Origin of the sequence: Frigidibacter sp. MR17.14 (assembly GCF_037095735.1) — a bacterium.
In the GTDB taxonomy this organism is placed as follows: domain Bacteria; phylum Pseudomonadota; class Alphaproteobacteria; order Rhodobacterales; family Rhodobacteraceae; genus Frigidibacter.
This window is the reverse complement of the sequence record NZ_JBAWKD010000005.1, coordinates 1-55118: the sequence shown is the minus strand read 5'-3', so window position 1 is coordinate 55118 and position 55118 is coordinate 1. Positions and strand designations below refer to the sequence as shown.

Genomic DNA, 55118 nt, shown 5'->3' with positions numbered 1-55118 from the left:
GCGCCCTCGCCGCCGGGGTGGACCTCGTAGAAGGTCTGCCAGCCGGCCTCGGTCCGGGTGCCGAAGATCAAGAGCCCCGCGGTGGTCGGCCCGCCCGCCGACAGCAGTGGCGCCGCGACTGGGATCAGCGCGTGGAAGATCGCGTCGGCCAGACGCTGGCAGGTCTCGTGGTTGCCGCCCACGACCGGGCGGTCATAGGGGGCGTCGGCGATCGAGCCCGGACGCGTCACCACCTTCAACGGTCGGTAGCAGCCGCCCGAAGGCTGGATGTCCGGGCCGTAAAGGGCCTTCATCGCGTAGAAGACCGCGGCGCCAGCGATGAATTTCGTGGTGTTGATCGGGCCCGGCACCGCGTCGGCGCTGTCCGAGAAGTCGAAGGTCGCGGTCTCGTCCTCGATGGTGACGGTGACGCGGATCGGGACCGGCGGCCCGGAATGGCCGTCATCGTCCATGAAGTCCTCGCCGCGGTAGACCCCGTTCGGGATCGCGCGGATCGCCTCGGCCATCTGGCGTTCGGCGCGGTCGTGGATCGCCTCGAAGGCCGCGGTCATCCAAGCGGTGCCATGCTTGGCCGCCAGCTCGTCCAGCCGTCGCGCCGCCACCGTCGTCGCCGCGATCTGGGCGAGGATGTCGCCCTTGCGCTCATCCGGCCCGCGGACGTTGGCGAGGATCAGCGCGAGCTTCTCTTCGTCCAGCGCCTCGCCCGCCACCAGCCGGGTCGGCGGCATCCGCAACCCTTCGGCCCAGGCGTCGCGCGCCTCGGCGAAATAGCTGCCGGGCATCGCGCCGCCGACATCGGCCCAATGCGCGAGGCTGATCGAGAAGGCGTAGAGCGCGCCGTCGCGGAACACCGGGCGGATCAGCTTCACGTCGGGCAGGTGATTGCCGCCGATCTCGGGCAGGTTCAGGATCCAGACATCGCCGGGGGCGAGGCGCTCGGCCGGGACGCGGGCAAGGAACTCGCGCACGGTGAAGCTGAGCACGCCCAGATGCACCGGCACGTCGGCGCCCTGCGCGACAAGGAAGCCCTGCGCATCGGTGAGGGCCGAGGAATGGTCCCCCGCCTCGCGCAAGAGCGGCGAGCGGGCGGCGCGCATGACCACCATCGACATCTCTTCGGCAATGGCGGTGAGCGCGTTGCGGATGACCTCGAGTGAGACGGGGTCGATGACGGGTCGTGTGGTCATTGCGCCACCTCGATCAGCAGGTTTCCGGCGGCATCGGCGGTGAGCGCGTCCTGCGGCGGGACGATCACGGTCGACCAGGCGTCCTCGACGATCAAGGGCCCCTGCAGTCGCAGCCCCGGCGGCAGCGCGGCGCGGTCGAGGATCGGCACATCGGCGCCCTCGCCGGTCTCGAAGGTCACGCGGCGGTGGCCGGTGGGTGTGGTGTCGGGGACGGCGGCCTCGGTCGCCACGGCCGGATGTTCGACCGGGGCCGACACCTCGATGCGCAGCGAGGCCAGTTCCCAGGCCTCGCCGGTCGCGTAGCCGTAAAGCGCGCGATGCGCGGCATCGAACTGCGCGCCAAGCGCGGCGGGGTCGTCCAGCACGGGGGCCGGGATCTCGGTCTCGTAGCTCTGGCCCGAATAGCGGATGCCGGCGGTCATCCGGGTGACGAGGGCTGCGGCGTCGTGGCCGGCCTCGACCAGCGCCGCCGAAAGCTCGGCCACCTGCGTGGCCACGGCGGCAGAGAGCTGCACCCCGTCCCAGGCGGTGGATTTCCGGCCGACGCTCATCTGACGCGAATAGCTCATCACCGCATCGACGCAGCCAAGCGCCGAGAAGCCCGACGAAAAGGCCGGCACGACGATCCGCCCGATCCCGCAAAGCCGCGCGACCTCGACCGCATGCATCGGGCCGGCGCCGCCGAAGGCCACCATCTCGAAGCTGCGGATGTCGAGCCCGCGCTCGACCGTGGCGCGGCGCAGGGCGCGGGCCATGTTGGCATGCACGACGCGGGCGATGCCGGCGGCGGCCTGCGGCACGGTGAAGCCCATCGCCTGCGCGAGCGGCGCGATGGCGGCCTCGGCCTTGTCCATCGACAGGGTGATGGCGCCGCCCAGCGTCCGCGCCGGGTTCAGGTGGCCAAGGATCATGTCGGCATCCGATACGGTGGGTTCGGTTCCGCCCTTGCCGTAGCAGGCGGGGCCGGGCCTGGCACCGGCGCTTTCGGGGCCAACCATCAGCGCGCCCGAGACCAGCCGCGCGATCGAGCCGCCGCCGGCACCGATCGAATCCACCGCCACCATCGGCATCCGGATCCGCTGGCCGCCAAGATCGCGGTTCACCGCGATCTGCGCCTGCCCTTCGACGATCAGGCAGACATCGGTGGTGGTGCCGCCCATGTCGAAGGTGACCGCGTGGGAGATGCCAAGATCCGCCGCCGCCTTGCACGAGGCCGAGACGCCGGCCGCCGGGCCCGACATCGCCAGCATCAGGGGCCGTTCCGCGATCAGTGCCGGCGCGGCCATGCCAGAGGCGGAATGCATCAGGTGCAGCTGGCTGCCCTCGGGCTTGCGCGCGGCGATCAGGCCCAGATGGCGCTTGATCTTGCCCATCATCATCGCGTTCAGCACCGTGGTGTTCATCCGCTCGTATTCGCGGAACTCGGGGCTGACCTCGTGCGAGAGCGAGACATGCGGCACATGTTCGCGCAGGGCCGCACCCAGCCGCGCCTCGTGCTCGGGGTTGCGGAAGGCGTGCAGCAGGCAGACCGCGACCGCCTCGGCGCCCGAGGCGCGGACCTCGGCTACCACGCGGGCGATCTCGGCCTCGGTCAGGGCGCGTGTGACATGGCCTTCGTGGTCGAGGCGTTCGGCGACCTCGAAGCGCAGCGCCGCGGGAACCAGCGGCGCCGGGCGCGGCAGCGCCTCCATCCGGTAGAGGCTGCGGCGTGAGCCACGGGCGATCTCGATCGTGTCGGCGAAGCCCTCGGTCGCTATCAGCGCGCAGGGGGGGAAGCGGCTCTCGACGATGTCATTGGTCACGATCGTCGTGCCGTGCACGATCTCGGACACCTCGGACCAGTCGAGCCCCACCGCGCCGATGGCGTCGACGATCGCGCGGATCGGCTCCTGCGGCTGGCTGGGGACCTTCGCGGAACGGCGGCTGCCGCCGCCCGGTGCGACGGCGATCACGTCCGTGAATGTGCCCCCAATATCGATGCCCAAGCGCCAGCCTTCCACGTTGCGTCTCCTCAGAATTCCGAAATTCGCAATAAGATTGCGATAAGCGGAATATTCACGCCGGCCGTCTGCCTGTCAATCGCCGATGCGGCACAGCGGCCGTCGGTCTGTCGAATCCTGTGTCTCTGGATCTGGGTCGACATGGGTTACCGTTTCATTATTTGACATGCAGTTTCGAAACACTGCAGCTTCTCTGTCAAGTGATCTCATGTTTCGACGAGAAAATGGGCATCGAAAGCCGATCAATTCATGAAATTTCGTTTCACATAGTGAAGTGATGTTGCAATATGTGCGGCACCCCGACACTGTGCCCATGAAAGCGGCAGCCTAGGAGTGCCTGATGCGCCTCGATCCCGACCGACTCGTTTCGCTGGTGATTCCCGACCGGACCGTCACCTGGCAGGACCGCGACGCGATGCTTTACGCGCTGGCCGTGGGCGCGCGCGCCGACGAACTGGCGCTGGTCTACGAGCCGGCGCTGGCGGTGGTCCCCAGCTTCGCGCAGATGCTTGCCTTCGACGATGGCTGGCTGGACCTCGCGGGGGTGGAGCTGGCCTCGGTCGTGCATGGCGGGCTGGACCTCAGCTTCGATGCGCCCTTCCCGGCGGCGGGCGAAGCGCGGGTGTCCGGCAGCATCGCGGCGCTCAGCGACAAGGGCGAGGGCCGCGGCGGCATCCTGCATCAGGAAACGGTGCTGTCGGGTCCTGCGGGGCGTTATGCCACGGTGCGGTCGAGCCTTTTTGTTCGCGGCGGGGGCGGCTTCGGCGGCGATCGCGGGCCGCAGCCCCTGACGCTGAAGTCGCCCGACCGCGCGCCCGACGCGACCGAGACGGTGGCCACGGCCGCCAACCAGGCGGCGCTATTCCGGCTGCTGGGCGACCGCAACCCGCTGCATATCGACCCGGCCTTCGCCGCCGCGGCAGGCTTCCCGGCCCCGATCCTGCACGGCGCGTCCAGCTTCGGCCTGGCCTGCCTGACGGTGATCCGCAGCTTCTGCGCCGGCGATCCCGCGAAGCTCGCGCGGTTCGCGGCGCGCTTCACCGGCCCGGTGTTCCCGGGCGAAAGCCTGACCTTCGACTTCTGGCACGACGCGGGCGATCTGCGCTTCCGCGCCGGCTCGGCCGAGCGGGGCACCGTCGTGCTCGACGGCGGCCTCGCGACCTTCCACTGATCTGGGGATCCTCATGACTGACAGCGACTACTGGGGCGCGACACGCGCCATCGTCACCGCCGGCGCTTCGGGCATCGGTCTGGAAATCGCCCGCGCGCTGAAGGCCGCCGGCGCGCAGGTCTGGGTCTGCGACATCGCCGAGGGCCCGGTGGCCGCCGCCGCCGCCGAGGGCTTCGCCGCCCGCATCTGCGACGTGGCCGACATGGACGCGGTCACCGCCTTCATCGACGAGGCCGCGGCGGCGATGGGCGGGCTGGACGTGATGGTGAACAACGCCGGTATCGCCGGGCCGGCCGCGCCGCTGCACGAACAGGACCCCGAGGCCTGGCGGCGCACCTTCGACGTGAACGTGCATGGCCAGTTCTACACCGCCCGCGCCGCGATCCCGCATCTGAAGGCCGCGGCCGCCGCGAAGGGCGCGGCGAGCATGATCTGCATGGCCTCGGTCGCGGGGAAATACGCCTTTCCGCTGCGCTCGCCATATGCCGCTTCGAAGGCGGCGGTGATCGCGATGGCGCGCTCGCTGTCGGTCGAGCTCGGCCCCGAGCAGATCCGCGTCAACGCCATCGCCCCCGGCGTCGTCGCTGGCGACCGCATCCGGCGCGTCTTCACCGACCGCGCGGCGATGAAGGGCATCTCCTACGAGGAGATGGAGGCGATCGCGCTGAAGGCGGTCTCGATGAAGACCATGGTCGATCCGGCAGAGATCGCGGCCCTGGTCATGTATCTGGCCTCGCCCGCCGGGCGGCCGATCAGCGGGCAGGTGATGAGCATCTGCGGCGGTCTCGAATACACGGAGTGACGGCAATGGCCGACAAGAAGATCATAACCTGCGCCATCACCGGCGGAACCCATACCCCCACCATGTCGCCCTATCTGCCGGTCACGCCCGACGCGATCGTCGAGCAGGCGGTGGGCGCGGCCGAGGCCGGCGCGGCGATCCTGCACCTGCATGCCCGTGATCCGAAGACCCAGATGCCCACGGGGGATCTGGAGATCTGGCTCGACATCCTGCGCCGGATCCGCGACCGCACCGACGCGGTGCTGAACATGACCACCGGCGGCTCGACCTACATGTCGATCGAGGACCGTCTCGGCGCGCCGCTGACCGCCTCGCCTGAGCTTTGCTCCTGCAACATGGGCTCGATGAACTTCGGCAGCTTCATGATGAAGGACAAGTACAAGGGCAAATGGGTCAACGACTGGGAAGAGGACTATCTGGAAGCCTCGCGCGGCGCGATCTTCCGCAACACCTTCGCCGACATCGAGACGATCATGACGCGGCTTGGCGAGGGTGGGACCCGGTTCGAGTTCGAATGCTATGACGTGGGCCATCTCTACAACCTGGCCCACATGCTCGACCGCGGCTTCGTGAAGCTGCCGATGTTCGTGCAGATCATCGTGGGCACGCTGGGCGGCATCGGCCCGGGCCCCGAGAACCTGATGTTCATGAAGGAAACCGCGGACCGGCTGTTCGGCAAGGACTATCGCTGGTCGGTTCTGGCCGGCGGGCGCCACCAGATGAACATGGCGACGATGGCCGCGACCATGGGCGGCAACGTCCGGGTCGGTCTGGAGGACAGCCTCTATGCCGGACGCGGCAAGATGGCCGAAAGCAATGCCGAGCAGGTGGAGATGATCCGCGGCGTCCTTGAGGGGCTGACGATGGAGATCGCGACCCCCGACGAGGCGCGCGCGATCCTGGGCCTGAAAGGCCGTGAGGCGGTGGCCTTCTGAGGACGAAGGGGGCCGGGCGCCGCGCCCGGCCTCAGCCGATCCCGCCGAGCGCCTTGCTGAGGCGGTCGGCATGGGTGCGCACGGCCACGCGGATCTGTGCCAGATGCGCGTCTTCGCACCGCGCCGTGGGCAGCGTGATGCCGATCGTGCCCAGAAGTGCGCCGTCCACGCCGTGGATCGGGGCCGCGATCCCGCTGACGCCCACGTTGTATTCGTCATAGGCCTCGGTCACGCCGGTCTCGCGGGCGCGGTCGATCTCTGCCTTCAGCTTGGCAAGGCTGGTGAGCGTCCTTTCTGTGAATTTCGCGGGCCTCTTCATCTGCGGCCAGAGCGTGGCGAAGTCCCCCAGAAGCAGCGCCTTGCCCAGCGACGAGGTATGCAGCGGCGAGCGGCTTCCCAGCGGCGACAGCGTTTGCACCGCATGGTCGCTGTCGCGCTTGTCGATGATCACCACATCCGCGCCTTCCAGCACCGCGAGCACCGCCGTCTCGCCGGTTTCGCGCGCAAGCTCCTCGAGATGCCGCCGGGCCCAGGCGCGGATGTCGAAGTTGCGGAAGGCGCGCACACCGATCGCCCACATCCGGGTGGTCAGCATGTAGCGGCTGTCCTCGTCCTGCCGCACATAGCCCAGCTGCCCCATCTTCTCGAGCAGCCGATAGGTGGTGGACTTGTTCATCTCGAGCTCGCGCGACAGGTCGGCCAGCCGCACCGGCTGACCGTGGGTCGACAGCAGTTCCAGAACCTTCAGGGCCTTCTCGACCGTTGCCGACACGTCAGAGCATCTCCTGCAAAATCACCGACCTATCCCACATCCCTGCCGCGCCGGGCAAGCGGCACGGTTACTCCGGCATCTCGACCGGGCCGCCCGCGGCCTTCCAGGCCGAAAACCCACCCGCGACATGGGTGACGGGGGCCAGTCCCATCTCTTGCGCGGTCTTCGCCGACAGCGCCGAGCGCCAGGCAGAGGCGCAATAGAACACGAAGGTCTTGTCCTGCTGGAACACCGGTTTGGCATAGGGGCTGTCCGGGTCAATCCAGAATTCGAGCATACCGCGCGGGCAGTGGAAGGCGCCGGGTATCTTGCCCTCGCGCTTCAGTTCGCGCGGATCGCGCAGGTCGACGAAGACGTGGTCGGGGCTGGCGGCCAGCGCGATTGCCGCTTCCGTGGGCAGCGCGGTGACGGCGGCATTCGCCTGTTCCAGCAGGGCCTTGTAGCCCGTGGTGATCGTCGAAGGCATCGGATGTTCCTTTCTTGTGCAGATGCGGCGGCATCGCTTTCCGGCACGCTCGCATGTCTTGACAGGTCCGTCAAAATAATAAAATTGTGGTTCACATAATAAAACGCTGCAGTGCGAATCCGGAACGTCTGGAGGTGCCGGCCAGCGTCCCGACACTCCCATGCCCGAAGGACCGATCCCGATGAGCTTCGCCCTGACCGACGACCAGCGCATGATTTCCGAAGGCCTGCGCGCCTTCGTCGCCGCTGAGCTGCAGCCGCACGAGGCGCTGGTCGAAAAGCTCGACGCGGTGCCGGACGAGCTGTTCACAGAAATCCAGCGCAAGGCGATCGCCGCCGGCTGGTATGCGATCAACATGCCCGAGGAACACGGCGGCGGCGGGCTTGGCGCCAGCGAGCGGGTGATGGCGGAAATGGAATTCGGCCGCACCAGCCGCGCGCTGTCGGTGATCTGCAACCGTCCGGCCCCGATCCTGAAGGCCTGCGTCGGCGACCAGATCGAGACCTATCTGAAGCCGGTGATCACCGGCGAGCGCTGGGAATGCTTCGCGCTGACGGAACCGGGCGCTGGATCCGACGCCCGAGCGATCCAGACCAAGGCGGTGCAGGACGGCGACGATTACGTCATCAACGGCACCAAGCAGTTCATCACCATGGCGATGCGCGCCGATTTCATCATCGTCTTCGCGGTGACCGGGGTCGAGCAGGGGCCGCGGAGCGAGCAGAAGCGGATCACCGCCTTCCTCGTCGACAAGGCGACGCCGGGGGTCGAGGTCGTGCCGCTCGACGTGCTGTCGAACCGCGGGATGAAAAGCTGCATCATCTCGTTCACCGACGTGCGGGTGCCGGCGCGCAACATCCTTGGCGGCGAAGGCAACGGCTTCGGGATCGCCAAGGCCTGGATCTTCTCGGGCCGGGTGATGCTGGCGGCGAACTGCGTGGGCCTCGCCGAACGCGCGATGGGCGTGGCGGCCGACTGGGCCAACACCCGCAAGGCCTTCGGCCAACCGATCGGCCGCTTCCAAGGCACGGCCTTCAAATTCGCCGACATGGCGATGGAGATCCACGCGACCCGGCTGATGGTTCTGGACGGCGCCGCGAAGATGGACGCGGGCACGATCACCCAGCGCGAGGCGAGCCAGATCAACCTCTACGGCTCGGAAATGGTCGGCCGCGTCACCGACAATGCCCTGCAGGTGATGGGCGGCATGGGCGTGACCAAGGAGATGCCGCTGGAACGCTTCTGGCGCGACGCGCGGGTCGAGCGGATCTGGGAAGGCACCTCGGAGATCCACCGCGACATCATCTCGAAAGACGTGCTGCGTGAGTTCGCGGCATGAACGCGGACGGATTGCAGGACAGCCGCCTTAGCGTCGAGATTCGCGGGCCGGTGATGGAGATCACCTTCGACCACCCCCCGGCGCATGCGGTGAACGAGAAGATGAGCCGCGACCTGACCGCGGCGATCCAGCGTCTGGAGGATGACCCCGCTCTGCGCATGGCGATCGTCACCGCCACCGGTGATCGCATGTTCTGCGCGGGCTGGGACCTGAAGTCGGTCGCGGCCGGCGAGACCGGCGAGGATTTCGGGCCCTACGGCTTCATGGGCCTGAAACGCAACGACATGCGCAAGCCGGTGATCTGCGCGATCAACGGCCTTGCCGTCGGCGGCGGCTTCGAATTCGCGCTGAATTCGCAGATCGTGATCTGTGCCGAGGGTGTGGAATTCGCGCTGCCCGAACTGCAGCGCGGCTTCATCCCGGAAGCGGGCGCGCTGTGGCGGGCGCATCGGCGCCTGCCCCACAACCTTGCCACCGAATTGCTGCTGACCGGGCGCCGCCTGACGGCGGACGAGGGCCTGCGCCTTGGCTTCGTCAACCGCATCGTGCCGCGCGCCGATCTGATGGCGATCGCGCGCGAGATGGCCGAGCGCATCTGCGCCTCGGCCCCGCTGGCCATCGCGGCCTACCTCGAGGTGCTGCAGGCGGTCGAGGGATCGACCGACCAGCAAGCCTGGGACCTGCTCTATTCCGGCCTGCCCGCGCGCGACGCGATGCGCGCCTCCGACGATTTCAACGAGGGCCCCCGCGCCTTCGCCGAGAAACGCGCCCCCGTCTGGAAAGGACGCTGAGATGAACTTCGACCTCACCGACGAACAGAAGCTGATGCGGGACTCGCTGCGCACCTTCCTGACCAAGGAATGTCCGATCGAATACGTCCGCGCCTGCGACGAGGAAGAACGCTTTCCCTTCGAACTTTACGAAAAGCTCGCCGCCGAAGGCTGGCTCGGCCTGCCGATCCCCGAAGCCTATGGCGGTATGGGCGGCAGCTGCACCGATCTGGCGGTCTTCCTCGAGGAATTCGCCCGCCACTTCGAAAGCGGCGCCAACATTTATTACACCACCGTCGTGATCGCGACCGATGCCATCACCCATTTCGGGACCGAGGCACAGAAGCACGACCTGCTGCCGAAACTCGCCCGGGGCGAGATCCGCTTCGCCTTCTCGCTGTCCGAGCCGAACTCGGGCTCCGATGCGGCGTCCTTGCGCACCCGCGCGGTGCTCGAGGGCGACGAATGGGTGATCAACGGCCAGAAGATGTTCTGCTCCTGCGCGCAGGAAGCCGATTACATCCTGCTGATGGCGCGCTCGGACACCGACGCGCCGAAGCACAAGGGCATCACCATGTTCCTGCTCGACCCGAAGACGCCAGGGGTCGAGATCCGCAAGCTGAAGAAGCTGGGCCTGAAGCCCATGGACCTGAACGAGATCTTCCTCAGCGACGTGCGCCTGCCGAAGGACGCGATCATCGGTGACGTGAACACCGGCTGGACCAATGCGCTGAAGACGCTCGATTACGAACGCTGCTGCCTGTCGGCGGTGAACGTCGGCGCCGCGCAATGCGTGCTGGAAAAGTCGGTGGCCTACACCAACGAGCGCGAGCAGTTCGGCCAGAAGATTTCCAGCTTCCAGCTGACCCGCGCCAAGCTTGCTGACATGGACATGGAGATCGAGGCGGCGCGCCTGCTGCTCTACCGCTCGGCCGATCTCGTCGACCGCGGGATCCCGAACAACAAGCAAAGCGCGATGGCGAACCTCTATTCGTCCGAAACCTACGTCCGTGCCGCGCTGAACGGCATGCGGATGATGGGCGGTTGGGGCTATCTCATGGAATACGACATGCAGCGCCACTTCCGGGATTCGAAACTGGCCGAGATCGGCGGAGGCACGTCGGAAATTCTGCGCATCATCATCTCGCGCGAGATCACCAAGTGAGCGGCGCCGGCGACCGCATCGCCACCCGCGCGGTCCATGCCGGCCATGACCCCGCCGCGCATCAGGGCGCGGCGGTGCCACCCACCTATGCATCGGCGACCTTTGTCGCGTCGGACACCGAAACGCTGGAGGCACTGAACGACGGTCGCGCCCGCGGCTTCGTATATTCCCGGGTCCGCAATCCCACGGTCTTCGCCGCCGAACAGCGGCTGGCCGCGGTCGAGGGGGCGGAGTCCGTGGTGCTGTTTGCCTCGGGCATGGCCGCCATTTCGGGCGCGCTTATGCCGTTCCTCAGGGCCGGTGACGAGGTGGTCGCCACACCCGATCTCTACGGCGGCACCGCGCGGCTCTTTGCAGAGGTGCTGCCGCTGCAGGGCATCACGATACGCTGGGCCGACAGCCTTGCGCCCGACGCCGTCGCGGCAGCGATGACGCCGGCGACAAAGGCGATCTATGCCGAGACGCCGACCAACCCGCTGCTGCGCCTTGTCGATCTGGCGGCGCTGTCCGCGGTCGCGAAGCGGCAGGGCGCGTTGCTGATCGTCGACGGCACGCTGGGCGGCCCGTTGAACCAAGACCCGCTGTCGCTGGGGGTCGATCTGCTGGTGCAGTCGGTCTCGAAATACCTCAACGGCCACGCCGACGTGCTGGGCGGCGCGGTTGCGGGGTCGCGCGCGCTGACCCGCAAGGTGCGCAGCCTGCAGCAGGCGGCGGGCGCGATCATGGACCCGCATGCCGCGCAGCTTCTGATGCGCGGGGTCGCGACCTACCCGCTGCGGATGGCCCGGCACAATGCCTCGGGCCAGCGCATCGCGGGCTGGCTTGCGGGCCATCCGAAGATCGCGCGGGTCCATTATCCCGGCCTCTCCGATCACCCGGACCACGCGCTGGCGCTGCGCCAGATGACGGGCTTCGGCGGGCTGATCTCGTTCGACTGCGGCAGCGATGCCGCCGCGCGCAGGGTGGTCGACCGCACCCGGCTTTTCGGGATCGGCGCCAGCCTCGGCGGGATCGAAAGCCTGATCTCGCAGCCCGGCAACACCTCGCACCATTCCGTCCAGCCCGCGCGGCGGGCGGAGATGGGCATCACCCCCGGTCTCGTCCGGATCTCGGTCGGGATCGAGGATGCGGACGACCTGATCGCGGATCTGGAACAGGCATTGGAGCAGGCATGACCGATACGGTGATCCGCGGCGGCACAGTGGTGCTGCCCGACGGTCCGGCAGAGGCTGACATCGTGATCCGCGGCGAAGAGATCGCCGGGATCGAAGCCCCGGGGCGCGGCCGCGGTGACCGGGTGGTCGATGCGACGGGCCGGATCGTGTTGCCCGGCGGCGTCGATCCGCATGTGCATCTGATGGTCGGCTTCATGGGGCAGAAGTCTGTCTATGACTTCGGCTCTGGCGGCATCGCCGCGCTGCGCGGGGGCACCACCTCGGTCGTCGATTTCGCCCTGCAGCGACGGGGCGGCTCGATCCTGAAGGGGCTCGCGCACCGTCGCAAGCAGGCCGAGGCCAATGTCACCGTCGACTACGGACTGCACTCGATCATCACCGACGTGAACGGGGACAGCCTTGCCGAGCTTGCGTCGCTCCGGGCCGCGGGCGTCGCCTCGCTCAAGGTCTACATGATCTACGAGGATGACGGGCTGAAGGTCGAGGATGGCCAGCTGCACGCGCTGATGGCGCAGGCGGCGAAGGACCGGCTGATGCTGGTCCTGCATGCCGAGAATGCCGGCATCATCGAGCGGCTGCGCGCCGAGGCGGTGGCCGCCGGCCACACCGCGCCGGTCTGGCACGCCCGCACCCGCCCGCCCGTGACCGAGATCGAGGCGGTGTCCCGGGCCATCCTCTTCTCGGAAGACACCGGCTGCCCGATCCACATCTTCCATCTGGCCGCCGCAGGCGCGCTGCCTCTGGTCGAGGCCGCCCGCCGTCGCGGCGTCCTTGTGACGGCCGAAACCTGCAGCCACTATCTCGCGCTCGACGAAAGCGCGCTTGAACGACCCGACGGCCACAACTGGATCCTGTCGCCGCCGCTGCGCTCGAAGGCGAACCAAGCGCTGCTCTGGGACGGGCTCGCCAACGGCGTCTTTTCGGCCGTGACCTCGGACGAGGTCAGCTATTCTGCCGAGGCGAAGGCGATGGGCGCGGCCAGCTTCGCCACCGTCGCCAACGGCGCGACCGGGATCGAGGCGCGGCTGCCGGTGCTGTACACGCTTGGCGTGGCCGAGGGGCGGATCCCACTCAAGCGCTTCGCGGAACTCTTCTCGACTTGGCCCGCCGAGATCTTCGGGTTCGACCGCAAGGGCAAGATCGCGCCGGGCTATGACGCCGATCTTGCGATCATCGACCCGGAAATGCGCCGCTTCATCGGCACCGCCACCGACTATGGCGCCATCGGCTACAACCCCTACGAGGGGATGGAGCTGACCGGCTGGGCGCGGCAGACCTTCCTGCGCGGGCGGATGGTGGTCGAAGACGGCCGCTTCCTGGGCGAGATGGGGCAAGGCCGCTTCGTGCGCCGCGCCGATCCCGTCAGGCCGGATCTGCCATGAGCGATCAGGACTTCCGCGACGATCTTCAGGCGCTTTCGCGGATCGGCCCCGATCCGGCGGGCGGCTGGTCGCGCCCGGCCTGGAGCGCGGCGGAAAACGAGGCGCATCTGTGGTTCGCCGCGCGGGCCCGCGCCGCCGGGCTGGAGGTGCGCCGCGACGCCTTCGGCAACACCATCGCCCGCCGCGAGGGAAGCGTTGCGGACCTGCCTGCCGTGGCGCTCGGCTCGCATCTCGACACGGTGCTGAACGGCGGACTTTACGATGGAGCGCTGGGCGTGCTGGCGGCGCTCGAGATTGCGCGGCGCACCGCGCCGGGGCGCCACCCGATCGAGATCATCGCCTTCCGTGACGAGGAAGGGCGCTTCGGACCCTTCACCGGCAGCCGCGCAATGATGGGCCTGCTGCCGCCCGAGGTCCTGGGCGCCCGCGCCGCCGATGGCGCGGTGCTGGGCGAGGCGATGGCTGCCGCAGGCCTTGTGCCCGAGGGGGCCGGGGCCGCGGCCCGCGACCCGGCCGGCATCGGGTGCTGGCTGGAACTGCACATCGAACAGGGGCCGGTGCTCGAGGCGGCGGGACTGCCGCTGGGCATCGTCACCGCCATCGCCGGGCAGGAGCGGATGTCGCTGCGCTTCGCCGGCGAAGCTGGCCATGCCGGCACCACGCCGATGACCGGCCGCCGTGACGCCTTCCAGGCCGCCGCCCGCTTCGCCACCGCCTTCGACGCGATGATCCGGGCCGAGCCCGATGGGCCGCGCGGCACCATCGGCATCGTCCGGGTGTTGCCCAACCAGGGCAACGTGATCCCGCGCGATGTGCGGCTGAACCTCGAGATCCGCGACGCCTCGGCCGAGACGGTGCAGCGCCTTGCCGCGCAGACCGGGGCGCTGGCTGCCCGCATCGGCGCCGAGACCGGGACGGCGGTCGAGACCCGCCGCGGCTTCTCGGCCGCGCCGGTGCCGATGGCGCCGGCGCTGGTCGATCTGCTGGCGCGGCAGGCCGGCGCACAGGCGATGCGGCTGGTGTCCGGCGCGAACCATGACGCGGGCGTTCTTGGCGCGCTGATCCCCGCGGCGATGGTCTTCGTGCCCTCGCGCGGCGGGCTGAGCCATGTCCCCGAGGAACACAGCGACGAGGGCCCGATCCTCGCCGCGATCGACGTGCTGGCGCGTGCGGTGCAAGAGCTTGTGGAAGCGATCCCCCGATGACCGACCTGTCTCCCCATTGGCCGCAGGGCCTCGACTTCCACCTGCCGCTGCCCGAGGGCAATGCCTTCGGCATGCTGGCCCGCTCTGCCGCGCGGGACCCGGACCATCCGGCGATGCTCTACTACGGGGCCGCGATCTCGTACGGGCGGCTGCTGGCCGAGGTCGAGGCGCTGGCGGGCCACCTGCATCACGCCTGTGGCGTCCGCAAGGGCGACCGGGTGCTGATCGACATGCAGAATTCGCCGCAGTTCATCCTCGCCTTCCAGGCGATCCTGCGGTGCGATGCGGTGGTGGTGCCGGTCAACCCGATGAACATGGCGCCCGAGCTTGCGCATTATCTTGCCGACAGCGGCGCGCGGGTCGCGATGGTCGGCGACGAGTTGGTCGAGCGCTTCGCCCGCTTCCTCGGCACGGCGCTGGATCACCTGATCGTCGCCCGCTACGCCGATGCGCTGCCCGACACCTACACCGACCCGCTGCCCGAGGTGATGCTGCGCCCCGCCGCCGCTCTGCCCCCCGGCGCGACACCGCTGGCGATGGCTTTGGCCGAGACGCGCCGCGCGCCGGCGACCACCGGCACGCTCGATGACCTTGCGGTGATGCCCTACACCTCGGGCACCACCGGCCATCCCAAGGCCTGCCGTCAGCCGCATCGCGCGGTGGTCTTCACCGCGCTTGCGCAGGCGAAATGGTACGGGATCACGCCGGACAGCGTGATGACCGCCTTCATGCCGCTGTTCCATGTCGCGGGGATGCAGGCCTCGATGTCGAACGCCCTGTCGCAGGGGGCGACGCTGCTGCTGATGACGCGCTGGAACCGCGACCTGATCCCGTCGCTGTTCCTGCGCCACGGCGTCACCTTCTGGAGCGCGGCCCCCACCATGATCGTCGATGTCATGGCGTCGGAGCGTTTCGACGAACGCGCCTTCGAGAAGATCACCGTGCTGACCGGCGGCGGCTCGTCGATGCCCGCCGCGCTGGCGGCCAAGCTCGCCGACCGCTATGGGCTGCGCTTCTGCGAGGGCTATGGTCTGTCCGAGACGATCTCGGCCACCCATATCAACCCGGTCGCGAACCCCAAGCCGCAATGCCTCGGCATCCCGATCTTCGACACCTTCTGCCATGTCGTCGAACCCGGCACGACGCGGGTCCTGGCGGTGGGCGAAACCGGCGAGATCCTGATCTCGGGCCCGCAAGTGATGCAGGGCTACTGGGGCCGGCCAGAGGCGGATCTGGACGCGTTCGTCGAGATCGAAGGCCGGCGCTATCTGCGCACCGGCGACATGGGCTGGCGCGATGACGAGGACTATTACTTCATCACCGACCGGCTGAAGCGGATGGTCAACGTCTCGGGCTTCAAGGTCTGGCCGGCTGAATGCGAGGCGCTGCTTTACCGCCATCCCGACATTCAGGAATGCGCGGTGATCGCCGTCAGCGACCCGCGCCGCGGGGAAAGCGTGAAGGCCTTCGTCACCCTGCGCCCCGAGGCCCGCGGGCGGGTGGACGAAGACGAGGTGATCGCCTTCGCCCGCACTGTGATGGCCGCCTACAAGGTGCCCCGCGCCGTCGAGTTCCGCGAGGCGCTGCCGCGCACCGGCTCGAACAAGATCGACTGGCGCAGCCTGCAAGAGGCCGAGGCCGCAAAACCGGAGGCCGGGGCATGAGCGCGCAGATCTGGTACGAGGATTTCGAGCCCGGCCGGGTGCTGGTCTCGCCCGAGCGCGAGGTCACGCTGGCCGATATCGACGCCTGGGCGCAGCTGACCGGCGAGGATCACCCCGTGCACATGGACGAGGCCTTCGCGCGTGCCGCGGGCTTCCGGGGCAGGATCTGCCATGGCCTGTTCAGCCTCGCGCTGATCGAGGGGCTGAAAGCGAAGATGGGCGGGTTCGACCGCTCGGTCACCGCCTCGCTCGGCTGGAGTGAGGTGTCCTTCCGCGCGCCGCTTTATCCGGGCGACCGGGTCAGCCTGCGGCTCGAATGCGTCTCGAAGCGACCGACGAAGGTGGCGGGGCGCGGCCTTGCGGTCGAGCGTGGCGTGCTTGTCACCTCGGACGGAACCGAGATCGTGCGTGGCGACCACACCGTCTTCCTGCTGTCGCGGCCCGAGGGCGCGTGACCCTTGGGCCGGCTGCCGTGGCGCAATGGGCGGATTGACAGGGCCGGGGGGCGACCCTACTCGGAAGGCTGGCCTTCCGGATACCGGAAGCCAGCCGCCACCGGCCGGGAGGACCGCACCGATGTCCGATTTGGAAGACAGCCCGATCGGGCGCGCGCTGAGGATCGTCGAGATCCTTGCGGCGCGGACCGAGGGGCTCAGTCTGACCGAGATCGCCGCCGAGGCGGAGCTGGGGCTGACCACCGTTCACCGGCAGCTGGCGACGCTGACCGGGGTCGACATGGTGCGCAAGACCAATGCCAAGACCTATGTCGTCGGCGACCGGGTGCTGCGGATCGCGGCGCTGCTGGCGCAGGGCGAGGATGTGGCGGCGCTGGCGGGCCCGGTTCTGGCCGAGCTGGTCGATCGCTATGGCGAGACGGCCTTCCTCGCCAAGCTCGACGGCAGCCATGTGCAGCTGGTCGCGACCGCGCTGCCCGACCAGCAGGGGCAGGCCTATGCCCAGCCCGGTCGGGACATGCCGCTTTATGCCGCGGCCTCGGGCAAGATCCTGCTGGCGCTGCAGTCCGAAGAGTTCATCGACCGCTACCTGACGCTGAAGCGCCACGCCTTCACCCCGGCGACCAAGACCGACGAGGCGGCGATCCGCGCGGACATCGAGCGCGCGCGGGCGCGCCACATCGCGGTCTGCGACAACGAGTTCGACCCCGGGATCCTGTCCTATGCGACCGCGCTGCGCGATCCGCGCACCGGGCAGGCCTATGCGATCGCGATCTTCGGGCTGGGCGACCGCTTCGGCAGGGTGAGCGCCGCGACTGTCGAGACGAGTCTGATCAATGCCGCGCAGAAGCTGTCGCGGCTGCTGAAAAGGCCCTGACTCCGCACTTTCATAAAGCGGAAATAAATTGCGTTAATCGGAATTATGAGACAGGTTCGGGTCATGACCCAGCCTGACTCGTTCCGTTATCTGAGCCTCGAGACGCTGCCCGGCGATGTGCTTGCGGTGACGCTCGACGATCCGTCGGGCCGGGCGAACCGCACCACCGACCTGTTCAAGGCCGAGCTCGGACGGCTGCTCGACCGGCTCGAGACCGGACCGCGGCCCGCCGGGGTGCTGTTCCGCTCTGCAAAGGCCAGCTTCGGGACCGGCGGCGACATCGGCGAGGTGATGGGCTACGCGGCCCGCGGCCCCGAGGCGAGCGCTGCGGATTCGCGGGCGCTGAAGATGCTCTTCCGCCGCATCGAGCGCCTCGACCTGCCGACGGCGGCGGTGATCGAGGGGACGGCGGCGGGTGGCGGCTGGGAACTGGCGCTGGCTTGCCGGCTCAGGATTTGTGCACCAGATCCCGCGATCCGCCTTGGCCTGCCGGAGGTGGGCTTCGGCCTTGTGCCGGGCGGCGGCGGGTTGCAGCGGCTGCCGCATCTGGTCGGCGGCACGCGGGCCGGGGAAATGATCGCCGGCGGTCGCCTGCTGTCGCCCGTGCAGATGCAGGCCGACGGCCTAATCGACGCGCTGGTCGCGGATCCCGCCGAACGCATCGCCACCGCCTGTGCGATGATGCGGGGCTGCGACCCGCGCCAGCCTTGGGATCGGCCCGGCCACCGTCCGCCGGATCTGCTCCGGGCCGCGCTGCCGGCGGACGCTAGGCCCGGCGCAGGCGCACCGCTTCTGGCGCTGGACGCCATCGCGCGGATCGTCACGCAGAGCTTCGACGCGGGCGCCGAGACCGAGAGCCTCGCCTTCGCCGAGGCCGCCTGCTCGGCCGAGGCGAGGGCGCTGGTCGGGCTGAATTTTCTGGATCGCAATGCCCTGCGCCGCCGGTCCGGGGCCGAGGCCGAGATCACGGCTTTGGCCGGCGCGCTTTGCGGACAGGACGACATGGCCGCGGCGGCGCTTCGGCTGATCGCGGCGGGGCGGGTGCCCTCTGCCGCGGTCCTGAATGCGGCCTCGGTCCGCGCCGGGGCGCCCGAGGTCGAGGGCGGCATCCTGCGTGCCCTCGCCGCCTGCGGCGCGATTTCTGCAGACCTTCACGCGGCGCTTCAGAACGCCGACATACCGACCCAAGCATCGACAGGGACCGACCGATGAAACGTCTACTCTCCACCGGCCTCAACGCCGGATCCGAAACCGTGGTCGAGGTGACCGGCGGGCAGGGCGCCTGGTTCGAGCTGTCGAACGGCCGCCGCGTGCTCGACGGGTCGAACTCGGCGGGCGTGCTGGGCCATGCCCATCCCGAGATGGTCGAGGCGGTGCGCGCCGCCGCCGGCCACCCGGCGGTGAGCGAGGGCTGGGCGTACCGCGACCGCGAACTGGCAGCCGAGGACCTGATCGACATCGCCTTCGAGGGCGAGACCTCATGGGTCGGCGCGGTGCGTTTCGGTCTGTCGGGCAGCGAGATCAACGACCTTGCCCTGTCGCTGGCGCAGGCGGTTACCGGCCGCGCGCCGATCGCCACGCGCGAGCGCGCCTATCACGGGCTGGTCGGCCTGTCGCGCGACGTGACGGTGCAGCCGCACTGGCATGGCGGGCTGTCGCGGATGACGGGTGGCGTCGCTCCGGCCGCACCCACGGTCGAGACGCGGGTGATCTCGGCGCCGACGGGCTCGCTCTGGGGCGAGCGGGTGCAGGACCTTGCGCCGATGTCGCCCGATGCGGTACGTGCGACGCTGGATGGCACCGCGGCGGTGATCGTCGACTACACGCAGGGCGGCATCTATCACGACGCCGCCTGGCAGGATGCCACCGCCGCCGCCGCACGCGACACCGGCAGCCTGTGGATCGCGGACGAGGTGGTGACAGGCGCCGGGCGCTCGGGCCGCTGGTTCGCCTTCCAAGGCGGGAAAAGCCGTCCCGACATCGTGACGATGGGCAAGTCGCTGGCCGGTGGCGCCTCGCCGATCGGCGCGGTGATCCTGTCACAGGAGATGGTCGAGCGGATGGGCGGTTCCGCCTGGCAGGCCTATTCGACCTTCCGGGGCCACCCGCTGGCGATGGCCGGGGTGCGCACCTACCTGAAGATCGTCAAGCGCGACGGGCTGCTGGACCGCGCCAACCAGCTGGCCGCGCTGATCGGGCCGCGGCTGGTCGAGATCGCGAAGAAGCACCCCTCGGTCTCGCGCGTGGACGGGCGCGGCATGCACTGGACGATCGAGCTGCACGGGCCGCACTGGCGCGACTGGCGCGCCGACACCGCCGCCACGCCGCTGGCCTCGCGCGTGTCGGGGCGGGCCTTCGACAATGGCGTCATCATCGGCACCTCGGGCGAGGAGACCTCGCTGTTCCTCGCACCGCCGCTGATCGTCTCGGATGCCGAGATGCACCAGATCCTCGACGCGCTCGACGACGCGCTCGATCTGGCAGACGCGGAATTCGCCCGGACCGCGGGCTGAGGAGACAGACCATGACCAGCTTCACCTGCCTGTCCGGCACTCCCGACGAGGCCGGCCTGCGCGCCACGCTGACCGACTATTTCGACGGGCTCTACCACGGCGAGATGGATCGCTTCGGGGCGGCCTTCCATCCGTTGGCCCGGCTCTGGACCGTGGCCGAGGGCACGGTCTCGGCGATCGATTACGCGCCCTACATGGAACGCTGCCGCGGCCGTGCGGCCCCGGCCGCCTCGGGTGCCGTGCAGCTGGCCGAGGTGCTGGAGCTGACGCAGAGCTCGGGCGACACTGCCCATGCCCGGGTGCGCGACGCTTTCCCGCCGCGGGTCTACATCAACGACCTGACCCTGGTGCGCAGCGAAGGGCGCTGGCAGATCGTCGCCAAGGTCTACCACGCCGAAACCTGACCGCCGCCGGGTGGCGTCCGATCGACGAGGGGGCGTGGATCGAAAGGTCCGCGCCCCGTCCTGTTGCAGAGGCGGCCACATCGAGACTATCAGGAATATGAATTCCCATCGTCAAAGATCGTATTGATGGCTATATTCCCGCAATCGCCGCGCTGGCCTAGCCTAGTCCCTGACACTTCAGAGGGACGATCATGGGCGCGCTTGACGGAATCCGGGTTCTCAGCTTCAACCACTTCCTGTCCGGCCCTGCCGCGGCGCAGCATCTGGGCGATCTTGGCGCCGATGTCATCACCGTCGAGCCGCTGACCGGCGCCTTCCAGCGCAATTGGGCCGTCGCGAACCGCTTCGTCGACGACATATCGGTCAACCACATCACCACCGGGCGCAACAAGCGTTCGATCGCGGTCGACCTGAAGTCGTCCGAGGGCATTGCCGCGGTCAAGCGGCTGATCGCCACCGCCGATGTGGTGATGGAGAACTTCCGCCCCGGCACGCTGGACAAGCTGGGCCTGTCCGAGGCCGAGATGCGCGCGGTCAACCCGCGGATCATCATCGCCGCGACCACCGGCTATGGCGCCGACGGCCCCTATGCCAAGCGCCCGGGGCAGGATGTGCTCTTGCAGGCAATGGCGGGGCTGGCCGCGCATACCGGCAGCATGGAGACGGGCCCGGTGGCCGTCGGCTCGGTCCCGATCGACCACCATGCGGCGGCGCTGACCGTGGCGGGGATCATCGCCGCGCTCTTCGAGCGCGAGCGCACCGGCGTGGCGCGCCGGGTCGAAGTGAACATGCTGCAGGCGGCGATGGACCTGCAGGGCGAATCGATCACCGCCTGGATGAACGGCGCCGACCGCACGGGCCCGCGCGGCCGCGACGGGATGGCGAACTGGTTCAGCCCGGCGCCCTACGGGATCTATGCCACCACCGACGGCCACGTCATGATCTCGATGTCGAAGCCGGTCGATCTGGCGCAGGCGCTGAACTTGCCTGAATTCGCCGCCTTCACCGAGAAGGACGGCTTCGACCGCCGCGGCGAGGTCAGCCGCAAGGTGCGCGAGGGGATGGCGGCGCTGTCGACTGAGGACGCCGTGGCGAAGCTGTCGGCTGTGGGCGTCTGGCACGAGGTCGTGCGCGACTATGACGGGCTGCGCGACAACCCGCAGGTCGCGCATCTGCAGGCCTTCACCGAACTCAACACCGAACAGGGCAGCCCGATGGTCATGCTGTCGCACCCGGTCCGCTACGACGGCGAGACCCCGGCGATCCGCCGCGCGCCGCCGGCGCTTGGCGCGCAGAGCCGCGAAGTGCTGGCCGAGGCGGGCTTTTCGGACGCCGAGATCGCGGCGTTGATCGCCTCGGGCGCGGTGGTCGAAACCAACAAGATGCGTGGCTGAGCGCTGACGCGCGCGCGCCTCGACAGGACAGGCAGGACGACGATGGATTTCACGATCTCCGACGAGATGAAGATGGTCACCGAGGCGGTGGGCCGCTTCGTGCGCGAAAAGGTGCAGCCGCTGGAGCAGGCGACCGAAGAGGCGGCGAAGATCCCGCCCGAGGCGCTTGCCAAGGTGCGCGGCGAGGCGCTGGACCTGGGCTTCTACGCCTTGAACATGAGCGAAGAGGTCGGCGGTGGCGGTCTGGGCGTGCTGGACATGTGCCTGGTCGAGGAACAGCTGGGCCAGACCTCTGACGCGCTGATCCGGCGGATCTTCGGGCAGGTCTATCCGATGCTCGAGGCGTTCAAGGGCCCGCTGCGGGACAAGTACCTGTACCCGACCGTGAAGGGCGAGAAGATCTGCGCGATGGCGATCACCGAGCCGGGTGCCGGCTCGGACGCGGCGGCGATCAAGACCAACGCGCGGCTCGAGGGCGACGAATGGGTGCTGAACGGCACCAAGCACTTCATCTCGGATGGCGACATCGCCGACTACGTCATCGTCATGGCGGTGACCGACACTGAAAAGCGCGCCCGTGGCGGTATCACGCTGCTGATCGTCGACAAGGAGATGCCGGGCTTCACCGTAGCGCGCAACCAGCCGATGATGGGCCACCGCGGCTATGGCCATGCCGAGCTGAATTTCGACGACGTGCGCATTCCGAAGGATCAGATCCTTGGCGAGGTCGGCGAGGGCTTCAAGGTGATGATGGCCAATGTCGGCGGCATCCGTCTGGGCCATATCGGCGCGCGCGCCGTGGGGATGGCGTCCCGCGTGGTCGAGCTGATGCGCCAGCACGCCGCGACCCGCCAGCAGTTCGGCCAGCCGATCGGCGATTTCCAGATGGTCCAGCAGATGATCGCCGACAGCGCCATGGAGATCTTCGCGACCCGGATGATGGTGCTGAACACCGCCTGGGAGATCGATCAGGGCATGGACCCGCGCGACAAGGTCTCGATGGTCAAGGTGCAGGCGTCCGAGATGCTCGGCCGCGTCGCCGACCGCGGCATCCAAGTCTTCGGGGGCTATGGCTTCACCAAGGAACTGCCGCTGGAACGCATCTACCGCGATGCGCGGGTGACGCGGATCTATGACGGCACCTCGGAAGTCCACCGCATGTTGATCGCCCGCTCGGTGATCAAGCGCGGCCTGCATCTCTGACCCTTTCGGAGCCCCTCCCATGACCAGCTTCCGTCCCGAAACCGGGCAATCCGTCACCTTCCGCAAGACGATGAGCGTTGCCGAACAGGGCTTCTTCACCGGCATCTCGGGCAATCTCGGCGGGCTTTACGTCGACCGCACCAAGGCGCAGGCCGAGGGGCTGGCCGACATGGCGGTGTTCGAGCTTGCCGCCGGCGCGCTCTTCACCACCGCGCTCGCGCGTCTGGCCGGGCCTGGCTGGCGGATCGAGGCGATCAGCTTCCGCTTCAAGCGCGCCATCGTGCTGGGCGAGACCCTCGCCGCCACAGCGACCATCGCCCACACCAATGGCACGCTGACCTGCCTGTTGTCGGGCACGATCGCGGACAGCGAGGTGATCGAGGGCGAGGCGCGCCTCGCTCCTGTGGTGGCAGACCATGTATGACATCCGCGCCATCGACGAACTGAACGTCGGCGACCGGGTTTCCGTCTCGAAGACGGTGACCGAGGCCGACGGCGCGATGTACATCGCCGCGACCGGCGATTTTGGCCCGGTCCATGTCGATGAGGACTATGCCTCGGGCACCCGCTTCGGCGAGCGGCTGGCGCCCGGGATCCTCGTCGCGGGCATCTGCACCTCGGTCCTGACGGCGGAGCTGGTGGGCACGCTGGGCGTGTCGATCCGCGACAGCTTCTGGTTCACGGGTGCTGTGCGCTACGGCGACACGATCACCTTCGACATCTGGATCTCGTCCAAGGACGAAGAGAACCGGACCGTCGACTGGCAGGCCTCGGCCAAGAACGAAGAGGGCGTCGAGGTGCTGAAAGCCGACGCCACGCTGAAATTCCCCCGCAAGAAAGTGACGACATGACCCTGACCGGCAAGGACCTGCGCGGCGTGACCGTGGCCACCGTGCTGCCCTTCGACGAGGCGGGCGCGATCGACTGGGACGGCTACGCGGCGGTGCTCGATCACTGCGCCAAGCCCGAGACCACCGACTGCGTCTTCGTCAACGGCCATGCCGGCGAAGGCACGGCGCTGTCGGATGCCGAGCGGATCGAGGTGATCCGCCGCACCCGCGACCAGATCGGCGCGGGTCGCCCGCTGCTGGCCGGCATCATCCCGACCGGCATCCCGGACGCGCTGCGCCAGGCCGACATCGCCCGCGAGGCAGGCGCCGATGTCGCGGTGATCTTCCCGGCCGAGGCGCTGGGGGGCGGCAATGCCTCGACCAAGGCCGCGGTGCGGATGTTCGAGCTGCTGGCGCGCGAGGTGCAGATGCCGCTGTCGCACTTCCAGTTCCCGATCGCTTCGGGCTTCGGCCTGTCGACCGAGGTCATCGCCGAGGTCGCGCAGATCCCGGAAGTGATCGCGATCAAGGAAGGCTCGGCGACGCTGCTGGCCTATGACGAGAACCGCCGCGCGGTTAAGGCCGCAGCGCCCGACACCGCGATCCTGCCGTCGAACTTCCACTGGTTCTTCGCGCAGGTGGCGCTTGGCGGCGACGGCATCCTGTCGGGCCTCGCGAGCCTCGTGCCCGGTCTGCTGGCGGACCTGTGGAAGGCGTCCGAAGCGATGGATCTGGCGGCGATGCGGGCGGCGAACGACCGGCTTTACCCGGTGGTGCGCGCGATCTACGGGCCCGCGCCGGTGATCGACATGCACACGCGGATGAAGGATGGCCTTGTCGCGATGGGCGTGATCAGGAACGCGACCCCGCGCCTGCCGCTGCTGCCGCAGAGCCTGGCGATCCGCGACGGCGTCGTCTCGGCGCTGCGCGCCGCGCAGGTGCTGTGATGACGGGCGCGGGCGGGCTTTACGCCGCGACGATCTGCCCGATGACGCCCGAGGGCGCGCTGGACCGCGCAAGCCTCGAGCGGCATTTCGAAGCCGTCCTGTCCGATCCCGGGCAGGCGGGGCTGCTGCTGAACGGTCATGCGGGGGAGGGTATCCACCTCAGCCGCGCCGAGCAGGCCGAGGTCGTCACCATCGCCCGCGCCGTCGCCGGCCCGCGCCGGATCCTTGCGGCGGTGTCGAACGAAAGCACTGCCGTCGCTGTGGCCGATGCCCGGGCGGCGCTTGAGGCCGGGGCGGATGCGATCATGGTCTTCGCGCCCTTCTCCTGGGCGCTGGGGGCCGACCCGCGCGCCATCGTCACCCATCACCGGATGATCGCCGAGGAAACCGGTGCGCCGATCTACCTGTTCCAGGGCTCAGTCGGGGCGGGGCGCACCGCCTATACCCCCGACGTCCTCCGCCGGTTGCTGGAGATCGAGGCGGTCGCGGGGATCAAGGAAGGCAGCTGGGAGACCAAGGCCTACGAGACCACGCGCCGCATCACCCGCGCCGAGCGGCCCGACGTGGCGGTGATGGCCTCGGGCGACGAACATCTGTTCCCCTGCTTCGTCATTGGCTCTGACGGTTCTGCCGTCAGCCTGGCGGCGGTGATCCCCGAGCTGATCACCGCGCTGGACACCCATGTGCGCGGCGGCCGCTTCGAGCAGGCTCGCGCGATCCACGAGGCGCTTTTCGACTATGCGCGCCTTGTCTATGGCGCGCCGGGGCATCTGGCGGCGGCACGGCTGAAGGTCTGCCTGGCAGAGCTTGGCCGCATCGCCTCGCCCGCCTGCCGCGCGCCCACCCCCGCGATCGAGCGCGCGGAAATCGACCAACTGATGGCGGCGCTGCGCCCCTGCCTGGACCTGATCCCATGACCCAGACCCATATCGTCTTCGTCGACATCGACCCCGAACACGAGGCCGCCTTCGACGACTGGTACGTCACCACCCATATCCCCGACATCCTGGCCTGCCCGGGCTGGCTGGATGCGCGGCGCGAAAAGTGCATCGAAGGCGGGCCGCGCCATGTCGCGATCTACACGATCACCGGGCCAGAGGCCTATGACACGCCGGAATTCCACGCTATCAAGGGCTTCGGCCCGTTCAGCGACAAGGTGCGCAACTTCACCCGCATCCGGCTGACGCAAAGCCAGGGCTAGGACCGGCCCCATGCGGTCCGTTGGAGGACCGGTCGGGACCATGCTCAACCTCAGACAGCTCGAGATCCTGCGCGCGGTGGTCGAATACCGGACCACCGTCGGCGCGGCCGAGCATCTGGGGATGTCGCAGCCCTCGATCTCGAACACCATCCGTCACATCGAGTCGGTGCTGGGCTTTCCGCTGTTCGAGCGCGTCTCGAACCGGCTGCAGCCGACCGAAGAGGCGATGATCTTGCTGCAGGAATCCGAGCCGCTGTTCATGCTGCGCGATGCGGTGAACCAGCGGGCCGTGGACCTGCGGATGGGGCGGATCGGGCATGTCCGCGTGGCGTCCACCGCCGAGGTGAGCGAGGGCGTGCTGCCCCGCGTGATCGCCGATTACGCGACCGAGCATCCGCGGATCCGGATCTCGCTGGAAACGCACATGCTGGCCCCGGTGCTGCAGATGGTCGAGAACGGCGTTGCCGACGTGGCCTTCGTGCTGTCGCCGCTGGAGCGCCCGGCGCTGCAGTATGACGCGATCGAGGTGCTGCAGGCGGTGGTGCTGTGCGACGAGAAGGACCCGCTGGCGCGGCTGGATGTCGTCACACCGCGCGATCTGGCCGAGCGCCCGATGGTCGGCCCGCAGGTCGCGAACCGGATCGGGCTGATGTTCGCCGACAGTTTCCGCGCCTCTGGGCTCGAATACCAGCCGGTGATCGAGACGCGGTTCATGAACGCCGCGGCGCGGATCGTGCGCGACGGCTGGGGCGTGGCGCTTGTCGACGAGCTGTCGGCCTTCACCGCGATGCGCCCCGGCCTGGTGGTGCGGCCCTATGGCGCGAACCTCAGCTTCGAGCTGGCGGCGGCGACGCCGCGGGCCAAGACCACCTCGCGCCAGACGAAGCGCTTCATCGAGCTGTTCCGCCAGCGGGCCGCGCTGCGCATCGCCGAGGTGCGCGCCGCGACCCAGCGCAGCGCTCAGGACTGAAGCGCGGCGATCGCGGCGGCGCCGCCCTGCACGATCAGGTTGGTCTCGTTCGTCACCACCAGCGCCGTCGCGCCAAGCGCCAGTGCGTGGCTTTCGACCAGCGCCGGCGGCAGGCCCATCGCGCCGAAGCCCTTGCCCGCGGCCCGCGCCGCCGCCGCGATCCGCGCGAAGGCGGCCCGCACCTGCGGATGGTCGAGCTGTCCGCGCAGGCCGAGCCCGTCGGCGAGGTCGTTCGAGCCGATGATCAGCATGTCGATGCCCTCGACCGCCGCGATCTCTTCGCAGGCGGCAAGCCCGGCGGCGCTTTCGATCATCGCGATCACCTGCGTGTTCCTTTCGGCGCCGGGGCAAAGCTGCGCTGCCGGAACCACGCGGTAGTCGAGCGCGGGCAGCGGACCCGGCAGCGCACGGGCGCCGCGCGGCGCGAAGCGGCAGATCCGGGCGATGTGGCGCGCCTCTTCCACCGTGTCGACATGCGGCACCACCACCCCGGTCGCGCCGCAGTCGAGCACGCGCGCGATGTCGCCCGAGGTCGGGCCGGTGACGCGGCCCCAGACCGCCATCCCGGCGGCGAGGCCGGCGGCGGCGGCCTGCCCAAGGTCGGAGATCCCCAGCGGGCCATGTTCCATGTCGATCACCACGAAGTCGAATCCCGCCCCGCGCGCCAGCAGAACCGCCTCTGACCGGCCCAGAAGGCAGAAGGCGAGACCCAGCGCCGGCTGCCCGGATTTCGCGCTGTGCCCAGATTTTGATGTTTCCGTCATATTGCCGCTCATTTCATCATCGCCCGGTTTTGGGCCTGATCAGATCATATCGCGCGATCGCCCAAGAATATTCGATCGAAGTGCGCATCGAATAGTTCGTATCAGTTTTCTTATAGTCATGCGCCTTCATCGACGCCTCGCAGTCGATAACCTGACCTCAGACAGGCGATGCGTCAGGGATCAACCCCCGCGCATCTCTCCGATCCGAAGGAGGCGTGCCCATGCTCGGGCGGACCATGACAGGCGGTGCCGGCACCGCGACCAGATCCCCGATCCTGAAGGCCTTCTGCCTGGGCCTGACGGCGCTGCGCCGGCTGGTCGACGCCGTCGCGCTGCTGCTTCTGGCCTATATGGCCTGCGCTATCCTTGCGCAGATCGTGGGGCGGTACTTCTTCAACTACTCGATCGCCTGGAGCGAGGAGACCGCGACCTTCGCGCAGATCTGGCTGACGCTGCTGGGGGCCGGGATCGCGATGCGCCACAACCAGCATGTCGGCGTCGACGTGCTGGTCCGCAAGCTGCCGCGCCCGGTGCAGCAGGCCTGCGGCTTCGCGGGACTGGCGCTGGGGGCCTGGTTCCTGGCCACGGTCGTGGTGGGGTCGCTGTCGATGCTGGCGATCGGCTTCATGATCAAATCGCCCGCGCTCAGGATGCCGATGGCGGTGCCCTACATGGCGCTGCCGGTGGGCTTTGGCTACTTCCTGCTCGAGTTCGTGATCGCCACGATCCCGCGCGCCCTGCGGCCCGAAACCATCGGCGCCACCCCTGACGAGACGGAGAGCGCGGCATGATCTGGGCGGCTGGCGGTTTCCTTGTCCTTCTGATCTCCGGCACGCCCATCGTCCTGGCACTTGGCATCGCCGCGCTACTGGCGATCGAGCTGACCACGACCGCGCCGATCTCGATCGTGGCGCAGCGGGTCTATGGCGGCATCAGCTCGTTCACCCTGATGGCGATCCCGTTCTTCGTCGTCTCTGGCCTGCTGATGGAGGCGGGCGGCATCGCCCGGCGCTTTGTCACCCTGGCCGGTGCGCTCGTGGGCTGGATCACCGGTTCGCTCTATCTGGTGGCGATCGTCACCGGCACCGGGCTTGCGGCGATTTCGGGCTCGGGCTCGGCAGACACGGCCGCGATCAGCGCAGTGATGACGCCCGAGATGCGCAAGCGGCGCTATGACATCGACCTTGCGGCCGCGGTGATTGCGGCCTCGGGGTCGCTCGCCTCGATCATCCCGCCCTCGATCGTGATGATCGTCATCGCCGTCACCGCCAACCAGTCGATCGGTGCCATGTTCCTGGGCGGGATCGTGCCGGGCCTGATGGTGGCGGGCTCGATGATGCTGGGCTGCTGGCTTTACGCCCGCCGCGGGGGCGAGGCCTATCGCGACACCGAGGCCTTCACCGGGGCGCGGCTCTGGCGCGGCTTCGTCGATGCGGGGCCGGGGCTGCTGGTGCCGGTGGTGATCATCGGCGGCATCGTCGGCGGCATCTTCACCGCGACCGAGGCCGCCTGTGTCGCGCTGTTCGTGACGCTGATCGTGACGCTGTTCGTCTACCGCGAGATCACGGTGGCAGACCTGCCGCGGATCTTCCTGAAGGCGATCAGCCTGTCGGCGACGGTGCTGATCATCATCTCGACCGCCTCGGTCTTCACCTGGATCATCGCGACACAGGGCTTCCCGGCGATGCTGAAGGACTGGCTGACCGGGATCACCGACAACCCGATCCTGTTCCTGCTGATCGTGAACCTGCTGCTGCTGGTCGTGGGCATGTTCATGGAGAGCATCTCGGCGATCCTGATCCTGCTGCCGATCCTGCTGCCGATGGCGCAGAGCTACGGCATCAACCCGGTGCAGTTCGGCATCATCGTCGCGCTGAACCTGTCGATCGGGCTGATCACCCCGCCCTACGGCATCTGCCTTTACGTCGCCTCGTCGGTCGCCGGCCGGCGGATCGAGCAGGTGTCGCGCAAGATCTGGCTGCCGCTCGGCTGCATGCTGATCGTGCTGTTGCTGGTCACTTATGTTCCCGCGATCTCGCTCTGGCTGCCTTCGGTCCTGCTCTGAGCCTGACCCCTTCACCCCCGTCAACGACGCATCAGAAAGTCAAAGACATGTCCAACAGAACCCTGCTTCTCGCCTCGGCCCTGGCCTCGGTCCTGGCACTTCCGGCCTTCGCGGCCGACTATACCTTTAAGGTCGCCCACACCAACGCGGCGGGCGAAGTGCAGGACAAGGGCCTGCAGAAGATGAAGGAACTGCTCGAAGCCAAGACCAACGGTGCGGCGACGCTGGAAATCTATGCCGGCGGCCAGCTGGGCGACGAGCAGCAGACCGTCGAGGGCGTGATGCTGGGCTCGCTCGACATGGGCATGACCTCGAACGCGATGCTGTCGAACTATGTCGAGGCCTACAAGGTCTTCGACCTGCCGTTCCTGTTCCCCTCGGTCACCGGGCTCGGCGACAAGATCGACGCGAACTGGGACCTGATGGAAGGCGCCGCCAATGACGCGGGCTTCGAGCTGGTCACCGTCTTCTCGTCGGGCCTGCGTCACCTGATGACCACCAAGCCCGTCGCGAAGATCGAGGATCTGAAGGGCATGAAGATCCGCACCATGCAGAACCCGGTGCATGTCGAGGCCTTCCGCGCCTATGGCGCCAACCCGACGCCGATGTCCTATTCCGAGCTGTACGGCGCGCTGCAGTCGGGCGTGGTCGACGGGGCCGAGGGCGCCGCGACCGGCTACGAGGGCATGAAGTTCTGGGAAGTCGCCCCCGACTTCGCGCCGGTGGGCTGGCTGAACATGACCGCCCCGGTGACGATGAAGAAGGACAGCTTCGACGCGCTGCCGGAAAACATCCGGACCGCGCTGCTGGAAGCCGGCTCGGAAGCGGCCAAGTGGCAGCGCCAGTATGTCGTCGATCAGGAGACCCCGCTGATCGAGGGCTTCAAGAAGCATGGCGTGACCATCACCCAGCCCGATCCGGCCCCGTTCATCGAGGCGTCGAAACCCCTGTATGACAGCGCGCTGACCACCGACAGCCAGAAGGCGCTGTTCAAAGCCCTGACCGCCAACTGAGCGGTCCCTCTCCCCGCGGCGGCGCCCTCTCCCGCCGCCGCGGGCTTTTCCCTGACCGACACCGGGACGCCAAAATGCTCGACCTCGCGATCCGCAACGCCGACATCGTCACCGCCGCCGACCGCTATCGCGCCGAGATCGGCATCCGCGACGGGCGCATCGTGACGATTTCCGAGGATGTGGGCCCGGCCCGCGAAGAGATCGACGCGGCGGGGCTGCTGGTCCTGCCCGGCGGGATCGACGCGCATGTGCACCTGGCGCAGCCGCAGGGCGGCGGCGTGGTGATGGCGGACGGGTTCGAAAGCGGCACCCGCTCGGCCGCGGCGGGCGGCACGACGACGGTGATGCCCTTCGCGCTGCAGCAGAAGGGCCAGTCGCTGCGCGAGGTGGTCGAGGCCTATCACGCCGAGGCCGACGGCAAATGCCATGTCGACATCTCGTTCCACCTGATCATCACCGACCCGACACCGGCGGTTCTGGGGCAGGAACTGCCGGCGCTGGTAAAGGCGGGCTACACCTCGTTCAAGGTCTTCATGACCTATGACGACATGGTGCTGAACGACGCCGAATTGCTCGAGGTCTTCGATGTCGCGCGGCGCGAGCGCGCGATGGTCATGGTCCATGCCGAGGGCTATGACGCGATCAAGTTCATGGCGAAGCGGCTGGAAGAGGCGGGCAAGACCGCGCCCTACTACCATGCCGAAAGCCGCCCGCAATCGGTCGAGCGCGAGGCCACGCATCGCGCGATCAGCCATGCCGAGTTGACCGATGTGCCGATCACCATCGTCCATGTCTCTGGCCGCGACCCGATGGAGCAGATCCAGTGGGCTAAGAGGCGCGGCCTGAACGTCCATGCCGAGACCTGCCCGCAGTACATCGCGCTGACCGCCGATGACCTGAAGGGCCTGAACATGGACTTCGAGGGCGCGAAATACGTCTGCTCGCCGCCGCCCCGCGATACCGACAGCCAGAAGGCGATCTGGGAAGGGCTGCGCGACGGCACCTTCGACATCTTCTCGTCCGACCACTGCCCGTTCCGCTTCGACGATCCGGCGGGCAAGGACGTGGCGGGCGCGCGGACCTCGTTCCGCTGGGTGCCGAACGGCATTCCGGGGATCGAGACGCGGCTGCCGATCCTGTTCTCGGAAGGGGTGTCGAAGGGGCGGATCAGCCTCGAACGCTTCGTGGCACTGACTGCCACGAACCCGGCGCGGCTCTTCGGGCTGGCGCCGCGCAAGGGATCGATCACCGTCGGCGCGGATGCGGACCTGACGCTGTGGGACCCGGCGCGCAAGGTGACGATCACCCACGAGATCCTGCACGATGCCTGCGACTATACCCCCTACGAGGGGATGGAAGTGACGGGCTGGCCGGTGCGCACCCTCCTGCGCGGGCGGACCATCGCCGCCGAGGGCGCGATCACCGGCACGCCGGGGCAGGGCGTCTATCTCGAGCGCGGGACTAGCCGGGCCTTCGGCTGATCCTCAGCGGTCGGGCGCGATCCGCGACACGAGGTCTTCCATCATCGCGGCGTTCTGCATGCGCAGGATCGCCTCGGCGCCGGTGGCGTCGTGGCGGCGGAGCGCCTCGATCAGCAGGCCCATCTCGTCGGCCATGATCCGGCGCCGGCCGATGCCGTAGCCGTAGCCCGAGCGGAAGGCGAAGATCGCGTCCCAGCCGCGCAGGAAGACGCGCAGCGCCTCGCGGTTTCCGCCGAATTCGACAAGGCGGGCGTTGAAGCGCCGGTTGGTCTCGATCGCGGCGATGTCCTCATGCGCGGCGATCTGGCGGCGGTAGTCGGCGGCAAGCGCTTCCAGCTCGCGGATGCGTTCCAGCGTCAGCGTCGCCATCCCGCGGCGCATCGCGCAGATCCTGAGATCGGTGTTCAGCTCGAAAAGATCGGTGATATAGGCGCGGTCGAGCTGACGCACGGTCGCGCCGCGGTTCGGCTCGATCTCGACCAGTCCCTCGCCTTCCAGCTTCCGCAGCGCCTCGCGCATCGGCATCGTCGAGAAGCCGAGGCGCTTGGCAAGATCGGCTGTCTTCAACCGCTCGCCCGGACGGATGCGGCCCGACAGGATGTCGTCGCGGATCAGGCGCGTCGCCTGATCCACCGAATTCTGCGCCGTCTCGAGCGAGAGGTCGTCGGCCATCAGGCGGCCTTCCGGATCAGCGAGACATGCTGGGAATCGATCAGCAGCGTGCCGTCGGCGCGGATCAGGCGCACGGCCTCGGTGATCACGCCGGCGGTGCCCTTCGCGTTCTCGCGCTTGGCGGTGAAGTCCATCTCGACATGGACCACGTCGCCGGCGACGAGCGGGGCCACGAACTTCACCTTGTCCCAGCCGAGCGAGGCGATCGAGGTATCCTCGTAAAGCTTCAGCTCTGTCTTCAGCCCCTCCATCAGCGACAGGCCGTAGAGGCCGTGCGCGATGATGCCGGGGAAGCCCGCCTTCTTCGCATAGGCTTCGTCGGTGTGCAGCGGATGGTGGTCGCGGGTCAGGCGGCAGAAGTCGGCGATGTCGGCGACGGTGATCTCGTGCGCGGCCGTGGTGTAGCGCGCGCCGATCTCGACATCCTCATAGGTCAGGTTCATGCGTAGGCCTTCTGCACCTGGCGCGCGATGATCATGCGCTGGATCTGGTTGGTCCCTTCATAGATCTGGCTGAGCCGCACGTCACGGAACAGACGCTCGATGCGGAATTCGCGGCTGTAACCGTTGCCGCCGTGGATCTGCAGTGCATTCGAAATGTGCACCTGCGCCATGTCGGTGGTGAAGAGCTTGGCCTGCGCGGCTTCCAGCGCGATCGGGTGGCCGGCTTCGTAGAGCTTCGCCGCGTTGTGGATCAGCAGGCGCGCGGCAGCGATGTCCTTGGCCATGTCGGCAATCATGAACTGCACCGCCTGATGTTCGAAGATCGGCTTGCCGAACTGCCTTCGGTCATTGGCATAGGCGATCGCATCCTCCATCGCCGCCTGCGCCATGCCGAGCGCCATCGACGACATCATCAGCCGCGAGAAGTTGAAGTTCTCCATCGCCATCTTGAAGGCGCCGTGTTCGGGCCCGATGCGGTTCGTCACCGGCACGCGGACCTCGTCGAAGCTGACCATGCATTCGGACAGGCCGTGCATGCCCAGCAGATGTTCCGACTTGCCGCGGGTCACGCCGGGGCGGTCGGTCTCGACCAGGATGCACGAAATGCCCTTGGCGCCGGCGGCCGGGTCGGTCTTGGCGAAGACCATGATCACGTCGGCGACCTGACCGAAGGTGACCCAGGCCTTGGTGCCCTTGATTACATAGTCATCGCCGTCGCGGCGCGCGGTCGTCGTCATCGCGGCCACGTCCGAGCCGTGGTCGGGCTCGGTCACGGCGGTGGCGGGAATCGTGCGGCCTTCGAGGATGCCGGGAATCAGCGCCTTGTGCTGGTCGGTGCCGTGGTGGTTGAGGAACAGCGCCGCCTCGACCGGGATCGCGAAGGCGTTGCCGACCGCGCCCGAGCCGCGGGCGATCTCTTCCATCACGATGCAGGCCGCCATCGCGTCAAGGCCGACACCGCCCGCGTCCTCGGCGAGTGCCACGCCGAAAAGACCCTGTTCGGCAAGGGCTTCGTAGATGTCGCGCGGGAAGACGTCGTCACGGTCGATGCGGGCGGCGGCGGGGGCGACCACATCCTCGGACAGGCGGCGCGCGGTCTCGCGCACCATGCGCTGCTCTTCGGTGTAGAACTGATCCAATGTGATCTCCGTTGGGCTGTATATTGTCGGATTTGATCTTGGCCTACACGCGGCCGAGACCCCGGGTCAAGCCGAGGCGAGGCCGGCGTGGAACGCGTCCGAGGGGGCGCGGTCGAAGAAGTAGACGATGACATCCTTCGGGTTGGCGCCGTAGGCCGCAACGACGCCGTCCGTCATCGCGCGGGCGGCGGCGGCCTTGGCCTCTTGCGGGCGGGGGAAGGCGTGGACTTTTATAAAAATGCGGAAGTTTTCAGCGTCCGCGCCGTGTTTTCCGGCATGTCCGTAGGAATACTCGGGGGCCGAGAAATAATAGCAGGTGACGATTTCCGGCTTGATCGAGAAGGCCTCGCAGAGACCATCGGTCAGGGCGCGCGTTGCTTTTGCCCGTGTTTCTTGGGCTGCGTCGCGGTCGATGATCTCGATGAAGGGCATGGGGGATACTCCTGGGAGGGGGAAGGTCGCCGCCCGAAATTCGAGCTGTCGCGTTGACTCATTATCTGATCAGATCGAAGCTCAACGCAAGGAATTTGGATCGGCTCGGTTGAGAGAGTCGGAAAGGACCGGAATGAGCTTCAGGGGCAGCTACACCGTCTGCGTCACCCCCTTCGACGCCGCAGGCAACGTCGATCTCAAGGCGCTTGGCGACTATGTCGACTGGCAGATCGCGGACGGCGTGCACGGGCTGATCCCGCTGGGCTCGACCGGCGAATTCCTGTCGCTGACCCGGGACGAGCGCGCGGCGGTGGCCGAGACGGTCATCAAGCGCGCCGCGGGCCGGGTGCCGGTGCTGATCGGCACCGCCGCCGAATGGACCGACGAGGCCGTCGAGATCAGCCGCGAGGCGGAGAGCCTTGGCGCCGACGGGGTGATGCTGGTGCCGCCCTACTATTCCTCGCCGACCGAGGAAGAACTGGTGGTGCATTTCACCAAGGTGGCCGAGGCGCTGTCGATCCCGGTGATGCTCTACAACAACCCGTTCACCGCGAATGTAGACCTGACCGCGAAGCTGGTCGGCCGCCTCTCCGAGGTCGATAACATCAGCTACATCAAGGACACCTCGAAAAACGTGCACCGGGTGACCGAGCTGCTCGAGGCGTGCCAGGGCCGGATGACGGTCTTCGCGGGCTACTATCCGTGGGAAAGCTATCTGGCCGGGGCCGAGGGCTATTCCTCGGTCATGTCGAACATCTCGCCGAAGCTGTCGGCCCTGACCTTCGAGCGCACCGTCGACGGTTCGGGCGAGGGCCGGGCACTTTACGTGAAAACCCTGCCGCTGATCAACGCGCTGGCGGGTGACCTTTACGTTTCGGCCACCAAGGCCGCGATGCAGATGATCGGCCGCCCGATGGGCGAGCCGCGCGCCCCCCGCCTGCCGCTGCCGGCGGCGAAGCGGGCAGAGCTGAAGACCATCCTCGATACTCTCGGGCTCTCGGCGGAGGCCTGACCCCGGGGGCCTGCCGGCCCCCGGACCGCGATACCGCCCCAACAGCAAGACGAAACAGGGAAGTCACATGAAACACACGCATCTCGCCCTCTGCCTCGCGCTGGCCGCGAGCACGGTCGCCGCCCCGGTCTTCGCGCAGGAGATCACGCTAAAGGCCAGCCACAACGCGAATGCCGAAGAGCCCTATGGCGTCGGCATGCGCAAGATGGCCGAGATCCTGAAGGAGAAGTCGGGCGGCAAGGCCGCGATCGAGGTCTATGACAACGCCACGCTGGGCGACGAGATGGAAAGCATCCAAGGCACCCAGATCGGCACCGTCGACATCGCGGTGACCGCGAACGAGACGCTGGCGAACTTCGTGCCGGACCTGTCGGTCTTCTCGCTGCCCTTCATGTTCGACGATGCCGCGCAGATGGACCGCGCGCTGTCGGACAAGGCGGTGCTGGGCGAGATGCAGACCGCGCTGGACGCGCAGGGCTTCCACCTGCTGGCCGTCTTCTCGGCCGGGACCCGCCACATCATGACCCGCAAGCCCGTCGAGAAGATGGAAGACCTTGCCGGCATGAAGATCCGCACCATGCAGAACCCGGCGCATGTCGACACCTTCACCGCCTTCGGCGCGAACCCGACGCCGCTGGCCTATACCGAGCTGTACGGCGCGCTGGAGACCGGCGTGGTGGACGGCGCGGAAGCCGCGAACACCAACTTCTACGCCAAGAAGTTCTACGAGGTCGCCCCCGACTGGGCGATGGTCGGCTGGCTTGAGCTGGTCGCCCCGGTGATCATGGGCAAGGCCGCCTACGAGGCGCTGCCGGCCGATGTGAAATCCGCGCTCGACGAGGCCGGGCAGGAAGCGGGCCAGTTCCAGCGCAAGGCCTATCTCGACAGCGACAACGCCCGCGTCGCCGACATCGAGAAGGCCGGCGTGAAGATCACCCATCCGGACATCGCGCCGTTCCGCACCGCCGCCCAGCCGATCTACGACAAGTACGTCACCACCGACACGCAGAAGAAGATCTTCGAGCTGGTCAAGGCGGTGAAGTGACCGCTATCTGACGCCCTCGCCGGTCGCGGGAACCGCCCGCGGCCGGTCTTCCTGTCCGACTGCACCGGGGGTTGACCCGCGATGTTCGCGCTTCTCGAAGGTTTCTGTCTTCTGGTCCGGCGGGTGGTATCCGCCGTGGTGATCCTGCTCTTCGCGGTGATGATGGCCGCGGTGCTGGTGCAGGTCGCCGGTCGCTACGTCTTTGGATATTCGATCGCCCAGGCGGCCGAGATCGCCACCTACGGCCAGATCTGGCTGGTGCTGCTGGGGGCGGGCGTTGCCGTGGCCCGCGGTCAGCATGTCGCGATCGACATGGTGCCCGCCGCGCTGCCGAAGCCGCTGGCGCGGGTGGCGCTGATCGCCATCGCGCTGGTCGTCGCGGCCTTTCTGGCCGTGCTGGGCTGGGGCACGCTGCCGCTGATCAAGATGGGCGCCTTCCAGACCTCGCCCGCGCTGCGCATCCCGATGCGCGACATCTACCTCTGCCTGCCGGTGGGCGCCGCCTACATGGTCCTTGAACTGCTGCTGTCGGTCATCCGTCGCTGGGACGATCCCTTCCCGCCGCCCGAGGTCGAAGCCGAGGAGATCGCCTGATGTCCGTCATCGCCCTTGCCTTCTTCGGGCTTCTGCTGCTTGGCGTGCCGGTGGTCTTCGTGCTGGGCGCCTCGGCGGTGCTGGCGCTGGTCATGACCACCGACGTGCCGGTCGTCATCGTCAGCCAGCGCGTCTTCGCGGGCCTGAACTCCTTCACCCTGATGGCGATCCCGTTCTTCGTCTTCGCCGGCGTCATCATGGACGCGGGCGGCATCTCGCGCCGGATCGTCGATTTCGCCTCGGCGCTGATCGGCTGGATGGTGGGCTCGCTCTACCAGATCTCCTGCGTGGCGGCCGCGGGCTTGGCCGCGATCTCGGGCTCGGGCTCGGCCGACACCGCCGCGATCTCGGCGATCATGCAGCCGCAGCTGCGCCGCAAGGGCTATGACGTCGACTTCGGTGCGGCGCTCATCGCCTGCGCGGGGTCGCTGGCGCAGGTGATCCCGCCCTCGCTGACCATGGTGATCATCGCCGTAGTGTCGAACGTTTCGATCAGCGCGCTGTTCGTCGCGGGGATCGTGCCGGGGCTGATGTGCATCCTGATGCTGATGACCATCGCCTATTTCACCGCCAAGCGCGGCGGCGAGACCTATCGCGACGCCGAGCCCTTCACCATGGCGCGCCTTGGCCGCACCGGCCTGGCCGCGCTGCCGGCGGCGGGCATGCCTTTCGTGATCCTCGGCGGCATCCTCGGCGGCGTCTTCACGCCGACCGAAGCCGCGGCGGTCGCGGGCTTCTACGGGCTGATCGTCGGCATGTTCGTCTACCGCGACCTGAAACCCGCGATGCTGCCGGGGCTGATCCTGCGCTCGGCCTCGATCGCGGCCTCGGTCATGCTGATCATCGGCACCGCCAGCGTCTTTTCCTGGCTGATCGCGAATGCCAACGTGCCGAAGATGCTGGGCGAGTGGATCGCCTCGGTCTCGACCTCGAAGCTGGTGTTCCTGATCATCGCGAACCTGCTGTTCCTTGTGGTCGGCATGTTCATGGAGACGATCGCCGCGATCCTGATCATCGTTCCGGTCCTGTCGCCGATCGCGGCGCAGATGGGGCTCGACCCGATCCACTTCTCGCTGGTCGTGATCCTGAACTGCGCGATCGGCACCGTGACGCCCCCCTACGGCATCTCGCTCTTCGTCGCCTCGAGCGTCGCGGGCCGCCCGGTGCTGAGCGTCGCGCGCAAGCTTGGCTGGCCGCTGGCCGGGCTCTTCGCGATGCAGCTCGCCGTCACCTTCATCCCCGAACTGTCGCTGACTTTGCCGCGGCTCTTCGGCCTCATCGACTGACAAGGACACATCATGGCCCAGCTCAAGGTCACCATCGCCGGCATCGTCTTCGACGCGAAATTCGAGGAAGAGAAGGCGCCGAAGACCGTCGCCGCTTTCCGCGCGCATCTCCCCTACCGCAGCAAGGTCGTTCATGTCCGCTGGAGCGGCGAGGGCGTCTGGATCCCGCTGGGCGAGACCGACTTCGGCGTGTCTTACGAGAACCACACCAGCTTCCCGGCGCCGGGGCAGTTCGTGCTGTATCCGGCCGGCATCTCTGAGACCGAGATCCTGCTGGCCTATGGCGGGGTGCATTTCGCCTCGAAGATGGGGCAGCTGGCGGGGAACCACTTCATCACCCTGACCTCCAATCTGGACAAGCTGGCCGAAATCGGGCCCAAGGTCCTGTGGGACGGCGCGCAGGAGATCCTCTTCGAAGAGGTCTGAGCGGGCCCTCGGATGCGGGATCTGACGATGAGCGATGCGATGACCTTCGGCGCCCGGTTGCGGGCGCTGGCCGCCGAGCGGGGCGGGGCAGAGGCTGTGCGCTTCCTGCCTGCCGCGGGCGACGAGGTCTCGCTGAGCTGGGGCGAGCTTGATCGCAGGGTCGACGGCTTCGCCCGCGCGCTGACCGAGCGTGGCGTGGGGCAGGGCGATGTCGTGGCCTTCGCGCTGCCGAACATCCCCGAGCATCTGATGCTGGCGCTGGCAATCTGGCGGCTGGGCGCGACGACCATGGTGCTCGATCCTGCGATCGGGGCCGAGCGGGCGGCGGCGATGCAAGCGCGCAGTGGCGCACGGGTGCTTGTGTCCGCGTCTGGGGGCCTTGGTGGCGCGGCGCTGGCCGAGCTGGCGGCGCGGGCGGCGGCGCTGCCCGAGGGGCCGGTCTCGGATGCGGTGTCCTGCCCGGGAAAGATCGTGCTTTCAGGCGGGTCGACCGGCTTGCCGAAGATGATGGCCGATGCGCGGCCTTTCCTGCGCGTCCCGGGCGCGAGCTGGGGCCGCGTCGCGCCGCGGCTGGGGTTCCGGGCCGAGCAGGTGCAGCTGGTCTGCGGGGCGATGTCGCACAACGCGCCCTTCACCTGGGCGCAGAACGGGCTCTTCGAGGGTAACCGGCTGGTGCTGATGGAGCGGTTCGACGCCCGCGCCGCGCTGGCCGCGATCGACCGGTTCGTGGTGGGCTTCGTCATGTTGGTGCCGACGATGATGGTGCGGATGATCGACGCGCTGCCGGGCAGCAGCGCCTCGCTGGCCAGCCTGCATGCGCTCTATCACACCGGCGCGCCCTGCGCCGACTGGCTGAAGGCCGCGTGGATCGAGGTGCTGGGCCCGGCGCGGGTGACCGAGATGTATGGCTCGGGCGAGAACACGGGCCAGACCACGATCACCGGTGCGGAATGGCTGGACCATCCCGGCTCGGTCGGGCGGGGTTTCGAGACCGAGATCCGGATCTACAGTCCCGACCGCCAGCTTCTGCCCGTGGGCGAGACTGGCGAGATCTTCATGCGCCCCGCTGATCTGTGCGGGCGCAGCGAGTATGTCGGGCCCGAGGCGCCGCAGCCCGAGCGCGACGGTGACGGCTTCCAGAGCATCGGCGATGTCGGGCGGCTCGACGCCGAGGGGTATCTCTACCTCGGTGGGCGACGCGATGACGTGGTGAATACCGGCGGCGTGAAGCTGCACCCAGAGACGGTCGAGGCAGCGCTTCTGCGCCATCCCGATGTCGCGGATGCCGTGGCCTTCGGGGTGCCGGATCGCGACTGGGGCGAGAAGCTGGTGGCGGGCGTCGTCGCCAAGCCCGGGCGGGCGCTGGACGCGGCCGGGCTGCGGTCCTTCTGCGCGGGTCTGTTGTCTCCGCAGGAGGTTCCGAAGCTCTTCAGGGTCTGCGAGGCACTGCCCCGCGACGGCTTCGGCAAGATCCGCCGCAAGGCGCTGCGCGCCGAATTTCTTGACGATGGTGCGGCGGGGCGCTGAACCGTGACCCGTCGGGGCGCGGGCTTGTCGCCCCCCTGACAGGGCCACGGGCCCCGATCGGTCACCGAGAGGAGGGCGTCAGTCGACGAGCCCCTCGCGGACCCGCTCCCAGCCGCGCGTCAGATGCGCCACGACGATTTCCTGCAGCGCCGGCGCGTCCCGCCGTTCCAGCAGCTCCATCATCTGCTCGTGCTCGGCCACGGCGTTGGCCCAGCGCTCGGCACCCTCGTGGCCGAGGAAGCGGATGCGCTTCACCCGGTTCTGCAGCTGACCATGGACTTGCGCCAGCACCGCGTTGTCCGCCAGCGCCACCATCGCCGAATGGATCTGCTGGTTCAGCTTGTAATAGGCCAGCCGGTCGCGGCGCGCGTAACAGGCCATCATCTCGTCATGCAGGACCCGCACGGCGGCGATCTGGGCGTCGGTCGCGATGCGGCAGGCCTCGCCCGCGGCAAGGCTTTCCAGCGTCTTGATCACCACGAGCATGTCGTGGACTTCCTTGGCGGTGAACTTCTTCACGATCGCGCCGCGCGCCGGCACCAGCTCGACCAGCCCTTCCGAGGCCAGATATTTGATCGCCTCGCGCAGCGGCGTGCGCGACACGCCCAGCTGCGCGCCGATCTGGCCCTCGTTGATCCGGGTGCCGGGCTCGAGCGCGCCTTCGATGATCATGTCGCGCAGGCGCGTCAGGATCGCCTCGTGAAGCGACTGCCTCTCGATCCGGTCGGGCACTTCAGTCTGTCCGGCGCCGAGCGACTTCGCAGCGTCCACCGCGATCCTCCTCCTTGGGTAGGTTCTGGCTACGCAGAGACGGGCGGGAAGTCAACTCGGCCTTCTGAATGCTGCATACAGAATTAGGTTTCGCTCGCCGGGCTGGATTCCTAATGTCGGGCCATCGACCGCGATTCGGAGGAGGGACCGATGTTCGATCACGCCCAGGCGACGGGGGTCCGGAAATGACCTGGACCGCCGAGACATGGCCGATCGCGGCCGCGATGCTGCCCTTCCCGGGTCTGCTGCCGGACGGAACAGCCAAGCAGGATGCCGATCCGGCGGTCTGGGCGGCCGACCTTGCAGAGGTGGCAGGAGCCGGCTTCACCGCCGTCGATCCGACCGACAGCTGGATCTCCGTCGCGGCGCTGGATGCTGCGCGGCGGGCAGCTTTTCTGGAGATCTGCCGGGATCTGGGGCTGTCGGTGCCCGCGATCTCGACCTCGCGCAAGAACCTCGTCGATCCGCTGCGGGGGCCCGAGATGCTGGCCTATGCGCATCGCGTGATCGACTGCGCGGCCGAGATCGGGGCCCAGGCGGTCAGCTTCGGCTTCTTCGGGGCGCTGACGCCGGCGCAGCTGGCGACGACCTGGTTCTGGACCGCACAGGGCCAGCCGCTGCCCGTCGATCCTGAGACCCGGGCGCTGGCAGTCGAGCGCACTCGCGAACTGGGCCGCCATGGCGCCGAGGTCGGTGTCGAGGTGGCGCTGGAGATGTACGAGGACACCTATGTGGGCACGGCTCGCGACGCGGTGGCCTTCGTCGAGGATGTCGATCATCCCTCGGTCCGCCTGAACGTCGACATCGGCAACCTCGTGCGCCTGCACCGCCCGGTGGAGCCCTGGGCCGAGATGATCCGGCTTTGCGCGCCGCACGCCGGATACTGGCATCTGAAGAACTACGCGCGGATGGAAGATGCGGCGACCGGCACCGTGCTGACGCATCCGGCGCCGTTGCTGGGCGGCACGATCAACTGGCGCGCGGCGATCCGCAGCGCGCTCGGCCACGGGTTCGCCAGTCCGTTCCTGCTCGAGCATTACGGCGGTGACGGTCTCGGCGTCTGCGCCGAGAACCAGACCTATCTGCGTCAGGTTCTCGCCGCATCGCTGTCCAGAGCGGCGGTGTGAAAGAACGGGGTTGGCAGCACACATAATGCTGTATACAGAATTACGAAGCAAATGAACGGGGGGAGATTCGATCATGCGCACAGCTCTCGCAATCGGTGATGCAGGCGGCGTCGGGCCCGAGCTCGCCGCGAAACTTCTGGCACATCCCGAGATGCAGGGCCGGGATTTCGTCGTGATCGGCGATGCTCGGCTGCTCGAAATGGGCAAGACCCATGCCGGCGTGGCCTTCGACCTGCCGGTGGTGGCTGCCTCTGAAGTGGCCCGTGGCCTGCCCGCCGGCCGGGTGATGGTCGATCTGGCCAACTGCGGCCCCGAGGCGATCACCAAGGGCAGCTCGAACCCGGCTGCCGGGGCGGCCTCGCTGCAGAACTTCGCCGCCGCGCTGCGGCTGGCACAGGCCGGCATCGCCGACGCGGCGATGTTCACGCCGTTCAACAAGCATTCGATGCGGCTCGCCCGCCCCGATTACGTCGACGAGATCGGCTTCATCGACCGCGTGCTGGGCGCGACCCGTTCGGGGCGCGAGTTCAACGTGCTGGAAGAGGTCTGGAACGCTCGCGTCACCTCGCATATCCCGCTGCGCAAGGTCGCCGACACGCTGAGCGTCGAGCGGATCCTGGCTTCGATCAAGCTGACCCACGAGGTGATGGAAGGCGCCGGCAAGCCGAACCCGCGGATCGGCGTCGCGGCACTGAACCCGCATGCCGGCGACGGGCGCAACTTCGGCGAAGAGGATGACGACATCATCGAGCCCGCGGTGCGGGCCGCCGCGGCCGAGGGGCTGGCGGTCAAGGGGCCGATCCCGTCGGACACCGTTTTCGTGCGCGCCATCCGCGGCGAGTTCGACGCGGTGCTGACCATGTATCACGACCAGGGTCAGATCGCGATGAAGCTGATGGGCTTCGACCGCGGCGTGACGCTGATCGCGGGCTACGGCTTCCCGATCTGCACCCCGGCCCACGGCACCGCCTATGACATCGCGGGGCAGGGCAAGGCCGATCTGGGCGCGACGCTGGCCGCGGCGCGGCTGGCCGAGAGCCTGGCGAAACTGAATCCGCCGCGCGGGGCCTCGGTCGCGCTCGGCGCGGACTGGGCGACCGGCGCGGTCGAGACCGAGACTGCCCTCGCCGACTGAAACGTGCGTTGATGCGGGTTGAGGAGCCCGCGGGCCGCTAAGGCCGAAACAGAGGAGGAGAGACCCATGAAGACCCTGATGACCAGCGCGGCCCTCGCGGCGCTCGCCCTCGGCGCCGCGCTGCCCGCGGCCGCCGACTGGGCCCCGAACCGCCCGCTGGAATTCGTCGTCGCCTCGGGCGCCGGCGGCGGCACCGACAACTTCGCGCGCACGATCCAGTCGATCATCGTGAAAAGCGACGACCTCGGCCAGCCGATCGTCGTGCTGAACAAGGGCGCGGGTTCGGGCGCGGAGGCGTTCCTGTATGCCAAGCAGAACAAGGCCGACCCGAACAAGCTGATCTTCGGCACCAACAACGTCTACCTGCTGCCGCATGTCGCCAAGCTCGCCTACAAGGTCGAGGATCTGCAGCCGGTCGCGGCGCTGGCGCTGGACGAGTTCCTCGTCTGGGTGAAGGCAGACGCGCCCTACAAGACGGTGATGGACCTCGTCGAGGACGCGAAAGCGAACCCGGGCAAGATCCCCTTCGGCGGCAGCCAGTCGAAGGACACCGACGAAACGCTGGTGGCCCTGATCGAGCAGACCACGGGCGCCGACTTCAAGTACGTGCCCTTCAACGGCGGCGGCGAAGTGGGCGTGCAGCTGGCGGGCGGCCACGTTGCCGCGAACGTCAACAACCCGAACGAGAACCTCGGCCAGTGGCAGGCCGGCGCGGTGCGCCCGCTCTGCGTCTTCTCGAAGCAGCGGATGGCCAAGTCCGAGCCGATTCATGACGGCATGGGCTGGGGCGACATCCCGACCTGCATGGAGCAGGGCCTGCAGATCGAAAGCTACCAGATGCCGCGCACCGTCTGGGTGCCCGCCGACGTTCCGGCCGAGGCCGTGGCCTTCTACGAGGCCGAGCTGAAGAAGGTCTCGGAAGCGCCCGAGTGGAAGGACTACCTGAAGAAGACCTCGCAGAGCGCGGCCTTCCTGGCCGGGGATGAGCTGAACGGCTTCATCAAGGACAGCGAAGCCAAGACCGTCGGCGTCTTCGAGAAGCAGGGCTGGGCCTCCAACTGACCTGAAGGGTCAGCCAGAGCCTCGCGGGTCCGCCCGCGGGGCTTTCCGTGCCGGGGTCCGCCCGGACATCGCCACAGGGAGGGGGCGCGATGACCGTCAAGAGATTTCATGCCGAGCTTGCGACCGCGGTCGTGACCGCTGCCGTCGGGGTGACGGCGGTGATCGGCGCCGAGGAGCTGGGCCACGGCTGGACCGACAGCGGCCCGCAGTCGGGCTATTTCCCGTTCTACGTCGGCCTGATCCTGATCGCGGCGAGCCTGTGGAACCTGGTCGCGGCCGTGGCCAAGCACCGCGTCGGTGGACGGCTGGCCGCGGTGACCGGCGATGTCGAGGAGCCGTTCCTCGACGGCGAGAAAGCGCGCCGGATCGGCGGGTTCCTCGCGGTGATGGTCGTCTTCCTGGTGATCACTCTGGTGATGGGGATCTACGTCGGCTCGATCTGCTACATCTCCTGGACCGCCTGGCGGCAGGGCGGCTACCGGCTGCCGATCGCGCTGGGCCTTGGCGTGGGCTTCGCCGTCGCGCTTTACCTGATTTTCGAAGTCGCCTTCCTCGTGCCCCTGCTGAAGGGCCCGATCGAACCGCTGCTCGGCATCTACTGAGGACCGGACCATGGCCAATTTCGACATGCTCATCCATGGCTTCGGCATCGCCATCACGCCGATGCATCTTCTGCTGATGGTGGCGGGCGTGCTGCTGGGGCTGATCGTCGGCGTTCTGCCGGGGCTTGGCGCGCCGAACGGCGTCTCGCTGCTGATCCCGCTGACCTTCACACTGGACCCGACCGCGGCGATCATCCTGCTGTCGTCGATGTACTGGGGCGCCCTGTTCGGCGGTTCGACAACCTCGATCCTGTTCAACATCCCCGGCGAGCCATCCTCGGTCGCGACGACCTTCGACGGCTACCCGATGGCGCGCAACGGCGAGTCGACCCGGGCGCTGACGCTGGCCTTCATGTCGGCGGGCATCGGCGCGCTGACCGGCGTGCTGGTCATCACGCTGCTGGCCAGCTGGGCGTCGAACTTCGCGCTGCGCTTCGGCGCGCCCGAGTATTTCGCCGTCTACTTCCTGGCCTTCGCCGCCTTCATCGGCATGGGCTCGGCCGCGCCGGTCAAGACCATCGTGTCGCTGACGCTGGGCCTCGTGCTGTCCTCGGTCGGCATGGACAACGTGACCGGCGAGATCCGCCTGACCTACGGCTACGACGCGCTTCTGGGCGGGATCTCGTTCCTCGTGATCGTCATCGGCCTCTTCGGCATCGGCGAACTGCTGGCCACCGTGCAGGAGGGCCTTCGCTTCCGCGGTGTCGCCTCGAAGATCGACCTGCGCGACGTGCTGAAGACCGTGGTGGAACTGCCGCGCTACTGGGCGACCACCCTGCGCTCGGCCGCGATCGGGATCTGGATGGGCATCACGCCGGGCGGACCGACCGCCGCCTCGTTCATGTCCTACGGCGTCGCCCGCTCGGCCTCGCGCAAGGGCAAGCCCTTCGGCACCGGCCGCCCCGAGGGCATCATCGCCCCCGAGACCGCCGACCATTCCGCCGGCACCTGCGCCATGCTGCCGATGCTGGCGCTTGGCGTGCCCTCCTCGGCCACCGCCGCGGTGATGATGGGCGGGCTGATGATCTGGGGCCTGACCCCGGGGCCGATGCTGTTCGCGACCAAGCCCGACTTCGTCTGGGGGCTGATCGCCTCGATGTACATCTCGAACATCGTCGGCGTGATCCTCGTGCTGCTGACGGTGCCGATGTTCGCGGCGCTGCTGCGCATCCCGTTCTCGATCATCGGCCCGATGATCGTCGCGATCTGCTTCGTCGGCGCCTACACCGTGTCGAACGCCACCTTCGATCTCTGGGTCGTGCTGGTCTTCGGGGTGGTGGGCTACATGTTCTCGCGGCTCGACTACCCGCTGGCGCCGATGGTGCTGGCCATGGTGCTGGGCCACAAGGCCGAGAACGCCTTCCACCAGTCGATGCTGCTGTCGGACGGCTCGCTCGGCATCTTCTTCTCCAATTCGCTGGTGACGGCGATCATGGCGGTGGCGATCGCGCTGCTGGTCGTGCCGAAGGCCTGGGCCTTCGCCGGGCGGCTGCGCCGGGCGCAACCGGCCGAATGACGGGACGGACACGATGAACCATCTTCGCTACTTCGCGGGGCGCGATACCGCCCAGGTCGAGTGCGCGATCATCGGAACCGGTGGCTTCGGGCGCAGCTTCCTGGCGCAGGCGCGCCATGTGAAGGGGCTCAGCTGCCGCGTCGCCGTCGACCGTGACGCGAGCATTGCCGCGGCGGGCCTCGCCTCGGTCGGACATGCCGCGGACGACATCGCCGTGGTGAAGGATGCAGAAGGCATCCGCGCCGCCTGGGCCGCGGGCCGCGCCATCGCCTGCGCCGACGCGGCGCTGGTGGCCGAGATCCCGGTCAAGGTGGTGCTCGAGGCCACCGGCAGCCCGGAGGCGGGCGCGCGCCACGCGCGTCTGGCCATCGAGGCGGGGCAGCACGTCGTCATGGTCACCAAGGAAACCGACAGCGTCATCGGCCCGATCCTCGGCCGGATGGCGGCCGAGAAGGCCTGCGTCGCCTCGCCCGTCGACGGCGACCAGCCGAGCCTGTTGATCGGCCTCGCCACCTGGGCCGAGGTCGTGGGCCTCGAGATCATCGCGGCAGGCAAGTCGAGCGAGTACGACTTCGTCTTCGACCCGGCGACGGGCCGGATCACCTCGAACGGTGTCAACGTCGATGCGCCCGGGTTCGGCGCCTGGCTCGACCCCGCGGGCCGGCCCTGGGCCGAGGTCGCGGCGGGCCGCGCGGCGGCGGCTACGATGCTGCCGCAGCGCGCGGTGCCGGACCTGTGCGAGATGACGGTGGTCGCCAATGCGCTGGGGCTGGTGCCCGACCGCGCCGACCTGCACTGCCCGATCGCGCGGATCACCGAGATCGCGGACATGATGGCGCTGCAGTCCGACGGGGGCCTCTTGTCGGCACCCGGCAAGCTTGACGTCTTCCACTGCCTGCGGCTGCCGGGCGAGCCCAGTTTCGCGGGCGGCGTCTTCGTCACCGTGGCCTGCCGCGATGCCGAGACCTGGGAGATGCTGCGCGAGAAGGGCCATGTCGTGGCCGCAAACGGCCGCACGGCCATGCTGGGCCTTCCGCGCCACCTGCTGGGGCTGGAGGCCGCGACCTCGGTCTTCGAAACCGCGCTGCTGGGCGCGTCCTCCGGCGCGGTCGCCCCGCGCCCGGTGATCGACCTGACCGCCCATGCCGATGTCGACCTGCCGGCGGGCACGGTGCTGAACGCCGTGGGCCATCACCACACCATCGCCGGCGTCTCGGGCCGGATGACTCCGGCCCAGCCGCTGGAGCCGGACAGCGCGATCCCCTATTACCTCGCCGCCGGTCGCCGGCTGCTGGTCGACGTGCCGGCAGGGCAGGTGATCCGCTGCCGGGATGTCGATCTCGACGAGGGGTCGGAGCTGTGGTCTCTTCGCCGCCGGCAGGACGCGGTGACGGAGTGGTCCGCCTGAGGCGGGAAGGAGAACGCCATGCTTCTGGGATGCATCGGTGACGATTTCACCGGCTCGTCCGATCTGGGCGCGACGCTGGTCAAGGGCGGGATGCGCACCGTCCAGTATTGCGGCGTGCCCACGGCTCCGGCCGATCCGGGGGTCGAGGCCGGGATCGTCGCGCTGAAGTCGCGCTCGATGCCGGTGACCGAGGCGGTGGCGCTGTCTCTGCAGGCGCTGGACTGGCTGCGCGCGCAGGGCTGCCGCCAGATCCTGTTCAAATACTGCTCGACCTTCGATTCCACGCCCGAGGGCAACATCGGCCCGGTGGCCGAGGCGCTGGCGGATGCGCTGGGGGCCGAGGGCGTGATCTTCTGTCCGGCCTTCCCGGCGACGGGGCGGCGGATCTTCCAAGGCCACCTTTTCGTCGGTGATCGGTTGCTGAGCGAAAGCGGCATGCAGGACCATCCGCTGACGCCGATGACCGACCCCGACATCCGCCGCTGGCTGTCGCGCCAGTCGCGCCGGGGCGTCGGGCTGATCGGCGCCGACACCGTTTGGGCCGGGGCAGAGGCCGTGCGCGCGGCGCTCGCGTCCGAGACGGCGGGGGGGCGGCCCTTCGTCGTGGCCGACGCAATCCGCGATGCCGATCTGGTGACGCTGGGCGAGGCCGCTGCGGATCTTCCGCTGATCACCGGCGGCTCCGGCATCGCGCTGGGATTGCCCGAGAATTTCCGCCAGCGGGGCCTGATCTCTGGTCATGCCGCGCGCTGGCAGGGCGAGCCGGGCCCGGTCGCGGCGCTGTCGGGCTCGTGCTCGCGCGCCTCGCGGGGCCAAGTCGCGCGGCACATCGCGGACGGCGGTGCCGCGCTCGAGGTCGCGCCCGAGGCGATCCTCGACGGCTCGGTCACTGCCGCCGAGGCCGCGGGCTGGGCGTTGGCGCAGCCGGGCCTGCCGCTGGTCTATTCCTCGGCCGATCCCGCGGCGGTCGCGCAGGCGCAGGAACGCTGGGGGCGGGACCGCGTCGCCCATGCGCTCGAGGCGTTTTTCGCCGCGACCGCGCGCGCGCTGGTCGCCGGCGGCGTCACCCGGCTGATCACGGCGGGGGGCGAGACCTCGGGCGCGGTGGTCGAGGGACTGGGGCTTGAAAGTCTCGAGATCGGGCCGGTGATCGCGCCCGGCGTGCCCGCGATCCGCGCCGGCGCGCGACTGGTGCTGGCGCTGAAGTCCGGCAACTTCGGGGCCGAGGATTTCTTCGCCACCGCCGCCGCCGTGCTGGCCGCCGAAGAGGTTCCCGCATGAGCGAAGAGGCCCGGCTGCGCGAGCGGATCTGCACACTCGCGGCCTCGATGTTCGACCGCGGGCTGACCGCTGGCTCGACCGGCAACATCTCGGCCCGGACGCCGGACGGGGGGCTGCTGGTCTCGCCCACCGGTACCTCGTTCGGGCGGCTCGACCCCGCGCGGCTGGCGAAGTTCGACGCCTCGGGGCGGCAGGTCGAAGGCGACCGGCCCACGAAGGAGATGCCGCTGCATCAGGCCTTCTACGAGACGCGCGGGCGGACGGCGGCGGTGGTGCACCTGCATTCCTGCCATTCCGTCGCGCTCTCGACCCTGCCGGATGCCGGCGTCGAGGATTTTCTGCCGCCGATCACCCCCTATGCCTTCATGCAGCTGGGTCGCGTGCAGCTGTTGCCCTATTTCCGCCCGGGCGATCCGGCGATCGGCGATGCGGTCCGCGGGCTCGCGGGCAAGCGCAGCGCGGTGATGCTGGCCAATCACGGGCCGGTGGTCGCGGGGCTCGATCTAGAGGGCGCCTGCAACGCAATCGAAGAGCTGGAGGCGACGGCGCGGCTGGCGATGCTGCTGCGGGGACAGACCCCCAACATGCTCTCGCCCGCGCAGGTGGCCGATCTGGTGCGGATCCATGACGTGGCCTGGGGTGCGGCATGACGCGTTTCTCTGCCAACCTCGGTTTCCTATGGGCAGACCTGCCGCTGCCGCAGGCGATCCGCGCCGCCCATGCCGCAGGCTATGACGCGGTCGAGTGCCATTGGCCCTATGACACGCCGGCGGCCGAGGTGCGGGCGGCATTGGCGGACACCGGGCTCGAGATGCTCGGGCTCAACACCCTGCGCGGCGCACCGGGCGAGAACGGGCTGGCCGCGATCCCGGGGCGCGAGGCCGAGGCGCGGGCAGAGATCGACCGCGCCATCGACTATGCCCGTGCCATCGGCTGCGGTGCCGTCCATGTCATGTCTGGGATCGCCTCGGGTCCCGGGGCCGAGGCCGCGCTGCGCGGCAACCTTGCCCATGCCGCCGCGCAGGCGCCCGAGCTGACCTTCCTGATCGAGCCGCTGAACCACCACGACGCCCCGGGCTATTTCCTGAACACCTCGGACCAAGCGGCCCGGTTGATCGAGGCCTTCGCGATCCCGAACCTGCGGATGATGTTCGACTGCTATCATCTGCAGATCATGGAGGGCGACATAACCCGCCGCCTGCGCCGGCACCTGCCGATGATCGGCCACGTGCAGTTCGCCTCGGTCCCCGACCGTGGGGCACCGGACCGTGGCGAGCTGGATTATCGCCACGTCTGCGCGGTGCTGGCCGATCTTGGCTGGGACCGGCCGGTGGGGGCCGAATACCGCCCCGGCGTTCAGGGGCCGGGCCTTGGGTGGGCGGCTGCGCTGGCGCCCTGAGCCGTCGCCGGTGGGCTGACGCGCCCGCGCCGCGCGACGCGGTCGATCGCCGCGATCACAGCCTCGGGCGCGGCGTGATGCGCCATGTGCCCGACGCCGGGCAGCAGGGTCAGATGCACGTTCGGCAGGGCGGTCATCGGGATCGCGTGCACCCGCGGCGCGATGGTGCGGTCGGCGCTGCCCTGCACGATCTCGATCGGCAGCGTCAGCTCGCGGTAATGTGGGCCCATCCGCCAGAGATAGGCCTTCAGATGCGTGAGCTGTCGCAGGTTGGTGCGCATCGGGCCCGGCCGCAGGGCAAGCTCCGCCCCGGTGTCGGCGGCATAGTCCGGCGGCAGCGGTTGCGGCGCGAAGAGCGTGCCGATGATGTGGTCCAGCAGCCAGTCCGGCATGAAGGCTGCGGCCAGCGGCTGCAACGTCGCCTCGGCAAGCGGGCTTGCCGCCAGCCCGTAGACGCCGTCATACCCGCCCTCCCAGGGCAGCACCGCGCCCGACACCACGACGACGCCGCGGGTCTTCGGCTCGATCAGCGCCCAGGCCATCGCCACCGCGCCGCCGTAGCTGTGGCCGAGGACGATGGGTTCGCGGACCCCGAGCTGCGCGGCCGCCGCGCGCAGGTAATCGGCCTGCACCAGCGGGCTCAGCCCCGCCGTGCCGAGATCGCCGGAATAGCCCAGGCCGGGCCGGTCGAACGAGATCACCCGGTAGCGGTCCTGCAGGCGCCGGGCGAGGTCGTCCATGTCGCGGGCGCTGCCGCTGGCCCCGTGCAGCAGGACCACGTCGGGTCCGTGGCCGCGGACCTCGGCATGGATCCGGGTGCCCGCGACCTCGAGGAACTGCCCCTGTGGAGGGTTCCGCGCCTCGATCCGTGCGGCGCGGCGATCTGCCAGCGGGGCACAGGCGGCCAGCAGGCAGGCCAGGGCCATCAGGATCCGTGTCATCGTGCCGGCGCGCCTTCTGTCAGGTTCCCGTGATCTAGCGTGCCCCGCGCTGCTCGCAATCAATTCCGCGACGGGTTGCGGCCAGGCGTCGGTGATCTTATGAAATGTCATAACATAACGAATCGCGGTGCTTGGGACAGGCGGGTGGGGATGGCGGCTGGCGGTGGAAACCTCGTGACGGGTCTGAAGCGGCGCGGCACCGGCTGCCCGATGGCGCAGTACGACCGCCTGCCACCACCGGCGCGTGCCTGGATCGCGGCGGCCGTCCTGCCCTGGAGCGCCGCCTCGGTCGCGCGGCTCTGGCGACGGCTCGCCCGGGACTGCGCGGGCGACGTGGCGCAGATCACGGCACGACTCGACCTGGCCGAACGCCGGACGCTGGCGCGCGAGGCGGCGCGGGTTCGGCGCAGTGGGGCCGGGCTGCACGCGAATTGGGCAGCGCCTCGGCCTGCGCCCGGGGCGCGGCCGGGCGCGCGGCGGGCTTGACGGCGGATTTGACGGCGGCCTGCGCCGGGCGCTAGGTCGATGCCGGATGGTCAGGAGATGGCGACCGGTGTTCGAATCCTTCTTCCCGCGCCCGCGGTTGTTCTTTTCCTCGGTGCTGCTCTGGACCGCGATCGGGATGGTGGTCTGGTATGGCCCCGGCGACCGCATCGCCGGGATGCTCGGCTTCGACCTCTCGGCGGCCGGGGACCCCGTAGTCGGGCTGGGCTATTTCCACACGCCCGAATTCCTGTGGTTCTATCTGTTCTACTTCGTCTGGGTCCTGCTGTTCTACGCGTTCTGGACCATCGCCCAGCCGCATCCCTGGCAGCGCTGGTCGATCCTCGGCTCTGCCTTCATCCTGTTCACCACCTATTTCGGCGTTCAAGTCAGCGTCGCGATCAACAACTGGCGCGGTCCGTTCTTCGACACGTTCCAGAAGGCGCTATCGGGCAGCGGCACGGTGACGGCGGGCGAGCTTTACGGGCTGCTGTCGATCTTCGCAGAGATCGCGCTCACCTCGACCGTGGTCTTCGTCGTGACCCGCTTCGTCGTCAGCCACTACGTGTTCCGCTGGCGCACGGCGATGAACGACTTCTACATGGCGCGCTGGCCGGTGATCCGGAAGATCGAGGGTGCCTCTCAGCGGGTGCAGGAAGACACCATGCGCTTCGCCACGATCATGGAGGGGCTCGGCGTCGCCATCGTCGACGCGGCGATGACGCTGATCGCCTTCCTGCCGGTGCTCTGGCGTCTGTCGGCGCATGTGACGGAACTGCCGCTGGTCGGCGCGATCCCGCATCCGCTGTTCGTGGCGCTGGTGGTCTGGGCGGTTTTCGGAACGGTGCTGCTGGCGTTGGTTGGGATCCGGCTGCCTGGCCTCGAATTCGCTAACCAGCGGGTCGAGGCCGCCTATCGAAAGGAGCTGGTCTATGGCGAGGACGATGCGGCTCGTGCCGATCCGCCGACGGTGGCAGAGCTGTTCCGCAATGTGCGGGCGAACTACTTCCGCCTGTACTTCCACTACATGTATTTCAACATCGCCCGCGGCCTCTATATCCAGGCCGACAATGTCTATGTGAACATCATCCTGGTGCCGACGATCGTCGCGGGGAGGCTGACGATGGGTCTGTGGCAGCAGATCCTGACCGCCTTCGGGCAGGTCAGCAGCTCGTTCCAGTTTCTGGTGAATTCCTGGACGACGATCGTTGAGATGCTGTCGATCTACAAGCGCCTGCGCGCCTTCGAGGCGGCGTTCCGGGGCGAGCCGCTGCCGGCCATCGAGCAGCGCCCCGAAGCCGACTGACGCTACGCAAAGGAAAGCCCCCGGCGGCGCGACCGACCGGGGGCCTCTCCGGCCTGGGGGCCGAAGACCATTTCCTGGCCAAGGCTCAGATCCGGCCAAGCCCTTCCGAACGGGCGCTGTCGCGCGCCGTGTCGGCGACCTTGTGCGCCGCGGTTTCGGCAGCATCGCGCATCCGGCCCGTATCGACGCTGGCCTTCAGCTCTGCTCCCGCGGCGCGCAGCTGCGCTTCGGCCTCGCCGGCGGTGGACTTCAGGACGGCGGCGGCCTTTTCCTTCTCTTCCTGGAAGATGCGCTGCGCCTCGGCGGCGAGGGCATCGCTCTGTGCACCCAGATGCTCGTCCTCCCAGCGGCTGCGCGGCAATGCCCCGGCGATCGCGGCGCCGGCGGCCACCGCCAGCGCCCCGGCCACCAGCGGCTGGTCGCGATAGAAGCCCTCGGCGCGGACCCGGCCGTCATGAGCCGCCCCCATCACCTGCCGCCGCGCCTCGTAGGCGGCCTCGCGCGCCTTCACGATGCGGTCGCGCGCTTCTGTCGTCAGCCCTTCGGTGCCCTCCGAAAGCCGGTCGCGCAGCTTCGCGGCGCGGTCGAGCGCGCGGGCGCCGGTCTCGCTCACCGTGCGGTGGCCAGCGGCATAGCCCCGTTGCGCCGAATCCGCCATCGCGCCCGCGCCCTCGGCGATCCGGCTGGCCAGTCCCGAGGCCTGCGCCGCGGCCCCGGTGCCGGGCGCGGCGTCGCCCTTGGAATAGTCGCCGGCCGCGGATTGCGAGGTCGCGGTGCCATAGCGGTCCTCGCCCTCCCAGTCATCGTCGAGCCATGCGGGGTCAGAGGCATGGCGCGGCGTGGCGTAGCGCTCGCGGTGGCGGGGCAGGGGGCGCTCGTCCCAGTTGCGCGCGGCGGGCGCCCGCCCGGCGGCGCCGGCCGGGGCGTGGCTGCGACCGACGGCCAGCCACAGAAGTCCGGCCCCGGTCAGGATCGCGGCGGCAGGATTGCGGCGCACGACGCCGGCGACGCCGCGCATCAGTTCTCCGCCTTGGTCGCGCAGTGCGTCCGAGATCTCGCCCATCAGCCCTTCGGCCGAGAAGCGGTCCTGCAGGTCGTTGATCGAGGCGCTGAGCCGGGCACGGTCGCGCGCGAGGTCCTGCTCGATCTGGTCGGGGGTGCGGGTGTCAGTCATTGTAGGCCTCCTTGAGGGCTTCGGCGTCCTGCGCGAGGCTGCGGGCCACGCGGCGCGGCGCGATGCTGAGGGTGGAGAAGCGGTGGCGGGCGGTCAGCCCGAAGATCAGGGCGAGCAGCGCAAGCCCCCCGGCAACGGCGAGTGTCGCCGCCAGCGGGGACAGCCCGGCCGCCACGAGCGCGGTCAC

57 protein-coding genes (1 of these 57 running past the window's edge) are annotated in these 55118 nt (G+C 68.7%); 44 read left to right on the top strand and 13 right to left on the bottom strand.

Annotation, left to right across the window (positions count from 1 at the left end; genetic code table 11):
- A protein-coding gene (locus V8J36_RS14440; protein WP_336468013.1) for a hydantoinase B/oxoprolinase family protein crosses the window boundary here: on the bottom strand, positions 1-1187 show its 5' portion. 421 nt of this gene lie to the left of the window's left edge; only the first 1187 of its 1608 coding nucleotides appear in the window; it begins with the start codon at positions 1185-1187; its stop codon lies off the left edge, out of view.
- Positions 1184-3187 carry a hydantoinase/oxoprolinase family protein gene (locus tag V8J36_RS14435; protein WP_336468012.1) on the bottom strand — a complete coding sequence of 668 codons (2004 nt, stop codon included), beginning with the start codon at positions 3185-3187 and terminating at the stop codon, positions 1184-1186. The genes V8J36_RS14440 and V8J36_RS14435 overlap by 4 nt, the downstream gene beginning before the upstream one ends.
- A gap of 340 nt (positions 3188-3527) precedes the next feature.
- Here V8J36_RS14435 and V8J36_RS14430 point away from each other — a divergent pair, with 340 nt between their 5' ends.
- From V8J36_RS14430 to V8J36_RS14420, 3 genes are read left to right on the top strand one after another with little or no spacing between them, the layout of a single operon-like run.
- Positions 3528-4358: a MaoC/PaaZ C-terminal domain-containing protein gene (locus V8J36_RS14430; RefSeq protein WP_336468011.1), complete on the top strand. Its 831-nt coding sequence runs from the start codon at positions 3528-3530 to the stop codon at positions 4356-4358.
- A gap of 13 nt (positions 4359-4371) precedes the next feature.
- Positions 4372-5160, top strand: coding sequence for an SDR family oxidoreductase (locus V8J36_RS14425; protein ID WP_336468010.1), 789 nt, complete (start codon positions 4372-4374; stop codon positions 5158-5160).
- 5 nt (positions 5161-5165) lie between these two features.
- Positions 5166-6095 (top strand): 3-keto-5-aminohexanoate cleavage protein, encoded by a 930-nt coding sequence (locus V8J36_RS14420; RefSeq protein ID WP_336468009.1) that lies wholly within the window; start codon positions 5166-5168, stop codon positions 6093-6095.
- A 31-nt stretch (positions 6096-6126) separates the two neighbouring features.
- On the opposite strand, the gene V8J36_RS14415 is transcribed toward V8J36_RS14420, so the two are convergent.
- Both V8J36_RS14415 and V8J36_RS14410 read right to left on the bottom strand, forming a co-directional pair.
- Entirely contained in the window at positions 6127-6867 is a 741-nt protein-coding gene (locus V8J36_RS14415) for an IclR family transcriptional regulator (RefSeq protein WP_336468008.1), read from the bottom strand.
- Positions 6868-6934: 67 nt separating this feature from the next.
- Entirely contained in the window at positions 6935-7333 is a 399-nt protein-coding gene (locus V8J36_RS14410; protein ID WP_336468007.1) for a rhodanese-like domain-containing protein, read from the bottom strand.
- Positions 7334-7514: 181 nt separating this feature from the next.
- On the opposite strand from V8J36_RS14410, the gene V8J36_RS14405 reads away from it, so the two are divergent.
- The 20 genes from V8J36_RS14405 (at position 7515) to V8J36_RS14310 (ending at position 26827) form a co-directional block, all read left to right on the top strand.
- Positions 7515-8672 carry an acyl-CoA dehydrogenase family protein gene (locus tag V8J36_RS14405; RefSeq protein WP_336468006.1) on the top strand — a complete coding sequence of 386 codons (1158 nt, stop codon included), beginning with the start codon at positions 7515-7517 and terminating at the stop codon, positions 8670-8672.
- Entirely contained in the window at positions 8669-9463 is a 795-nt protein-coding gene (locus V8J36_RS14400; protein WP_336468005.1) for an enoyl-CoA hydratase-related protein, read from the top strand. The genes V8J36_RS14405 and V8J36_RS14400 overlap by 4 nt, the downstream gene beginning before the upstream one ends.
- A 1-nt stretch (position 9464) precedes the next feature.
- Positions 9465-10607 carry an acyl-CoA dehydrogenase family protein gene (locus V8J36_RS14395; protein ID WP_336468004.1) on the top strand — a complete coding sequence of 381 codons (1143 nt, stop codon included), beginning with the start codon at positions 9465-9467 and terminating at the stop codon, positions 10605-10607.
- Entirely contained in the window at positions 10604-11782 is a 1179-nt protein-coding gene (locus V8J36_RS14390; protein WP_336468003.1) for a trans-sulfuration enzyme family protein, read from the top strand. The genes V8J36_RS14395 and V8J36_RS14390 overlap by 4 nt, the downstream gene beginning before the upstream one ends.
- Positions 11779-13164, top strand: coding sequence for a dihydropyrimidinase (gene hydA / locus V8J36_RS14385; protein WP_336468002.1), 1386 nt, complete (start codon positions 11779-11781; stop codon positions 13162-13164). Before V8J36_RS14390 ends, hydA (V8J36_RS14385) begins: the two co-directional genes overlap by 4 nt.
- Positions 13161-14369 carry a Zn-dependent hydrolase gene (locus tag V8J36_RS14380; RefSeq protein ID WP_336468001.1) on the top strand — a complete coding sequence of 403 codons (1209 nt, stop codon included), beginning with the start codon at positions 13161-13163 and terminating at the stop codon, positions 14367-14369. The genes hydA (V8J36_RS14385) and V8J36_RS14380 overlap by 4 nt, the downstream gene beginning before the upstream one ends.
- A complete protein-coding gene (locus V8J36_RS14375; RefSeq protein WP_336468000.1) occupies positions 14366-16033 on the top strand; it encodes a long-chain-fatty-acid--CoA ligase in 1668 nt (555 codons plus the stop codon). The genes V8J36_RS14380 and V8J36_RS14375 overlap by 4 nt, the downstream gene beginning before the upstream one ends.
- A complete protein-coding gene (locus V8J36_RS14370; RefSeq protein WP_336467999.1) occupies positions 16030-16488 on the top strand; it encodes a MaoC family dehydratase in 459 nt (152 codons plus the stop codon). Before V8J36_RS14375 ends, V8J36_RS14370 begins: the two co-directional genes overlap by 4 nt.
- Before the next feature lie 121 nt (positions 16489-16609).
- Positions 16610-17365: an IclR family transcriptional regulator gene (locus V8J36_RS14365; protein WP_336467998.1), complete on the top strand. Its 756-nt coding sequence runs from the start codon at positions 16610-16612 to the stop codon at positions 17363-17365.
- A gap of 63 nt (positions 17366-17428) precedes the next feature.
- The gene (locus tag V8J36_RS14360; RefSeq protein WP_336467997.1) at positions 17429-18577 is read left to right on the top strand and encodes an enoyl-CoA hydratase-related protein; all 1149 of its coding nucleotides are present in this window, start codon (positions 17429-17431) and stop codon (positions 18575-18577) included.
- A complete protein-coding gene (locus tag V8J36_RS14355) occupies positions 18574-19878 on the top strand; it encodes an aminotransferase class III-fold pyridoxal phosphate-dependent enzyme (RefSeq protein ID WP_336467996.1) in 1305 nt (434 codons plus the stop codon). The genes V8J36_RS14360 and V8J36_RS14355 overlap by 4 nt, the downstream gene beginning before the upstream one ends.
- An 11-nt stretch (positions 19879-19889) precedes the next feature.
- Entirely contained in the window at positions 19890-20282 is a 393-nt protein-coding gene (locus V8J36_RS14350) for a nuclear transport factor 2 family protein (protein ID WP_336467995.1), read from the top strand.
- A 191-nt stretch (positions 20283-20473) separates the two neighbouring features.
- Positions 20474-21676, top strand: coding sequence for a CaiB/BaiF CoA transferase family protein (locus V8J36_RS14345; RefSeq protein ID WP_336467994.1), 1203 nt, complete (start codon positions 20474-20476; stop codon positions 21674-21676).
- Between the two features lie 42 nt (positions 21677-21718).
- A complete protein-coding gene (locus V8J36_RS14340) occupies positions 21719-22879 on the top strand; it encodes an acyl-CoA dehydrogenase family protein (protein WP_336467993.1) in 1161 nt (386 codons plus the stop codon).
- A 19-nt stretch (positions 22880-22898) separates the two neighbouring features.
- Positions 22899-23303 (top strand): hypothetical protein, encoded by a 405-nt coding sequence (locus tag V8J36_RS14335; RefSeq protein ID WP_336467992.1) that lies wholly within the window; start codon positions 22899-22901, stop codon positions 23301-23303.
- Positions 23296-23730 carry a MaoC family dehydratase gene (locus tag V8J36_RS14330; protein WP_336467991.1) on the top strand — a complete coding sequence of 145 codons (435 nt, stop codon included), beginning with the start codon at positions 23296-23298 and terminating at the stop codon, positions 23728-23730. The genes V8J36_RS14335 and V8J36_RS14330 overlap by 8 nt, the downstream gene beginning before the upstream one ends.
- A complete protein-coding gene (locus V8J36_RS14325; protein WP_336467990.1) occupies positions 23727-24656 on the top strand; it encodes a dihydrodipicolinate synthase family protein in 930 nt (309 codons plus the stop codon). Before V8J36_RS14330 ends, V8J36_RS14325 begins: the two co-directional genes overlap by 4 nt.
- Complete coding sequence (locus V8J36_RS14320; protein ID WP_336467989.1) at positions 24656-25573, top strand: dihydrodipicolinate synthase family protein; 918 nt, start codon at positions 24656-24658, stop codon at positions 25571-25573. Before V8J36_RS14325 ends, V8J36_RS14320 begins: the two co-directional genes overlap by 1 nt.
- Positions 25570-25857 carry a hypothetical protein gene (locus V8J36_RS14315; protein ID WP_336467988.1) on the top strand — a complete coding sequence of 96 codons (288 nt, stop codon included), beginning with the start codon at positions 25570-25572 and terminating at the stop codon, positions 25855-25857. Before V8J36_RS14320 ends, V8J36_RS14315 begins: the two co-directional genes overlap by 4 nt.
- Before the next feature lie 40 nt (positions 25858-25897).
- A complete protein-coding gene (locus V8J36_RS14310) occupies positions 25898-26827 on the top strand; it encodes a LysR family transcriptional regulator (protein ID WP_336467987.1) in 930 nt (309 codons plus the stop codon).
- Here V8J36_RS14310 and V8J36_RS14305 read toward each other — a convergent pair.
- The gene (locus V8J36_RS14305) at positions 26818-27591 is read right to left on the bottom strand and encodes an HpcH/HpaI aldolase family protein (RefSeq protein WP_336467986.1); all 774 of its coding nucleotides are present in this window, start codon (positions 27589-27591) and stop codon (positions 26818-26820) included. The genes V8J36_RS14310 and V8J36_RS14305 overlap by 10 nt on opposite strands.
- 221 nt (positions 27592-27812) lie before the next feature.
- Between V8J36_RS14305 and V8J36_RS14300 the strand changes: the two genes are divergently transcribed.
- The 4 genes from V8J36_RS14300 to hydA (V8J36_RS14285) all read left to right on the top strand — a co-directional run bounded on the left by V8J36_RS14300 (position 27813) and on the right by hydA (V8J36_RS14285) (position 32150).
- Positions 27813-28382 (top strand): TRAP transporter small permease, encoded by a 570-nt coding sequence (locus V8J36_RS14300; RefSeq protein WP_336467985.1) that lies wholly within the window; start codon positions 27813-27815, stop codon positions 28380-28382.
- Entirely contained in the window at positions 28379-29656 is a 1278-nt protein-coding gene (locus V8J36_RS14295; RefSeq protein ID WP_336467984.1) for a TRAP transporter large permease, read from the top strand. Before V8J36_RS14300 ends, V8J36_RS14295 begins: the two co-directional genes overlap by 4 nt.
- 47 nt (positions 29657-29703) lie before the next feature.
- Positions 29704-30669 carry a TRAP transporter substrate-binding protein gene (locus tag V8J36_RS14290; RefSeq protein ID WP_336467983.1) on the top strand — a complete coding sequence of 322 codons (966 nt, stop codon included), beginning with the start codon at positions 29704-29706 and terminating at the stop codon, positions 30667-30669.
- A 74-nt stretch (positions 30670-30743) separates the two neighbouring features.
- Positions 30744-32150 (top strand): dihydropyrimidinase, encoded by a 1407-nt coding sequence (gene hydA / locus V8J36_RS14285; RefSeq protein WP_336467982.1) that lies wholly within the window; start codon positions 30744-30746, stop codon positions 32148-32150.
- A 3-nt stretch (positions 32151-32153) separates the two neighbouring features.
- On the opposite strand, the gene V8J36_RS14280 is transcribed toward hydA (V8J36_RS14285), so the two are convergent.
- From V8J36_RS14280 to V8J36_RS14265, 4 genes are all read right to left on the bottom strand, one after another.
- On the bottom strand, positions 32154-32822 hold the full coding sequence (locus V8J36_RS14280) for a GntR family transcriptional regulator (RefSeq protein WP_336467981.1): 669 nt from the start codon (positions 32820-32822) through the stop codon (positions 32154-32156).
- Positions 32822-33265: a MaoC family dehydratase gene (locus tag V8J36_RS14275; RefSeq protein WP_336467980.1), complete on the bottom strand. Its 444-nt coding sequence runs from the start codon at positions 33263-33265 to the stop codon at positions 32822-32824. Before V8J36_RS14275 ends, V8J36_RS14280 begins: the two co-directional genes overlap by 1 nt.
- Positions 33262-34404, bottom strand: a complete 1143-nt coding sequence (locus V8J36_RS14270; protein ID WP_336467979.1) for an acyl-CoA dehydrogenase family protein — start codon at positions 34402-34404, stop codon at positions 33262-33264. The genes V8J36_RS14275 and V8J36_RS14270 overlap by 4 nt, the downstream gene beginning before the upstream one ends.
- Before the next feature lie 66 nt (positions 34405-34470).
- Positions 34471-34836: a hypothetical protein gene (locus V8J36_RS14265; RefSeq protein WP_336467978.1), complete on the bottom strand. Its 366-nt coding sequence runs from the start codon at positions 34834-34836 to the stop codon at positions 34471-34473.
- Positions 34837-34969: 133 nt separating this feature from the next.
- On the opposite strand from V8J36_RS14265, the gene V8J36_RS14260 reads away from it, so the two are divergent.
- The 6 genes from V8J36_RS14260 to V8J36_RS14235 all read left to right on the top strand — a co-directional run bounded on the left by V8J36_RS14260 (position 34970) and on the right by V8J36_RS14235 (position 40726).
- Positions 34970-35848 (top strand): dihydrodipicolinate synthase family protein, encoded by an 879-nt coding sequence (locus tag V8J36_RS14260; protein ID WP_336467977.1) that lies wholly within the window; start codon positions 34970-34972, stop codon positions 35846-35848.
- A 67-nt stretch (positions 35849-35915) separates the two neighbouring features.
- The gene (locus tag V8J36_RS14255) at positions 35916-36893 is read left to right on the top strand and encodes a TRAP transporter substrate-binding protein (RefSeq protein ID WP_336467976.1); all 978 of its coding nucleotides are present in this window, start codon (positions 35916-35918) and stop codon (positions 36891-36893) included.
- 81 nt (positions 36894-36974) lie between these two features.
- Positions 36975-37487 (top strand): TRAP transporter small permease, encoded by a 513-nt coding sequence (locus V8J36_RS14250; protein WP_336467975.1) that lies wholly within the window; start codon positions 36975-36977, stop codon positions 37485-37487.
- Positions 37487-38773 carry a TRAP transporter large permease gene (locus V8J36_RS14245; protein ID WP_336467974.1) on the top strand — a complete coding sequence of 429 codons (1287 nt, stop codon included), beginning with the start codon at positions 37487-37489 and terminating at the stop codon, positions 38771-38773. Before V8J36_RS14250 ends, V8J36_RS14245 begins: the two co-directional genes overlap by 1 nt.
- Positions 38774-38785: 12 nt before the next feature.
- Entirely contained in the window at positions 38786-39199 is a 414-nt protein-coding gene (locus V8J36_RS14240; protein WP_336467973.1) for a DUF3830 family protein, read from the top strand.
- A gap of 27 nt (positions 39200-39226) precedes the next feature.
- On the top strand, positions 39227-40726 hold the full coding sequence (locus V8J36_RS14235) for a class I adenylate-forming enzyme family protein (RefSeq protein ID WP_336467972.1): 1500 nt from the start codon (positions 39227-39229) through the stop codon (positions 40724-40726).
- Between the two features lie 78 nt (positions 40727-40804).
- Here the strand turns inward: V8J36_RS14235 and V8J36_RS14230 are convergent, their stop codons facing one another.
- Positions 40805-41497 (bottom strand): GntR family transcriptional regulator, encoded by a 693-nt coding sequence (locus tag V8J36_RS14230; protein ID WP_336467971.1) that lies wholly within the window; start codon positions 41495-41497, stop codon positions 40805-40807.
- A 185-nt stretch (positions 41498-41682) separates the two neighbouring features.
- On the opposite strand from V8J36_RS14230, the gene V8J36_RS14225 reads away from it, so the two are divergent.
- From V8J36_RS14225 to V8J36_RS14185, 9 genes are all read left to right on the top strand, one after another.
- Positions 41683-42624, top strand: a complete 942-nt coding sequence (locus V8J36_RS14225; protein WP_336467970.1) for a sugar phosphate isomerase/epimerase family protein — start codon at positions 41683-41685, stop codon at positions 42622-42624.
- Between the two features lie 73 nt (positions 42625-42697).
- Entirely contained in the window at positions 42698-43759 is a 1062-nt protein-coding gene (locus V8J36_RS14220) for a 4-hydroxythreonine-4-phosphate dehydrogenase PdxA (RefSeq protein ID WP_336467969.1), read from the top strand.
- A gap of 66 nt (positions 43760-43825) precedes the next feature.
- Positions 43826-44821, top strand: a complete 996-nt coding sequence (locus tag V8J36_RS14215) for a tripartite tricarboxylate transporter substrate binding protein (protein ID WP_336467968.1) — start codon at positions 43826-43828, stop codon at positions 44819-44821.
- Positions 44822-44910: 89 nt separating this feature from the next.
- On the top strand, positions 44911-45423 hold the full coding sequence (locus V8J36_RS14210) for a tripartite tricarboxylate transporter TctB family protein (protein WP_336467967.1): 513 nt from the start codon (positions 44911-44913) through the stop codon (positions 45421-45423).
- Positions 45424-45433: 10 nt separating this feature from the next.
- Complete coding sequence (locus tag V8J36_RS14205; protein ID WP_336467966.1) at positions 45434-46939, top strand: tripartite tricarboxylate transporter permease; 1506 nt, start codon at positions 45434-45436, stop codon at positions 46937-46939.
- Positions 46940-46952: 13 nt separating this feature from the next.
- Positions 46953-48347, top strand: coding sequence for an NAD(P)H-dependent oxidoreductase (locus V8J36_RS14200; protein WP_336467965.1), 1395 nt, complete (start codon positions 46953-46955; stop codon positions 48345-48347).
- 18 nt (positions 48348-48365) lie between these two features.
- Positions 48366-49628: a 3-oxo-tetronate kinase gene (gene otnK / locus V8J36_RS14195; protein WP_336467964.1), complete on the top strand. Its 1263-nt coding sequence runs from the start codon at positions 48366-48368 to the stop codon at positions 49626-49628.
- On the top strand, positions 49625-50278 hold the full coding sequence (gene otnC / locus V8J36_RS14190; RefSeq protein ID WP_336467963.1) for a 3-oxo-tetronate 4-phosphate decarboxylase: 654 nt from the start codon (positions 49625-49627) through the stop codon (positions 50276-50278). Before otnK ends, otnC begins: the two co-directional genes overlap by 4 nt.
- A complete protein-coding gene (locus V8J36_RS14185; RefSeq protein WP_336467962.1) occupies positions 50275-51027 on the top strand; it encodes a hydroxypyruvate isomerase family protein in 753 nt (250 codons plus the stop codon). The genes otnC and V8J36_RS14185 overlap by 4 nt, the downstream gene beginning before the upstream one ends.
- Here the strand turns inward: V8J36_RS14185 and V8J36_RS14180 are convergent.
- Positions 50985-51968 carry an alpha/beta fold hydrolase gene (locus tag V8J36_RS14180; RefSeq protein ID WP_336467961.1) on the bottom strand — a complete coding sequence of 328 codons (984 nt, stop codon included), beginning with the start codon at positions 51966-51968 and terminating at the stop codon, positions 50985-50987. The genes V8J36_RS14185 and V8J36_RS14180 overlap by 43 nt on opposite strands.
- 99 nt (positions 51969-52067) lie before the next feature.
- On the opposite strand from V8J36_RS14180, the gene V8J36_RS14175 reads away from it, so the two are divergent.
- Both V8J36_RS14175 and sbmA read left to right on the top strand, forming a co-directional pair.
- On the top strand, positions 52068-52454 hold the full coding sequence (locus tag V8J36_RS14175; protein WP_336467960.1) for a DUF6525 family protein: 387 nt from the start codon (positions 52068-52070) through the stop codon (positions 52452-52454).
- Positions 52455-52521: 67 nt separating this feature from the next.
- The gene (gene sbmA, locus V8J36_RS14170; RefSeq protein WP_336467959.1) at positions 52522-53757 is read left to right on the top strand and encodes a peptide antibiotic transporter SbmA; all 1236 of its coding nucleotides are present in this window, start codon (positions 52522-52524) and stop codon (positions 53755-53757) included.
- 85 nt (positions 53758-53842) lie between these two features.
- Here the strand turns inward: sbmA and V8J36_RS14165 are convergent, their stop codons facing one another.
- Together V8J36_RS14165 and V8J36_RS14160 are read right to left on the bottom strand one after the other, a co-directional pair.
- Positions 53843-54931: a DUF3618 domain-containing protein gene (locus V8J36_RS14165; RefSeq protein ID WP_336467958.1), complete on the bottom strand. Its 1089-nt coding sequence runs from the start codon at positions 54929-54931 to the stop codon at positions 53843-53845.
- Positions 54924-55118 (bottom strand): hypothetical protein (locus V8J36_RS14160; RefSeq protein ID WP_336467957.1); only part of this gene is annotated, 195 nt, incomplete at its 5' end. The genes V8J36_RS14160 and V8J36_RS14165, both read right to left, overlap by 8 nt.

What these genes read in the sequence shown, in the direction of transcription:
- V8J36_RS14430 (WP_336468011.1), top strand. Translation starts at nt 3,528, where the DNA reads ATGCGCCTCGATCCCGACCGACTCGTTTCGCTGGTGATTCCCGACCGG.
- V8J36_RS14425 (WP_336468010.1), top strand. Translation starts at nt 4,372, where the DNA reads ATGACTGACAGCGACTACTGGGGCGCGACACGCGCCATCGTCACCGCC.
- V8J36_RS14420 (WP_336468009.1), top strand. Translation starts at nt 5,166, where the DNA reads ATGGCCGACAAGAAGATCATAACCTGCGCCATCACCGGCGGAACCCAT.
- V8J36_RS14410 (WP_336468007.1), bottom strand. Translation starts at nt 7,333, where the DNA reads ATGCCTTCGACGATCACCACGGGCTACAAGGCCCTGCTGGAACAGGCG.
- V8J36_RS14405 (WP_336468006.1), top strand. Translation starts at nt 7,515, where the DNA reads ATGAGCTTCGCCCTGACCGACGACCAGCGCATGATTTCCGAAGGCCTG.
- V8J36_RS14400 (WP_336468005.1), top strand. Translation starts at nt 8,669, where the DNA reads ATGAACGCGGACGGATTGCAGGACAGCCGCCTTAGCGTCGAGATTCGC.
- V8J36_RS14395 (WP_336468004.1), top strand. Translation starts at nt 9,465, where the DNA reads ATGAACTTCGACCTCACCGACGAACAGAAGCTGATGCGGGACTCGCTG.
- hydA (WP_336468002.1), top strand. Translation starts at nt 11,779, where the DNA reads ATGACCGATACGGTGATCCGCGGCGGCACAGTGGTGCTGCCCGACGGT.
- V8J36_RS14380 (WP_336468001.1), top strand. Translation starts at nt 13,161, where the DNA reads ATGAGCGATCAGGACTTCCGCGACGATCTTCAGGCGCTTTCGCGGATC.
- V8J36_RS14375 (WP_336468000.1), top strand. Translation starts at nt 14,366, where the DNA reads ATGACCGACCTGTCTCCCCATTGGCCGCAGGGCCTCGACTTCCACCTG.
- V8J36_RS14370 (WP_336467999.1), top strand. Translation starts at nt 16,030, where the DNA reads ATGAGCGCGCAGATCTGGTACGAGGATTTCGAGCCCGGCCGGGTGCTG.
- V8J36_RS14365 (WP_336467998.1), top strand. Translation starts at nt 16,610, where the DNA reads ATGTCCGATTTGGAAGACAGCCCGATCGGGCGCGCGCTGAGGATCGTC.
- V8J36_RS14360 (WP_336467997.1), top strand. Translation starts at nt 17,429, where the DNA reads ATGACCCAGCCTGACTCGTTCCGTTATCTGAGCCTCGAGACGCTGCCC.
- V8J36_RS14355 (WP_336467996.1), top strand. Translation starts at nt 18,574, where the DNA reads ATGAAACGTCTACTCTCCACCGGCCTCAACGCCGGATCCGAAACCGTG.
- V8J36_RS14350 (WP_336467995.1), top strand. Translation starts at nt 19,890, where the DNA reads ATGACCAGCTTCACCTGCCTGTCCGGCACTCCCGACGAGGCCGGCCTG.
- V8J36_RS14345 (WP_336467994.1), top strand. Translation starts at nt 20,474, where the DNA reads ATGGGCGCGCTTGACGGAATCCGGGTTCTCAGCTTCAACCACTTCCTG.
- V8J36_RS14340 (WP_336467993.1), top strand. Translation starts at nt 21,719, where the DNA reads ATGGATTTCACGATCTCCGACGAGATGAAGATGGTCACCGAGGCGGTG.
- V8J36_RS14335 (WP_336467992.1), top strand. Translation starts at nt 22,899, where the DNA reads ATGACCAGCTTCCGTCCCGAAACCGGGCAATCCGTCACCTTCCGCAAG.
- V8J36_RS14330 (WP_336467991.1), top strand. Translation starts at nt 23,296, where the DNA reads ATGTATGACATCCGCGCCATCGACGAACTGAACGTCGGCGACCGGGTT.
- V8J36_RS14325 (WP_336467990.1), top strand. Translation starts at nt 23,727, where the DNA reads ATGACCCTGACCGGCAAGGACCTGCGCGGCGTGACCGTGGCCACCGTG.
- V8J36_RS14320 (WP_336467989.1), top strand. Translation starts at nt 24,656, where the DNA reads ATGACGGGCGCGGGCGGGCTTTACGCCGCGACGATCTGCCCGATGACG.
- V8J36_RS14315 (WP_336467988.1), top strand. Translation starts at nt 25,570, where the DNA reads ATGACCCAGACCCATATCGTCTTCGTCGACATCGACCCCGAACACGAG.
- V8J36_RS14310 (WP_336467987.1), top strand. Translation starts at nt 25,898, where the DNA reads ATGCTCAACCTCAGACAGCTCGAGATCCTGCGCGCGGTGGTCGAATAC.
- V8J36_RS14305 (WP_336467986.1), bottom strand. Translation starts at nt 27,591, where the DNA reads ATGACGGAAACATCAAAATCTGGGCACAGCGCGAAATCCGGGCAGCCG.
- V8J36_RS14300 (WP_336467985.1), top strand. Translation starts at nt 27,813, where the DNA reads ATGCTCGGGCGGACCATGACAGGCGGTGCCGGCACCGCGACCAGATCC.
- V8J36_RS14295 (WP_336467984.1), top strand. Translation starts at nt 28,379, where the DNA reads ATGATCTGGGCGGCTGGCGGTTTCCTTGTCCTTCTGATCTCCGGCACG.
- V8J36_RS14290 (WP_336467983.1), top strand. Translation starts at nt 29,704, where the DNA reads ATGTCCAACAGAACCCTGCTTCTCGCCTCGGCCCTGGCCTCGGTCCTG.
- hydA (WP_336467982.1), top strand. Translation starts at nt 30,744, where the DNA reads ATGCTCGACCTCGCGATCCGCAACGCCGACATCGTCACCGCCGCCGAC.
- V8J36_RS14280 (WP_336467981.1), bottom strand. Translation starts at nt 32,822, where the DNA reads ATGGCCGACGACCTCTCGCTCGAGACGGCGCAGAATTCGGTGGATCAG.
- V8J36_RS14275 (WP_336467980.1), bottom strand. Translation starts at nt 33,265, where the DNA reads ATGAACCTGACCTATGAGGATGTCGAGATCGGCGCGCGCTACACCACG.
- V8J36_RS14265 (WP_336467978.1), bottom strand. Translation starts at nt 34,836, where the DNA reads ATGCCCTTCATCGAGATCATCGACCGCGACGCAGCCCAAGAAACACGG.
- V8J36_RS14260 (WP_336467977.1), top strand. Translation starts at nt 34,970, where the DNA reads ATGAGCTTCAGGGGCAGCTACACCGTCTGCGTCACCCCCTTCGACGCC.
- V8J36_RS14255 (WP_336467976.1), top strand. Translation starts at nt 35,916, where the DNA reads ATGAAACACACGCATCTCGCCCTCTGCCTCGCGCTGGCCGCGAGCACG.
- V8J36_RS14250 (WP_336467975.1), top strand. Translation starts at nt 36,975, where the DNA reads ATGTTCGCGCTTCTCGAAGGTTTCTGTCTTCTGGTCCGGCGGGTGGTA.
- V8J36_RS14245 (WP_336467974.1), top strand. Translation starts at nt 37,487, where the DNA reads ATGTCCGTCATCGCCCTTGCCTTCTTCGGGCTTCTGCTGCTTGGCGTG.
- V8J36_RS14240 (WP_336467973.1), top strand. Translation starts at nt 38,786, where the DNA reads ATGGCCCAGCTCAAGGTCACCATCGCCGGCATCGTCTTCGACGCGAAA.
- V8J36_RS14235 (WP_336467972.1), top strand. Translation starts at nt 39,227, where the DNA reads ATGAGCGATGCGATGACCTTCGGCGCCCGGTTGCGGGCGCTGGCCGCC.
- V8J36_RS14225 (WP_336467970.1), top strand. Translation starts at nt 41,683, where the DNA reads ATGACCTGGACCGCCGAGACATGGCCGATCGCGGCCGCGATGCTGCCC.
- V8J36_RS14220 (WP_336467969.1), top strand. Translation starts at nt 42,698, where the DNA reads ATGCGCACAGCTCTCGCAATCGGTGATGCAGGCGGCGTCGGGCCCGAG.
- V8J36_RS14215 (WP_336467968.1), top strand. Translation starts at nt 43,826, where the DNA reads ATGAAGACCCTGATGACCAGCGCGGCCCTCGCGGCGCTCGCCCTCGGC.
- V8J36_RS14210 (WP_336467967.1), top strand. Translation starts at nt 44,911, where the DNA reads ATGACCGTCAAGAGATTTCATGCCGAGCTTGCGACCGCGGTCGTGACC.
- V8J36_RS14205 (WP_336467966.1), top strand. Translation starts at nt 45,434, where the DNA reads ATGGCCAATTTCGACATGCTCATCCATGGCTTCGGCATCGCCATCACG.
- V8J36_RS14200 (WP_336467965.1), top strand. Translation starts at nt 46,953, where the DNA reads ATGAACCATCTTCGCTACTTCGCGGGGCGCGATACCGCCCAGGTCGAG.
- otnK (WP_336467964.1), top strand. Translation starts at nt 48,366, where the DNA reads ATGCTTCTGGGATGCATCGGTGACGATTTCACCGGCTCGTCCGATCTG.
- otnC (WP_336467963.1), top strand. Translation starts at nt 49,625, where the DNA reads ATGAGCGAAGAGGCCCGGCTGCGCGAGCGGATCTGCACACTCGCGGCC.
- V8J36_RS14185 (WP_336467962.1), top strand. Translation starts at nt 50,275, where the DNA reads ATGACGCGTTTCTCTGCCAACCTCGGTTTCCTATGGGCAGACCTGCCG.
- V8J36_RS14180 (WP_336467961.1), bottom strand. Translation starts at nt 51,968, where the DNA reads ATGACACGGATCCTGATGGCCCTGGCCTGCCTGCTGGCCGCCTGTGCC.
- V8J36_RS14175 (WP_336467960.1), top strand. Translation starts at nt 52,068, where the DNA reads ATGAAATGTCATAACATAACGAATCGCGGTGCTTGGGACAGGCGGGTG.
- V8J36_RS14165 (WP_336467958.1), bottom strand. Translation starts at nt 54,931, where the DNA reads ATGACTGACACCCGCACCCCCGACCAGATCGAGCAGGACCTCGCGCGC.